45 protein-coding genes (1 of these 45 cut by a window edge) are annotated in these 57,671 nt (G+C 71.8%); 15 read left to right on the top strand and 30 right to left on the bottom strand.

Annotated features, from left to right (window positions below):
* On the bottom strand, positions 1-3,488 hold the 5' portion of the coding sequence (locus tag ABH920_RS34155) for a carboxypeptidase regulatory-like domain-containing protein (protein ID WP_370353373.1). The gene continues 712 nt to the left of window position 1, outside the view; 3,488 of the gene's 4,200 nt are visible here — the first part of the coding sequence; the start codon lies at positions 3,486-3,488; its stop codon lies off the left edge, out of view.
* A 410-nt stretch (positions 3,489-3,898) separates the two neighbouring features.
* Here ABH920_RS34155 and ABH920_RS34150 point away from each other — a divergent pair, with 410 nt between their 5' ends.
* The 3 genes from ABH920_RS34150 to ABH920_RS34140 all read left to right on the top strand — a co-directional run bounded on the left by ABH920_RS34150 (position 3,899) and on the right by ABH920_RS34140 (position 5,991).
* Positions 3,899-4,375 (top strand): DUF4265 domain-containing protein, encoded by a 477-nt coding sequence (locus ABH920_RS34150; protein ID WP_370353372.1) that lies wholly within the window; start codon positions 3,899-3,901, stop codon positions 4,373-4,375.
* 103 nt (positions 4,376-4,478) lie between these two features.
* Complete coding sequence (locus tag ABH920_RS34145) at positions 4,479-5,231, top strand: siderophore-interacting protein (RefSeq protein ID WP_370353371.1); 753 nt, start codon at positions 4,479-4,481, stop codon at positions 5,229-5,231.
* Positions 5,232-5,397: 166 nt separating this feature from the next.
* On the top strand, positions 5,398-5,991 hold the full coding sequence (locus tag ABH920_RS34140) for a hypothetical protein (RefSeq protein WP_370353370.1): 594 nt from the start codon (positions 5,398-5,400) through the stop codon (positions 5,989-5,991).
* 149 nt (positions 5,992-6,140) lie between these two features.
* Here the strand turns inward: ABH920_RS34140 and ABH920_RS34135 are convergent, their stop codons facing one another.
* Entirely contained in the window at positions 6,141-6,437 is a 297-nt protein-coding gene (locus ABH920_RS34135; protein ID WP_370353369.1) for a hypothetical protein, read from the bottom strand.
* Between ABH920_RS34135 and ABH920_RS34130 the strand changes: the two genes are divergently transcribed.
* Positions 6,424-7,116, top strand: coding sequence for a hypothetical protein (locus tag ABH920_RS34130; RefSeq protein WP_370353368.1), 693 nt, complete (start codon positions 6,424-6,426; stop codon positions 7,114-7,116). The genes ABH920_RS34135 and ABH920_RS34130 overlap by 14 nt on opposite strands.
* Before the next feature lie 248 nt (positions 7,117-7,364).
* On the opposite strand, the gene ABH920_RS34125 is transcribed toward ABH920_RS34130, so the two are convergent.
* The 11 genes from ABH920_RS34125 to ABH920_RS34075 all read right to left on the bottom strand — a co-directional run bounded on the left by ABH920_RS34125 (position 7,365) and on the right by ABH920_RS34075 (position 21,201).
* Positions 7,365-8,378, bottom strand: coding sequence for a hypothetical protein (locus tag ABH920_RS34125; RefSeq protein WP_370353367.1), 1,014 nt, complete (start codon positions 8,376-8,378; stop codon positions 7,365-7,367).
* Between the two features lie 327 nt (positions 8,379-8,705).
* Positions 8,706-9,596 (bottom strand): tetratricopeptide repeat protein, encoded by an 891-nt coding sequence (locus ABH920_RS34120; RefSeq protein ID WP_370353366.1) that lies wholly within the window; start codon positions 9,594-9,596, stop codon positions 8,706-8,708.
* 169 nt (positions 9,597-9,765) lie between these two features.
* Positions 9,766-10,788: a GH25 family lysozyme gene (locus ABH920_RS34115; protein ID WP_370353365.1), complete on the bottom strand. Its 1,023-nt coding sequence runs from the start codon at positions 10,786-10,788 to the stop codon at positions 9,766-9,768.
* Positions 10,789-10,801: 13 nt separating this feature from the next.
* Positions 10,802-11,557: a lysozyme gene (locus ABH920_RS34110; protein ID WP_370353364.1), complete on the bottom strand. Its 756-nt coding sequence runs from the start codon at positions 11,555-11,557 to the stop codon at positions 10,802-10,804.
* Between the two features lie 184 nt (positions 11,558-11,741).
* Positions 11,742-13,148 carry an N-acetylglucosamine kinase gene (locus tag ABH920_RS34105; RefSeq protein ID WP_370353363.1) on the bottom strand — a complete coding sequence of 469 codons (1,407 nt, stop codon included), beginning with the start codon at positions 13,146-13,148 and terminating at the stop codon, positions 11,742-11,744.
* Between the two features lie 917 nt (positions 13,149-14,065).
* Positions 14,066-15,139: an N-acetylglucosamine kinase gene (locus ABH920_RS34100; RefSeq protein ID WP_370353362.1), complete on the bottom strand. Its 1,074-nt coding sequence runs from the start codon at positions 15,137-15,139 to the stop codon at positions 14,066-14,068.
* A gap of 104 nt (positions 15,140-15,243) precedes the next feature.
* The gene (locus ABH920_RS34095; protein ID WP_370353361.1) at positions 15,244-16,278 is read right to left on the bottom strand and encodes an ABC transporter ATP-binding protein; all 1,035 of its coding nucleotides are present in this window, start codon (positions 16,276-16,278) and stop codon (positions 15,244-15,246) included.
* Complete coding sequence (locus tag ABH920_RS34090) at positions 16,242-17,204, bottom strand: ABC transporter ATP-binding protein (protein ID WP_370353478.1); 963 nt, start codon at positions 17,202-17,204, stop codon at positions 16,242-16,244. The genes ABH920_RS34095 and ABH920_RS34090 overlap by 37 nt, the downstream gene beginning before the upstream one ends.
* Positions 17,205-17,341: 137 nt before the next feature.
* A complete protein-coding gene (locus ABH920_RS34085) occupies positions 17,342-18,181 on the bottom strand; it encodes an ABC transporter permease (RefSeq protein WP_370353360.1) in 840 nt (279 codons plus the stop codon).
* Positions 18,178-19,245: an ABC transporter permease gene (locus ABH920_RS34080; protein ID WP_370353477.1), complete on the bottom strand. Its 1,068-nt coding sequence runs from the start codon at positions 19,243-19,245 to the stop codon at positions 18,178-18,180. The genes ABH920_RS34085 and ABH920_RS34080 overlap by 4 nt, the downstream gene beginning before the upstream one ends.
* Before the next feature lie 12 nt (positions 19,246-19,257).
* Positions 19,258-21,201, bottom strand: coding sequence for an ABC transporter substrate-binding protein (locus tag ABH920_RS34075; protein WP_370353359.1), 1,944 nt, complete (start codon positions 21,199-21,201; stop codon positions 19,258-19,260).
* Between the two features lie 237 nt (positions 21,202-21,438).
* Between ABH920_RS34075 and ABH920_RS34070 the strand changes: the two genes are divergently transcribed.
* Together ABH920_RS34070 and ABH920_RS34065 are read left to right on the top strand one after the other, a co-directional pair.
* Positions 21,439-22,245: a DeoR/GlpR family DNA-binding transcription regulator gene (locus ABH920_RS34070; protein WP_370353358.1), complete on the top strand. Its 807-nt coding sequence runs from the start codon at positions 21,439-21,441 to the stop codon at positions 22,243-22,245.
* Positions 22,246-22,380: 135 nt separating this feature from the next.
* Entirely contained in the window at positions 22,381-24,180 is a 1,800-nt protein-coding gene (locus tag ABH920_RS34065; protein WP_370353357.1) for an N-acetylmuramoyl-L-alanine amidase, read from the top strand.
* A 99-nt stretch (positions 24,181-24,279) separates the two neighbouring features.
* Here the strand turns inward: ABH920_RS34065 and ABH920_RS34060 are convergent, their stop codons facing one another.
* On the bottom strand, positions 24,280-24,732 hold the full coding sequence (locus ABH920_RS34060; protein WP_370353356.1) for a hypothetical protein: 453 nt from the start codon (positions 24,730-24,732) through the stop codon (positions 24,280-24,282).
* Positions 24,716-24,913 (bottom strand): helix-turn-helix transcriptional regulator, encoded by a 198-nt coding sequence (locus ABH920_RS34055; protein ID WP_194914492.1) that lies wholly within the window; start codon positions 24,911-24,913, stop codon positions 24,716-24,718. The genes ABH920_RS34060 and ABH920_RS34055 overlap by 17 nt, the downstream gene beginning before the upstream one ends.
* Before the next feature lie 142 nt (positions 24,914-25,055).
* Between ABH920_RS34055 and ABH920_RS34050 the strand changes: the two genes are divergently transcribed.
* On the top strand, positions 25,056-26,087 hold the full coding sequence (locus ABH920_RS34050) for a helix-turn-helix domain-containing protein (protein WP_370353355.1): 1,032 nt from the start codon (positions 25,056-25,058) through the stop codon (positions 26,085-26,087).
* Positions 26,088-26,297: 210 nt separating this feature from the next.
* Here ABH920_RS34050 and ABH920_RS34045 read toward each other — a convergent pair whose 3' ends face one another.
* Positions 26,298-27,296, bottom strand: coding sequence for a zinc-binding dehydrogenase (locus ABH920_RS34045; RefSeq protein ID WP_370353354.1), 999 nt, complete (start codon positions 27,294-27,296; stop codon positions 26,298-26,300).
* 47 nt (positions 27,297-27,343) lie between these two features.
* Positions 27,344-27,706 carry a MerR family transcriptional regulator gene (locus ABH920_RS34040; RefSeq protein ID WP_370353353.1) on the bottom strand — a complete coding sequence of 121 codons (363 nt, stop codon included), beginning with the start codon at positions 27,704-27,706 and terminating at the stop codon, positions 27,344-27,346.
* A gap of 329 nt (positions 27,707-28,035) precedes the next feature.
* Here ABH920_RS34040 and ABH920_RS34035 point away from each other — a divergent pair, with 329 nt between their 5' ends.
* Positions 28,036-28,779, top strand: coding sequence for a G1 family glutamic endopeptidase (locus tag ABH920_RS34035; protein WP_370353352.1), 744 nt, complete (start codon positions 28,036-28,038; stop codon positions 28,777-28,779).
* A gap of 279 nt (positions 28,780-29,058) precedes the next feature.
* Here the strand turns inward: ABH920_RS34035 and ABH920_RS34030 are convergent, their stop codons facing one another.
* Positions 29,059-29,640, bottom strand: a complete 582-nt coding sequence (locus tag ABH920_RS34030; RefSeq protein ID WP_370353476.1) for a TetR/AcrR family transcriptional regulator — start codon at positions 29,638-29,640, stop codon at positions 29,059-29,061.
* An 83-nt stretch (positions 29,641-29,723) separates the two neighbouring features.
* Here ABH920_RS34030 and ABH920_RS34025 point away from each other — a divergent pair, with 83 nt between their 5' ends.
* The 3 genes from ABH920_RS34025 to metH all read left to right on the top strand — a co-directional run bounded on the left by ABH920_RS34025 (position 29,724) and on the right by metH (position 36,372).
* Positions 29,724-30,851, top strand: a complete 1,128-nt coding sequence (locus ABH920_RS34025) for an FAD-dependent oxidoreductase (RefSeq protein WP_370353351.1) — start codon at positions 29,724-29,726, stop codon at positions 30,849-30,851.
* Between the two features lie 236 nt (positions 30,852-31,087).
* Positions 31,088-32,731 carry a hypothetical protein gene (locus tag ABH920_RS34020; RefSeq protein WP_370353350.1) on the top strand — a complete coding sequence of 548 codons (1,644 nt, stop codon included), beginning with the start codon at positions 31,088-31,090 and terminating at the stop codon, positions 32,729-32,731.
* A 131-nt stretch (positions 32,732-32,862) separates the two neighbouring features.
* Positions 32,863-36,372 carry a methionine synthase gene (metH, locus tag ABH920_RS34015; RefSeq protein ID WP_370353349.1) on the top strand — a complete coding sequence of 1,170 codons (3,510 nt, stop codon included), beginning with the start codon at positions 32,863-32,865 and terminating at the stop codon, positions 36,370-36,372.
* 44 nt (positions 36,373-36,416) lie between these two features.
* On the opposite strand, the gene ABH920_RS34010 is transcribed toward metH, so the two are convergent.
* On the bottom strand, positions 36,417-36,902 hold the full coding sequence (locus ABH920_RS34010; RefSeq protein WP_370353348.1) for a DUF4279 domain-containing protein: 486 nt from the start codon (positions 36,900-36,902) through the stop codon (positions 36,417-36,419).
* Positions 36,903-36,974: 72 nt separating this feature from the next.
* Positions 36,975-38,186 carry an MFS transporter gene (locus ABH920_RS34005; RefSeq protein WP_370353347.1) on the bottom strand — a complete coding sequence of 404 codons (1,212 nt, stop codon included), beginning with the start codon at positions 38,184-38,186 and terminating at the stop codon, positions 36,975-36,977.
* A gap of 149 nt (positions 38,187-38,335) precedes the next feature.
* Here ABH920_RS34005 and ABH920_RS34000 point away from each other — a divergent pair, with 149 nt between their 5' ends.
* The gene (locus tag ABH920_RS34000) at positions 38,336-39,184 is read left to right on the top strand and encodes an SAM-dependent methyltransferase (RefSeq protein WP_370353346.1); all 849 of its coding nucleotides are present in this window, start codon (positions 38,336-38,338) and stop codon (positions 39,182-39,184) included.
* A 31-nt stretch (positions 39,185-39,215) separates the two neighbouring features.
* Here ABH920_RS34000 and ABH920_RS33995 read toward each other — a convergent pair whose 3' ends face one another.
* Genes ABH920_RS33995 through ABH920_RS33975 form a run of 5 tightly spaced genes read right to left on the bottom strand, consistent with a single transcriptional unit; the run spans position 39,216 to position 43,741 of the window.
* The gene (locus ABH920_RS33995; protein ID WP_370353345.1) at positions 39,216-40,343 is read right to left on the bottom strand and encodes an acyl-CoA dehydrogenase family protein; all 1,128 of its coding nucleotides are present in this window, start codon (positions 40,341-40,343) and stop codon (positions 39,216-39,218) included.
* A 30-nt stretch (positions 40,344-40,373) separates the two neighbouring features.
* Complete coding sequence (locus ABH920_RS33990) at positions 40,374-40,850, bottom strand: hypothetical protein (protein ID WP_370353344.1); 477 nt, start codon at positions 40,848-40,850, stop codon at positions 40,374-40,376.
* On the bottom strand, positions 40,847-41,392 hold the full coding sequence (locus tag ABH920_RS33985) for a MaoC family dehydratase N-terminal domain-containing protein (protein WP_370353343.1): 546 nt from the start codon (positions 41,390-41,392) through the stop codon (positions 40,847-40,849). The genes ABH920_RS33990 and ABH920_RS33985 overlap by 4 nt, the downstream gene beginning before the upstream one ends.
* The gene (locus tag ABH920_RS33980; RefSeq protein ID WP_370353342.1) at positions 41,389-42,537 is read right to left on the bottom strand and encodes a CaiB/BaiF CoA transferase family protein; all 1,149 of its coding nucleotides are present in this window, start codon (positions 42,535-42,537) and stop codon (positions 41,389-41,391) included. The genes ABH920_RS33985 and ABH920_RS33980 overlap by 4 nt, the downstream gene beginning before the upstream one ends.
* Before the next feature lies 1 nt (position 42,538).
* Complete coding sequence (locus ABH920_RS33975) at positions 42,539-43,741, bottom strand: acyl-CoA dehydrogenase family protein (RefSeq protein WP_370353341.1); 1,203 nt, start codon at positions 43,739-43,741, stop codon at positions 42,539-42,541.
* Positions 43,742-43,810: 69 nt separating this feature from the next.
* On the opposite strand from ABH920_RS33975, the gene ABH920_RS33970 reads away from it, so the two are divergent.
* Positions 43,811-47,281, top strand: coding sequence for a BTAD domain-containing putative transcriptional regulator (locus tag ABH920_RS33970; RefSeq protein ID WP_370353340.1), 3,471 nt, complete (start codon positions 43,811-43,813; stop codon positions 47,279-47,281).
* On the opposite strand, the gene ABH920_RS33965 is transcribed toward ABH920_RS33970, so the two are convergent.
* Positions 47,254-48,243, bottom strand: a complete 990-nt coding sequence (locus tag ABH920_RS33965; RefSeq protein WP_370353339.1) for an aldo/keto reductase — start codon at positions 48,241-48,243, stop codon at positions 47,254-47,256. The two genes, ABH920_RS33970 and ABH920_RS33965, sit on opposite strands and share 28 nt — an antisense overlap.
* Positions 48,244-48,302: 59 nt before the next feature.
* On the opposite strand from ABH920_RS33965, the gene ABH920_RS33960 reads away from it, so the two are divergent.
* Positions 48,303-48,698 (top strand): MerR family transcriptional regulator, encoded by a 396-nt coding sequence (locus ABH920_RS33960; protein ID WP_370353338.1) that lies wholly within the window; start codon positions 48,303-48,305, stop codon positions 48,696-48,698.
* Positions 48,699-48,730: 32 nt separating this feature from the next.
* On the opposite strand, the gene ABH920_RS33955 is transcribed toward ABH920_RS33960, so the two are convergent.
* From ABH920_RS33955 to ABH920_RS33940, 4 genes are all read right to left on the bottom strand, one after another.
* The gene (locus tag ABH920_RS33955; protein ID WP_370353337.1) at positions 48,731-49,927 is read right to left on the bottom strand and encodes an acetyl-CoA acetyltransferase; all 1,197 of its coding nucleotides are present in this window, start codon (positions 49,925-49,927) and stop codon (positions 48,731-48,733) included.
* Positions 49,927-51,414: an OB-fold domain-containing protein gene (locus ABH920_RS33950; protein WP_370353336.1), complete on the bottom strand. Its 1,488-nt coding sequence runs from the start codon at positions 51,412-51,414 to the stop codon at positions 49,927-49,929. The genes ABH920_RS33955 and ABH920_RS33950 overlap by 1 nt, the downstream gene beginning before the upstream one ends.
* A gap of 93 nt (positions 51,415-51,507) precedes the next feature.
* Positions 51,508-54,126, bottom strand: a complete 2,619-nt coding sequence (locus ABH920_RS33945; RefSeq protein ID WP_370353335.1) for a hypothetical protein — start codon at positions 54,124-54,126, stop codon at positions 51,508-51,510.
* 290 nt (positions 54,127-54,416) lie between these two features.
* Entirely contained in the window at positions 54,417-56,192 is a 1,776-nt protein-coding gene (locus tag ABH920_RS33940) for a hypothetical protein (protein ID WP_370353334.1), read from the bottom strand.
* A 233-nt stretch (positions 56,193-56,425) separates the two neighbouring features.
* Between ABH920_RS33940 and ABH920_RS33935 the strand changes: the two genes are divergently transcribed.
* Entirely contained in the window at positions 56,426-57,370 is a 945-nt protein-coding gene (locus ABH920_RS33935) for a neutral zinc metallopeptidase (RefSeq protein ID WP_370353333.1), read from the top strand.
* Positions 57,371-57,671 lie beyond the last annotated feature (301 nt).

Here is a 57,671-nt window from a genome sequence, read left to right as displayed (position 1 = left end):
GCCGCGCCCCAGAAGGCCGCGGGGGCGTTGGCGCCCTTGGTCCAGGAGCCTGCTGCCGGGTCGTAGATGTACGTGCTCTGGCTCGCTGTGGTCGCCGAGGTGCCGCCGGCGCAGACCAGCTTGGCGAGTACGTTCGCGCACGACAGCCATGCCGTGGACTCCGGGTACGCGGCCAGCTTGGTCCAGGTGCCGGCGCCGGCGTCGAAGGCGTAGACGTCGGTGGTGCCGCAGGTGCTGGTGCAGCCGCCGACGACGTACAGGGTCGAGCCGATCACCGCGCTGCCGGAGCCCGCGTAGGGCGTCGGTGCCGCCGGGCCCGTGCTCCAGCTGTTCGCCGCCGGGTCGTAGATCTCCATCTTCGGGTCGGGGTTGCCGGAGGTGGCCCAGCCGCCGACGACGTACAGCTTGCCGCCGATGAAGCCGTGGGCCGGGGATTCGCGGGTGTCGCTCGCCGATGCCAGCGCCGACCAGGCGCCCGCGGTCGGGTCGAAGGAGTAGAGCTTGCTGGAGTCGTTGGTGCCGTCGAAGCCGAAGCCGGAGTAGAGCTTGCCGCCGGAGAAGTCGGCGATGTTGTCCTGGATCAGCGTCGGGAAGTCCGCCTGCGGCTGCCAGCTGTCACCGGAGGTGGAGGCGTTGCTCTTCACCGCCTTGGCGCCGATCTGCTTCGAGGCCAGCAGGGCGCTGCCGGTGGTGACGTGCGCCGGCACGATCTGCGTCGGTGCCGCCGGCACGTTCTGCATCACGAAGCCGCCCGGCTGCTCGCTGACGTTCAGCGTCGCCGGCGCGGTGCCGGTGTTCTTCACCGTCACCGTCTGTGTGGCGTTCCCGCCCCACGGCACGGTCTTGGACACCGAACCCGGCTTCACCGTCAGCCGGCCGGCCTTCAGTGAGAAGTCCGATTCCACGACCTTGGACGCCACCACGGCGGCGGTCGCCGTGCCCGTGGTGTAGTGCCCCTTGGTCGCGGACAGCGGCACCGAGCCGGTGGTCGGCGAGAAGAACCAGTAGAACGCGCCCTTCAGTGCCGGGTCCGAGGTGGTCGCGGTGGTCCCGCCGACGGTCGGCGCCGCGGTCTCGGCCACGCTCACGCCGGCCAGCGGCGCCTTGGTGTTGGCGTCGGTGACCTGGCCGATCACCAGGCCGCCGGGCACCGGGTCGCAGGTCGGCACGCCCAGCAGGACGTTGTCGAGCTCCCAGTAGTAGGCCCAGGTGCCGGTGTAGTGGAACCGGACCTGCACCTGCGTCTTGCCCACGGCCTGCGGCAGCGGTACGCGCACCGTGGAGCCGTTCACCGCGCCGGTGGTCTGCGACCACACCGAGGACCAGGTCGTGCCGTTGTCCACGCTGACCTCGACGGTCGCCGTGGAGTTGCCGTACGGCTTGTAGTACGTCGCGAAGTCCAGCTCCGGTGCGGCGATCGCGGACAGGTCGGTGACCGGCGAGGTCAAGTACGTGTCCTGCGAGTTGCCCTGGCCCAGGTGGTCGCTGTCGACGATGGCGAAGCCGCCGTCGCCGGTGGTCAGGTTGCCGCGCTTGCCCGGGTCGTCGAACTCCCAGCCGCCGGAGGCGGTGTTGTTCGCCACGGTCCAGCCGGTCGGCGCGGTCGTGCCGTCGAACGTCTGGAACGGCCCGGTGTGGCCGACCTTGTAGCCGGCGGCCGTGCAGTTCGTGGAGTCCACCTTCACCGAGATCGGCTGGGACACCGCCGAGACGCCCACGGTCACCGCGGTGTCCGTGGTCTGATATCCCGGATAGGCCGCCGCGGTGTGCAGCTGGTAGGTCTTGTCCACCGGCAGCTGGATCGTGTACGCGCCGGTCTTCGGGTTCGTGTACACCGGGCCGCCGGGCATGCCGTCGACCGTGATCGTCGCGTACAGCGGCCAGCCCTGGCCGGAGCCGTCGGTCACCGTGCCGGTCACCGCCACCCGGGCCACGGCCGCGAGGGTGAAGTTCTCCGGGACGGTGGCGCCGTCGGCGACCACCACGCCGGGCACCGACTGGTCGGCGTACCCGAAGGCGCTGATGCCGACCGTGTAGGTGCCTGGTGTGACGTTCAGGGTGTAGGTGCCGTCAGCCGCGGTCGTCGCGCTCGTCGAGCCGGCCGAGACCTTGGCGCCGGCCACCGGGTTGGTGCCGTCGGTGACCTTGCCGGAGATCACGCCGTGCGGGCCGCTGCTGAACGCCGCCAGGCCGTTGGGCGTGCCCAGGCCGGTCGGGCCGTCGTAGCCGGGCCCGGCGGTGCACAGGTACGACGGGGTGCAGGTGCTCGTCGAGCCCTGAGTCACGTCGTTGAGCGCCGAGGGCTTGGCGTAGGGGTAGGAGTTCGGGTAGGTCCCGGCCGACGGCGCGCCGGCGTCGGCGTAGACCCCGGCGACCAGCGGCGTCGAGACGCTGGTGCCGCCGTAGACCTGCCAGCCGGCGGCCTGGTAGGAGTCGTAGACCGAGACGCCGGTGGCCGGGTCGGCGACCGCCGAGACGTCCGCGAGCGTCCGCATCGTGCAGCCGGTGTCCGTCTGGAAGCTCGGCTTGGGCTCGTACAGCGAGCAGCCCGAGCCCGGGCCGCCGTAGGAGTTCGACCACACCGACTCCGACCAGCCGCGCGTGCTGGTGTCCTTGACCAGCGAGGTGCCGCCGACCGAGGTGACGTACTGCGAGGCGGCCGGGTAGGCCACGCCGTAGCCGCCGTCGCCGGTGCTGGCCAGCACCGCCACGCCCGGGTGGTTGTAGTACGGGTCCATCGACGTGGTCTCCGACGGGTCCTCGCCGCTGCCCGGCGTCGAGGTGTAGTTCGAGCCGTAGGAGTTGGACACGTAGCCGGCGCCCAGCGCCACGGCCTCGTCGACGGACGCTCCCAGGTCGGAGAAGCTCGGGGAGGTGCCCTCGACCAGGATGATGTGCGCCTGCGGCGCGATCGCGCTGACCATGTCCAGGTCCAGCGAGATCTCCCCGGACCAGCTCGCGCTCGGCGTGGGGTAGTTGGTGCCGCCGGTCTGGTCGACCTTCTTGAAGCAGCCGTTGGCCGTGGTGCACGCTGACAGCCCGAACTGCGTCCGGTACAGCGCCAGGTCGCTCTCGGCGTTCGGGTCGTCGTAGGCGTCGACGATGGCGACCGTCGCCCCGGCCCCGCCGTTGGCCGGCAGGTTGTAGGCGCTGAGCAGGTCCGACGGGCCGAACCCGGCCGGCGTGCTGGCGTGCACCAGGCCGGTGGCGCCAGCTATGTCAGTGCGCTGCAACGCGAAACACGTGAAGGTGCCCTTGGCCGCCGGCGGGCAGACCGAGCGCGCCTCGGGCTTGGCACCGGTCAGGCTCCCGGGCTTGGCGGTGGCTCCGGCCGGGTGGACGGCGGCCGAAGCGGCCTTCGCCGCTGTCTGGCTCGTGTCGGCCCGCGCTCCGACCTCGGCGGCGGCGCTGCCGACCCCGGTCGTTAACGCGAGTGCGGCGGCCAGGGCTACTACCTTGCCCAGACGTCGTGGAAGGGGAATGTGCACGTGCGGCTCCCTTGGGATGGCGGTGGCTGCCATGCCGTGGCGCCGCGGACACGGCGCCACGCTGCGCTGTGCCCTAGCAGAGGTCAGGATGTCCTGTGGTCAGGACGACCTGTTGTCAGCAGTCTGATCAGACTGTGAAGATGAGTGTGGCTCAAGGTAAAGGTTGTGTCTATACCCCGAAATCGGTGATGTCCTCGGTTTTTCCGCACTGACCTGGATATGCGCTTTAGTCGCTCATGGGTTGACGCCGTGATCGCGCGCGTTGAGGTTATGAGGTCGAGGCTTTGTGCGGTTAACGCTGTGCGGCGACCAGGACGGCACCGCCCGGGACGGTCGGAGTACCTCGCAACGAGGGCATGGCCGGCGCGACCCAGCATGGCCCGGCGCCCGCGGGTTAAGGTATCTCGCTTATGGAAGAGGCTACGTCTAAGGTCCATGTCCGGCTCGACGTCGAGGACGGATGGCCGCCGGTCGCCTTCGAGGCGTTGGAGGCCAGACCCCTGCGGGATGACTGCTACCAGCTCCTGTCCCCGCCGACGTTCGCTGTGCGGTTGGCGATCGGGGACGTTGTCAGCGTTGAGCTTCAGGAGTCGTCCGAACCGGAGCAGGTGTGGGTCGACTCGGTGGTCAAGTCGGGCGGCCATTCGACGGTGCGGGTGGTCTTTTTTCCGGCGGCCGGCCGGGAGGCCGAGCCGGGCCTGCGGCGCGACCTCGAAGGTCTCGGGGCGCGGGTCCACGACACCGGGTTCCAGAGTCTGATCGCGGTCGACATCCCCGGTGAGGTCGACTACCGCGCGGTGCGGGAGCTCTTGAGCGAAGGGGAGTCCCAGGAGCTCTGGGAGTTCGACGAGGGCGCGATCTCGCGCCTGCACGACTACGAGTCGTAGCCGGCCGGACGCAATCTGCCGGTTGCCGAAACCGTGGTGACCTTCGCCGGTCTCCAGGCCGTAAGCTAGTGACTTAGGTAAGCCTAACTCCGGAGGTGTCCCCTTGGCCCGCACCCGCCACGACTTCGTCGTGCGCCGCACCGAGCGGCTGAACGACCACATGATCCGGGTCCATCTGGGCGGCCCGGGTTTCGCGACCTTCCAGCCCAGCGAGTTCACCGACTCCTACGTCAAGCTGCTGTTCCCGGCCCCGGACGGCGAGGTCACGCGCACCTACACCGTGCGCGCCGTCGACGCCGCCGCCGAGACGATCGCCATCGACTTCGTCTACCACGGCGACGAGGGCGTGGCCGGCCCCTGGGCCGCCGCGGCCCAGCCCGGCGACGCCATCGGCCTGTTCGGCCCCGGCGGCGCCTACGCCCCGCGCGCCGACGCCGACTGGCACCTGCTGGCCGGCGACGCCTCGGCGCTCCCGGCGATCTCCGCGGCGTGCGCCGCGCTGCCGGCCACCGCGGTCGGCCGGGTGTTCGTCGAAGTCGCTGGCCCCGCCGACGAGCTCGACATCGTCCGTCCGGGCGGCGTGGAGCTGACCTGGGTCCACAACGACGGCGGCACGCCGGGGGAGGCGCTGGCGAAGGCCGTGCGCGCCGAGCCGTGGCTCGACGGCCCGGTGCACGTCTTCATCCACGGCGAGGCGCAGTCGGTCATGCACGACCTGCGGCCCTACGTCCGCAAGGAGCGCGGGGTCCCGGCCGACTGGGCCTCGATCTCCGGCTACTGGCGTCCCGGGCGTACCGAGGAGGGCTTCCGGCAGTGGAAGCGGGAGCTCTCCGAGCGTGAGGAAGCGGCTGTCTGACAGCGCTTGGTGACAGCTGTGTGGTTCAACGGCGGGGCCGGCACCGTGACGGGGTCGGCCCCGCTTCGTCTCACGGCTCTGATTCGGCTCAGCCGAGGGTGCGCAATTGCCCGCAGCGTTGCCCGGTTGAGTTCGGTACCGTCCCGCTATGCCATATGACCTTCCCGTGCACCTCGCCCCGCTACCGGATCGGATCGGCCACGTCGGGGGCATCGAATCGCTCACTCTGGACGGCCGTCGCTACTACTTCGGGTTCGACTACAAGAGCGACCTCGTGGTCTCGCCGCTGATCGACGATCCGGCGGCGATGGCGGTGTTCGCGAGCGAGTACATGCGGCAGACCACTGGCAAGCACGACGTGGCGTATTGGGAGGAACTGGTCGCCGGCGGGGCCGAGGAGTCGTCCCTGGCGGGGGACGACGCGGATCGGACGTTCTCCTCGGAGGACTTGCGCGGTGGTCTGCCGGAGCCCGATACCCACCTGCTCTACCTTCTGGGTGCGGTCACCGAATGGGACACCTGGTTCGCGGAGGCGCCGGACGTGCAGCGGGCCTACGACGGGCTCGGGTTCGATGACGACGACTCGGAGTTTCTTGACCGCTGCCTTGAGGCGGTCGGGAAACAGGGGGCGCGGGCTCGGCCCGCCGAGTTCGCTGTCGCGAGCTTTCATCTGGCTGAGGCTGCGGAGCGTGCGCCGGGTAACTGGGGAACGCTGTTCGGGCTGCTCGCGGAGGGGATTGCGAGTAAAGCTTTGGGATAGAACAGGATTCTGACTATATGCGCTGTCCGGCGGTGGTACGGTCGGCCGGTGTCTCGGACTCAATTGCCCGGTATTGCCGCGATGATCGTGGTTTTCTGTATGGCCGCGGGATGTAGTTCTCATTCCGCGGCGGTGAACGGCGCCGGCGATCAATCACCGACGATCGCTACGACTGCGTCGCCGAGCGCTTCTGGACGTGCGGTTTCTTCTTCATCATCCGCGTCCTCGCCCTCCTCGTCCTCTAGCTCCTCACCTTCGCACTCGGCTTCGCATTCCTCCTCGGCGTCGCCTTCGCCGTCGTCCTCGTCGTCCTCGTCATCGGCCCAGACGGCGTCGGCGGCCGGCTGGCCCGACGCCGCGAGCACCGGGGTCAGGCCCGGGTCGCATCTCACACCTAAGAAGGGCGAGATCCTGGTCAACCAGAACGGTGCCGTGATCGAGAACATCGACTTGGTCGGCGATATCCGGGTGGAGGCTGACAACGTCGTTATTCGCAACGTGCGGATCTCCGCGCCGCAGAGTTCGGATATCGACCAGTGGGGGATTCTGCAGTGGGTCGGGTATACCGGGCTGACGGTGGAGGACAGCGAGATCGGCGGGCGCTCCGACACCGAACTGCGGCAGGCGGTGATGAATGACGGCGGAATGGTGACGGTGTTGCGGTGCAACATCCACGGGATGAGCAAGAAGGGTGTTTACACCAGCCAGGGCGACATCGAGGACAACTACATCCACGACCCCTACTGGTTCGTCGCCGCCGACGGCGAGATCGACATGATCCGCGTCGACGGCTCCCCGGACCCCGGTACCTCCCTGCTGGTGAAGCACAACGCCCTGATCGACACCACCACCACGAACAGCGCGCTCAGCCTCTTCGAGGCCGACGGCGGCACCCCCTCGCGGGTGACGGTCGAGGACAACTACATGGCCACCGCCGGCTGGGCCATCTACGCCGGCGGCCAGACCGCCGCGACCAGCGAAATCGTGGTGAAGGACAACGTCTTCGCGACGAAGTTCAAGGACGGCTACAGCTACGTCACGGAGTGGAACCCGAACGGGCCCGGGAACGTGTGGTCGGGGAACAAGTGGGCCGACGGCAAGGCGGCGCCGGTGCTGCTGTCGTGAGGTCGCGGCGGTGGGCGCCTGGCGGTGGACGCCGGACGCCGGGCGGCGCGAGTGTTCGGGTTCGGGTCGCGCCGCCACCGCACCGAGCCCCGCGACGCTCTGGTGACACAGCGAAAACCGCCGACCGGTCGTGACCGTGTCGGCGGTTCCGACATATCTCATCGCTCGCGCGGGCCTCGGGCCGGCCCGCGCTCAGCGCCTGGTGCGTACGCCTCGGGCCGGCGCGCGCATCAGTACGTTCCCAAGCCTCAGTGCTTGCGCGCGCCGGCGGCCTTGGCCTTGCGCGAAGCGAACATCGCCGTCCCGCCGGCGCCGAAGAACGCCAGGGCGACCAGGCTGACCTCGCCGACGTTGGCGCCGGTGTGCGCCAGAGTCGGGGTGCCGGGGGTGGTCGTGGTCGCCGGGGTGGTCGGCGTGGTGCTGGTGCTCGTCGGGGGCTTCGGCGCGGCCGGGGGCGTCGAGGAGGCCGGCGTCGAGGGGTGCGTGCTGGGGCTGGTGGTCGGCGGGGTGGTGGTGGTCTTGGGCGGGGTCACCGGGCTCGACGGGGTCGTGGTGGTGGTGACCGGCGGGGTCACGACGCAGCCGCCGGCGTCCGGGCCGTTCCAGGCGGTGATGAGCTCTTCCGTCGTCGGCGCGATGACCGAGGGCTTCGCGTCGCGGTTCGGCAGCGGGCCGTGGCCCGGGCCGGAGCCGCCGTCGTAGACGGTGGTACCGAAGTAGAGGTCGATCTGGCCGAAGCAGGTCTTGGAACCGGGCGTCCCGGGCAGCTTCACCGTGAGCGTCTGGCTCGGGCTGTTCGGAGCCTGCTTGCCCAGCGTCACGTGGCTGTAGCCGACGAAGTGCTGCGCCCCGCCCGAGGAGTCCCAGGTGGGCCCGGCGGTGTCGTACGACGCCAGCGAGACGTCGACGGTGCCGGTGCAGTCGTCGCCGACCGCCGGGTTCAGGCGCACCTGGTAGCCGTAGACCGGCTCCGGCGAGTTGCCCTTGAACCTGTCGGTCATGGCGTTGTGCCACCCGCCGACGACGCTCTTGCCGTCCGGGCCGACCTCGGCGTACTGGACGTCGTCGTCGCCGACGGCGCACACCGTGGCCGGCGTCGCGGACGCGGGCTTCTTGTCGTGGCTGTGGTGGTCGTGCGTGTTCGGTGTCGTGGGCTTCGGCGGCGTGTTGTCGCACGCGTTCGCGGCACCCGCCGCCCACGCCATCGACGCGGCGGCGCCGAGCGTGACGATCGCACCGCGGCCTATTCGGCTAGAGGTCATGGTGGCTCTTCTCTGTGCCGGCCCCGAGGCCTCAAGGCCGGATCACTGGGGGATGTGGGGGGATGTCAGGGTATTACTGCTCCTCGACAGCGCTGGAGCTTATCCCAGTCCGACCTGGGCTCGGAAGGCAGGCTCAGGGGTGACAAAAGACGTAGTTTCTGCGGGGTATCGGCATGTCTTCTGATGATCGAGGACGGCTTGCCCCGGTTCTCCGCCAGTGCTCCCCACCAGCGCGGACGCCGCAGTTCGCACCACTGCGTAGCTCGACTACGAATTCTGCGGTAGACGCGATTCCTCATACCTTGCTTGAGATTTACGCCGCATCATTCACGCCTTGGCATGAACCGCATGCCAAGCCCGCCCCGGAGCACCGACCGCCCAGGCCGTCAGGATCTCCGTCGCCGTCTCCTCGTCCGGCGCCGCCAGCAGCACGTCCCGGGCCCCGGCGAGCGCCGCGGCCGCCCCGGCCGCCCCCGGCACCGCGATCGAGCCGTGGCTGCAGCACGTGCAGTGGAACGTCAGGCTGTCCACCGGCTCCATCGCCAGCCCGCGCTCATCGAACGCGTCGGCGAGCGCCGCCATGTCCCGTGGCTCCGGCGCCGTCACCTGCGCGCGCCACGTCGCGGTCGGCGAGGCCTGCCACAGCGCCAGCTCGTCGAAGACCGGGAACGCGTGGTCCTCGACCCGGCGCTCGCCGGTCGGGGCGCCGTCGTGCACGACGATCTCGCCGAAGCGGCGCGCCCCGTACGGCACCGACAGCACGCGGGCGCGCGTGGGGCAGATGCGGCGGACCCACACCACCTCGGCGTCGCCGTCCGGGTCCAGGCGGACCAGGGCCGAGCCGAACCCGTCCGCGATCTCGCCCTCGCCGGGCGCGAGGTGCACCCCGTAGTTGGTCCACGCCTCGCGCGCCGTGCCCCAGTCGCCGACCATGGTGGCGGCGATCCCCAGGTTCCACCACGCCGGGTTCCCGGCCGGCTCGCCGGCCCGCAGCGCCGCCTGCCGGCCCAGCTCGTAGGCCTTGGGCCAGTTCCGCAGGAACTTGTTGGCCAGCGCGGCGTCGAACCAGAGCTCGGCGCTGATCGGGGTGTCCGGAAAGGCGGCGAGGAACTCCTCGTAGCAGGCCGCGACCACTGTCCAGTCCTGGACGTCGGTGGCGTCCTCGCCCCGTTGCAGCAACTCCATGGCTTCAGCGCCCGACAGCTGAACCCGGCTCATCTCTCTCCCCTGATTGTGATCGCAGAAGAGAACAGAGTAGCGAGCGGAAATAGGGGGCGATGAGAGTCCCCGCCTCCGAGGAACAGAGGCGGGGACTCTCCTTTTACGTGCTATACGTGCAGTGCAGGTAGTGCAGCCGCGCTAAGGGCTCTCAGCCGTATAAGCCGTCTCAGCCGTTCCTGGCCAGAACCTGCAGCTGGCTGTACGGACCGTTGAACACGTCCTGGTCACCGGGCTGCGAACCGGAGTCCGCGTACTGCCAGAACGTGTACCAGCCCCAGCCCGGAGGAAGCGTCCCGCCACCGGAGGCGACGTAGTTCGCGATCCACAGCGGGGTGTAGTTCGCGAAGTTGGTGTCGTCGCTGGTGCAGGTGTTCCACCAGTCGGTGGTGGAGTAGATGACCGGGTAGACGCCGGTGCGCGACGCGTACTCGTTCACGAAGTCCCAGATCCAGCTGGACATCTGGCTCCCGGACAGGCCGTAGCACTCCGAGCCGTAGGGGTTGTACTCGATGTCGAGCGCCCCGGGCAGGGTGAGGCCGTCGGAGGACCAGCCGCCGCCGTTGTTGACGAAGTAGTCCGCCTGGGTGGCGCCGCTGGAGTCGCTGGGGTTCGCGAAGTGGTACGCGCCCCGGATCAGGCCCTGGTCGTAGGGGCCGACGTACTGGTTGTAGAAGTCCTGGTTGGTGTAGTACGTGCCCTCGGTCGCCTTCGTGTAGGAGAAGTCGATGTTCGGCGCGATACCGGCCCAGTTCAGGTTGCCCTGGTAGGCACTGACGTCGATGCCCGGCAGCTGCGGGACGGAGGCCGCCGAGAACGGCTTCAGGGCGGGTCGTGCGACCGGCTCGTGGGCCGGGATCGTGGAACCCATGTAGTCGAGCTGGGGGTGGGTCGCCACCGTGGGGTGGACCGGCGTGGTGTGCCGGGTGGTGTCGACCTTGACCAGCTTGCCGGTGACCGTGCGCGCGTAGCCCGGGTGCGGGTTGGCGTGGACGGTCGGGGCGCCTGGGACGCTCGCGGGCTCGGCGCTCGTCGCCTTGACGCTCGTCGCCTTGGCGCTCGTCGAGGCCGCTCCGCTGGTGGCCGGCAGCAGCACGGTGCCGGCCGTGGCGACCGCGAGGGCCAGGACGGCCAGGCGGCGGGTCGTGCGGGTCCCGTGGGTTCCCCGGGTCCCGTGGGTGGACGTGGGCATCGTCAGCTCCGTCTTAGCCGAGGGCCAGGGCTTGCAGGCGGCTGTAGGCGCCGTTGAAGGTGTCCTGGTCGCCGGCCATGGAGCCGGAGTCCGCGTACTGCCAGAAGGTGTAGAAGCCCCAGCCGTTCGGCAGCGGGGTGGCGGTGCCGCCGTAGTTGGCGACCCACAGCGGGTCGTTGGCGGCGAAGCCGCCGTAGTTGCCGGTGCAGGTCTTCCACCAGTCGGTGGTGGTGTAGATGACGGCCCAGCGGCTGGTCTTGGCGTGGTACTCGTTGACGAACGAGGCGACCCAGCTGACCATCGAGCCCTGGCTCAGGCCGTAGCACTCGGCGCCGTAGGGGTTGTACTCGATGTCCAGCGCGCCCGGCAGGGTCTTGCCGTCGGCGGACCAGCCGCCGCCGTGCGCGACGAAGTAGTCGGCCTGGGAGGCGCCGCTGCCGCCGTTCGGGATCGCGAAGTGGTAGGCGCCGCGGATCAGGCCGGCGCTGTAGGCGCCGTTGTACTGCTGGGCGAAGTACGGGTTGGTGTAGTAGGTGCCCTCGGTGGCCTTCGAGTACGAGAACGAGGCGCCGGCGGCCTTGGTCGCCGACCAGTTCACGTTGCCCTGGTGCGAGGACACGTCGTCGCCGATGGGGTTGCCTGAGGCCTGGGCCAGGGACGGCACCAGCGCGGCGGTGCCGGCCAGGGCGCCGACCGCGAGCGCGGTGAGGACGCGGCGGCGGGTGCGCGGGGTGCTGTGCCGGGGGCCGGACGACGAGATCTTGACCATTGAGCTCTCCTGTGGGTGAGACCTGATGGTGGAACCACGACGTGGACAGGAGGCGCTGGGCCCGAACACGCCCCCGTCCTGCGCCGCCGCCGGCGAGACGCTGACAGTGTGCTGCTTCGGATCGGTGTCCGCCGCCGTCGGCATCAGCCAATGTAGCGGGAAAACAACAACAGTCAACGACTGTTTATGAGAATTCTGCGAACTGATTGTCCGCGCGGACGAACGCGGCGTGTCCGGCCGCCGCCGCGCCGGCCCCCACCACCTGCCGCGCGGCCAGCCAGGTCGCCCCGGCGGCGCCGTCGGCGGCCAGCGCGACCGGCGAGTCCGGCCAGCGCCGGCCGATCGCCGCGGCCACCGCGTCGAACACCGGCGAGCGGCTGACCAGGACCGAACCGCCCAGCACCACCGGCTCCCCGGGCGCCGGCCGGACCCCGGCCAGGCTGTCCACCAGCGCCTCGGCGGCCTGCGCGACGATGCGCACCGCCGCCGGGTCGCCGAGTTCGTACGCGGCCATCACCAGCGGGGCGAGCCGGGCCAGCGCCACCGTCGGCTGCGCCGTGACGGCCCGGACCAGCTCGGCCGCCCGGCGGCGGCCGTGCCGGGTGAAGCCTTCGCCGATGCTGGCCGCGAGGGGGAGCGGGGCGGTGGCGGGGGGACGAACGGGGGCTGACGGGTGCGCGGCGGGCGGGTTGGGTGGGGTGGTGGCTGCGGTGGTGGCTGGGGCTGCGGCGGCTGCGGCGGCGGCGGTGGTGGCTGGGGCTGCGGCTGCGGCTGCGGTGGCGGTGTTCGCGGTGGTCGCGCCGGCCGGGGCGGCGAGCTTGTTCGCGGCGGCGAGGGCCGCCGGGGCCGGAGCGCCGACGCTCAGGGATCCCGTTGCGCTGGCTCGTGAATCAGGGCTGGAGCTACGACTAGCGGTAGTACTGGTAGCCAGGTCAACGGCATCAACGGCGCCGCCCGGAGTGCCCGACGCGGGACCGTCGTGATCGTTCCGGTCGCCGTGCTCCCCATCGATCAAACGGGCCAGCACCGAGGTCGCGAGCTCGGCCATCGGCCGGCGTCCGTCGGCGGCGGCGAGGGCGGCGCGCGCGGCCTGGCGTCCGATCCAGAAGCCGGAACCCTCGTCGCCGAGCAGCCAGCCGTAGCCGTCGCGGAACTGGACGGGGAGGCGGTCCCGCATGCGGGCGGCGACGGCGCCGGTGCCGGAGACCAGCAGCGTGCCGTCGGGCGCGGCGGTGCCGGCGGCGAAGGCCACGGTCACGTCCGAGACCACCCGCACCGCGCAGGTCAGACCGGCGTCGGCCCAGGCCTGCGCCAGCACGTGCGGCGCCTTCGGATCGGCCAGCAGGGTACTGACACCGGCCAGCCCTACGACGCACGCCTCGACCCGCTCGCCCGGCACGTCGCCGAGCGCCGCCCGCAACGCCGCGACGATGTTCGCGATGGCGGCCCCCGCCCCCAGCACGGTCGGGTTCCCGCCCCCGGCCCGCCCGGTACCCAGCGTGCGGCCGTCGACGGTGGCGAGCACGGCCCGCGAATGCGAGCCCCCGACATCGAGCCCCACCACGCACCGGTCCGCCATGGATGCCGCCACCTCCCGATCGGACGCCGCCGGCCACCGGGTGTGCCGCTGTGGCGTTATGTGGGATCTTGCCAGAGTGGGCACCACAACTCAACGCCATCGCAGAGTCTTGACGAGCCTCCGGCAATCTGCCACGCTCCCGCTCCGGCCCGCTGGTCAGGCAGGTGGCGGGGAAGAGCGGCGCGGCAGGCGCGGGCGGCGGACGGGCAAAACCGGGCGTCTGGGTTGATGTGGATTCTTGGCACAGGACGGTCCGCACCGAGCAAATGGCGGCGCAACAGGGGGTGGAGACGGCCAGGTCAGGCGGCTCGGCGGCAGGCGGCGCAGGGCCTTGAGACGCCGGGGCCGGGCTTGGCGCCATATCGAGCGCGCTTTACCGCATCAGCACACGATGCCTGATTTTGGTCGGCCGATGGACTCACTCGGGCGCCGCCGAACGGTGATGTGTGCCAGACGGCCAGACGGCCAGACGGCCACACGGCCACACGGCGACACGGCCACACAGCCGGACGGCCACACCGCCACTGGATCCGGCCCGCGCCAGCCAATCCGGGCCGCGCCAGCCAATCCGGGCCGCGCCAGCCAATCCGGGCCGCGCCAGCCAATCCGGGCCGGGCCAGCCAATCCGGGCCGGGCAAGCCGAGCCGGGCCGGGCAAGCCGAGCCGAGCCGGGCCGGGCAAGCCGAGCCGCGCCAGCCGAGCCAATCCGGCCCGCGCCAGCCAATCCGGCCCGCGCCAGCCAATCCGGCCCGCGCCAGCCAATCCGGCCCGCGCCAGCCGAGCCGCCGGCTCCGGTCGAAGGTTGCCCGGCACCGGCCAATCCCGCGCGCTGGCTGATTCCTCAGCACCGGAAAACCTGGTCCGCACCGGAAAACTGGTCCGCGCGGGCAAATCTGGCCGGCGCCCGCCAATCCCCCCAGCCAGCAGCCCTACTCCACCGCTCCCGCCCCGGCCACCGCCCCAGCAGCCAGCCGCGCGTGCACCCCGGCGTCGATCCCCGGGTCCAGCACCCGCGCCGCGAGCCAGGCCGCGCCGACTGCGCCCGGGGCGGCGAACAGGGGTGTTCCGCCGTGGTGTTCGGCGAGGCGGCGTTGGACTTCGGCGCCGATCGGGCCGGGGGCGGTCAGGAGGGAGCCGGCCAGGACCAGGGGTTCGTCGGGGTCGTCGGTGGTTAGGGCGGTGGCGGTGGCCATCAGGTGGCTGACCGCGCGGTCGACGATGCGCTGCGCCACGCGGTCGCCGGCTGTGGCCGCCGCGGATACCAGCGGCGCCAGTGCTGCCAGGGCGATCGGGGGGCCGTCGTACACCGCGTCGCGGAGGGCGGCGATCTGTTCCTCGGTGGACTGCGGGGCTGCGTCGTCGCCGGTCACCGTGCCGAGGACGGCCGAGGCCAGGAGGGTTGGTTCGCCGCGGCCGTCGAGGGCTGCGAAGACCGCGCGGACCGCCTGCCTTCCGATCCAGAAGCCGGAGCCGTCGTCGCCGACCAGCCAGCCGTTGCCGTCGATGCGGGCGGTGACCTCCTCGCCCTCGACGCGGGCGGCTATCGAGCCGACGCCGGCTATCAGGACCGAGCCGCTGGGGCGGGGGGTGCCGGCGGCGAAGGCCGTCACCGCGTCGGCGACCACCAGGACCGGGCAGGTCAGGCCGGCGTCGACCCAGGTCTTGGCCAGTGCCTCGGCGCTGGAGCCGCGGGAGTAGCGCAGGATGCCGGCCGCGCCGACCACGACGCCGGCCACCGACGCCGGGGCCACCGTGCCCAGCGCCTGGCCGACCGCGTCGCTCAGGTGCGCCACGACGTTCGGGATGGGCAGCGCCGTCGGGTTCGCCAGCCCCGTGCGCCCGCGGCCGATGACCTCGCCCTCGACCGTCGCGACCACGGCCTCCACCAGCGTCGACCCGGCCTCCACGCCCAGCACGACCCCGGTCCGGGTGCGCTCCCGGCCCGCCGGGGCGGACGTTGCGGCCGGAGTCGGTGCCGAGGCGGCGGGCGAAGCGGACGGCATGAGTCCTCCTGGCATGGACGAAAGTCCCGGTGGTGGTCGGTGCCTGACACAGTCTGGCATGCCGGACCGGGCCTAGGAACGGTTCAGGCCAGGTCCGGGACCGGTTACGGAACCCCGGTGGCGTGGCACGCGGCATGCCGCCCGGAGGCGGGCAGCGGCTCCGGGTCGACCGTCAGACACCGCCCCGCCACCCCGAGCCGCTCCGCCTCGCCGGAGGCGACAAGCGGACACCGCGGATGAAAGCGGCAACCGGCGGGAATCGCCGCGGAATCCGGGGTCTCGCCGGTCAGGATCACCGGCTCCGCGCCGGACTCGGCCACGACCGACAGCAGCGCCCTCGTATAAGGATGCCGCGGCGCGGTGAGCACCTCCTCCACGGTCCCGGTCTCCACGATCCGCCCCAGATACATCACCGCGACCCGGTCGGCGATGTTCCACGCCAGCCCGAGATCGTGCGTGACGACCAGCGCCGACAGCCTGGCGCCCGCCCGCAGGTCGAGCAGCAGCTTCAGGATCTCGCCACGCACCGACGCGTCCAGCGAGGCCACCGGCTCGTCGGCGACGAGAACCTGCGGATCGAGCACGAGCGCCCCGGCGATCACGACTCGCTGGCGTTGTCCGCCGGACAGCTGATGGGGATGCAGGCCGAAGAAGCGTTCGGGAGGACGCAGGCCCGCGCGGGACAGGGCGTCGGCGACCTTGGCCTTCTCGTCGGGGAAGCCACCGAGGGCGGACTTGCCGTGGATGCGCAGGCCTTCGGCGACGGCCTCGTAGACGGTGCGGCGCGGGTTGAGGGCGCCGGTCGGGTCCTGGAGCACCAACTGCACGCCCCGCCGATAGGCCTTCAACGCGCGCGATCTATAGGACACCGGCACGCCGCTACGAAGAACCTGCCCGGCAGTAGGCACGACGAGACCGGTCAGTGCACGCGCCAGGGTCGACTTGCCGCAGCCGGATTCGCCGACCAGGGCCACGATCTCGCCGGGAGCGATGTCGAGATCGACGCCGTCGACGGCGCGAGCGCGGCCGCGACCATTGCGGGCCCGGTAGCTGACGGAGAGCTCGCGGACAGATAACACCGGCGCCGCAACTATCTCCGTACTCACAACGCCTCCCGCACAACGTCCATCCGCACGCACGCCGCCGTCCGCCCATCCCCAGCAGCCGCCAACGCCGGCTCGGCCACCCGGCACTCCTCAGCGGCGAACGCGCAGCGCGGCGCGAACGCACACCCCTCCGGCAGCCGCGCCGGATCCGGTGGATCGCCGGGCAGCCCGCGCGGCCCGCGCCGCGAAGCCGCGTCGCCGATGCGCGGGAACGCCCCGGCCAGCGCGCGGCCGTACGGATGCCGCGCATCGGCGAAGACCTCGCGGGCCGGGCCTTCCTCGGTGATGCGTCCCGCGTACATCACCGCCAGCCGGTCGCAGTGCTCGGCCAGCACCGCCAGATCGTGGCTGATCATCAGCAGGCTGATGCCGTGCTCGGCCACCAGCTCGCCGATCAGCCGCAGGATCTGCGCCTGGATCATCACGTCCAGCGCCGTGGTCGGCTCGTCGGCCACGATCAGCCGCGGCGCGCACGCCAGCGCCATCGCGATCATCACCCGCTGCCGCTGCCCGCCGGACAGCTCGTGCGGATATGCCGACGCACGCGCCGCCACCAGCCCCACCTGGTCCAGCAGCGTCGCCACCCGACGGTCGGCGGCGGCGCGGCCGACGCCGCGATCGTGCAGCAGGATCGGCTCGGCGATCTGGTCGCCGACGCGCCGCACCGGGTTCAGCGAGTGCATCGCGCCCTGGAACACGATCGAGGCCTCGGCCCAGCGCACGGCCCGCAGTCGGCCCCAGGTCATGGTCTGCACGTCCGCGCCGTCCAGCAGGATCCGCCCCGAGACGTCCGCCGACTTCGGCAGCAGCCGCAGGACCGCGCCGGCCAGCGTCGACTTGCCGCAACCGGACTCGCCGGCCAGCCCCAGGCGGCCGCCGACGGGGAGTGCGAGGTCCACGCCGCGCACCGCCGAGACCGGTCCGGCCGCCGTTTTGTAGGAGACGCGCAGGTCTTCCAACCTGAGGACGTCGTGGCCCGGCGCCGCATCGCCGAGGGCGCCGTGGCCCGATGCATCGCCGAGGGCACCGTTGCGAAGGGCACCATCGCCGAGCGTGTCGCCGGCATCATTCCGGGCTGCCTCGTTCACATCCTCGTTCACATCCGCTCCTGAAGCCGCGGGTTCAGCACCTGCTCCAGTGCCCGCCCGACCAGCGTGAAAGCCAGCGCCACCGCGACGATCGCGGCGCCCGGCGGCAGCAGGATCCACCAGTCCCCGGCGCTGACCGCCCCGACCGCCCGCGCCAGCTGCAACGTCGTGCCCCAGGAGACCTTCGTGGGATCGCTCAGCCCCAGGAACGCCAGCGTCGCCTCGGTCAGGATCGCCGCCGACACCGTCAGCGTGGCCTGGGCCAGCATCAGGGGCATGACGTTCGGCAGGATGTGCCGCCGCATCACGTGCCAGTGCCCGCCGCCGAGCGCCCTGGCCCGTTCGATGTACGGCCGCGACTCCACCGACAGCGTCTGGGCCCGCACCACGCGCGCCGTCGTCGGCCACGCCGTCACGCCGATCGCGATCACCACCGTGCTCACCCCCGGTGTCAGCACCGACGCCAGCGCCGTGGCCAGCACCAGCACCGGCAGCACCAGGAACCAGTCGGTGACCCGCATCAGCACCGTGTCCACCCAGCCGCCGAAATGCCCGGCCGCGACGCCGACCAGGGCCCCGATCCCGACCGCCAACAGCGTGGCCAGCAATCCCACGGTCAGCGAGATCCGCGCGCCCCAGATGGTCACGGCGACCATCGAGCGGCCGTAGGCGTCGGTGCCGAGCAGGAACCGCCCCGACGGGGCCTGCCGCGGCATCCCCGGCGCGAACACCGCCGAGAGGTCCTTGGAAGAAATGAACAAGGGAGCTGCCAGCGCGGCCAAGGCGGTCAGCGCCAGGAAGCCCAGCCCGGCCATGCCGGCGCGCCGGTGACGGAAGTCGGTGATCACGAGGTGCGCACTCTCGGGTCGAGGATCGGGATCAGCAGCTCGGCCAGCAGGTTCATCACGATCACCGCCGCCGCGAAGAAAATGAACAGCCCCTCCAGCAACGGCTGGTCCGGCACGGTCAGCGCCTCGTAGAACAGCGAGCCCAGGCCCGGCCAGGAGAAGATGGTCTCGGCCAGGATCGAGCCGGACACCGCGGTCCCCAGGTTCAGGAACACCAGCGTGACCGCCGGCAGCATCGCGTTCGGCACGGCGTGCTTGCGCCGCACGTCGTCCTCCCGCAGGCCCTTGGCGCGCGCCGTGGTGAGGTAGTCGGCGCCGATCTCCTCCAGCAGCGTGGCGCGCATGGTCAGCAGGTACTGCGCGTAGAGCACCGCGACGAGTGTCACGCAGGGCAGCACCAGGTGCCGGAAGTGGTCCCATACGACAGGGAACAAGCCGTGCACGTTCGGCGAGCTCATGCCCCCGGTCGGGAACAGGCCCGGGATCGGGCCGAAGCCGACGCCGAACACCACGATCAGGATCAGCGCGAGCCAGAACGTCGGCATCGACCACAGCACCAGCGCGACGGCGGTGTTCGCGCGGTCCGCGCGGCCGCCGTGCTTCCACGCCGAGCGCACGCCGATGCGCAGCCCCAGGAACGCCGCGATCAGCGTCGCGGTGCCGACCAGGTAGACCGTGGCCCACACGTGGCTGCCGATCAGGCTGCTGACCGACGTCTTGTACTGGTACGACGTGCCCAGGTCGCCCCGGGCGATCCGCGCGGTGTAGTCGCCGAACTGTGCGATCAGCGGCTTGTCGATCCCGAACTGGTGCCGCAGCGCCGCCAGCTGCGCGGCGTCGACCGCCCGGCCGCGGGTCAGGGCCCGGACCGGGTCGCCGGGCACCACCCGGAACAGGAAGAAGCCGGTGACCACGACGGCCAGCATGCTCACCAGCGCGCCGGCGACGCGGCCCGCGGCATACCGCACAGGGATGACGGGCCCGCGCCGCCGGACGCCGGCGGCCCCTGAGGGAGGGGGCACGGCCGCGGCGTCCCCCGACGGGGGAACTGCGGGGACGGTGATCGACACGATCGGCTACTCGCGTTCCTCGGCCGACGCGGTACGCCGCCGCCGCGTCAGCACCAGGCCGCCACCGCCCACGATCACCACGACCGCGATGACGATCCCCGCGATCAGGCCGGTGTTCGAGCTCGATGACGAGGACTTCGAGGAGGACGCCGAGGCGACCGCCGGCTTGGCCGACCAGAAGGACCAATAGCCGTCCTGGCCCCAGTAGACACCGTTGGGCTGCGGCTGCTTCTCCCAGGAGCCGATGACGTCGGAGCGGTAGGCCTCCAGCACGTCCGGGTAGTACAGGACGTTGATGTAGGCGTCGGTGTAGAGCGCCTGCTCCATCTGCTTCACGTCGCTCGCGCGGGTCGCCGGGTCGTACTCGGAGATCTGCTTGGCATACAGCGCGTCGTAGTTCTGGTCGCAGATGAAGTCGTCGCCGTTGAGGGGCCCGCCGGGCTTGGCGGGGCGGCCGTCGCACTTTTGCAGGGACAGCACGTAGTCCGGGTCCGGGTTCACCTGCCAGCTGTCGAAGGCCAGGTCGAAGGTGCCGGCGGTCTCGGTGTCGGAGAGCTTGCCCTGGTCCATCACCGAGGTGGTGGTGGCGATGCCGACGGCCGTGAGGTAGTCGCTGACGAAGGCTGCGTTCTGGGCGTCGTCCGGCCGGTTGGTCTCGCCCAGCAGGCGCAGGGTCAGCGGCTTGCCGTCGGGCATGGTGCGCATGCCGTTCGAGCCCTTCTTGAACCCGGCGGCGTCCAGCAGCTGGTTGGCCTTGTCCGGGTTGTAGGCGTACGCCGTGGAGGGATCGGGGGACCAGTGGTAGGCGGCGAAGGCCGGGGGTATGTAGCCGCCGCCGGTGACGCCGTGGCCGCCGAGGGTCTTGGCGACCAGCGTCTTGGTGTCGATGGCGGCCATCAGGGCCTGGCGGAACTGCTGGTTCCGCAGCGCCGGGCTGCCGTCACCGAAGGTCTGCCCGCTCGTCGTCGTGGCGCCGGGGTTGATCGCCAGCGCGTAGAACCGCTTGCTGGGGGCGTCGTTCGTGACGATGTCCGATTGGCCCTTCAGCGACTCGTACTGTGCCGGCGTCAGACCGCTGACGAAGTCGACCTCGCCCTTCTTCAGGGCCTCCACTTCGGCGTCGGCGTCCTTGTAGAACTTGAACACCAGGTGGTCGAAGCCCGGCTTGCCGCGCCAGTAGTTCGGGTTGGCGTCCAGCGTGAGGTACTGGTCCTTCTGGTATCCGGTGAGGATGAACGGCCCGTCGCCGACCACCGGGAACTGCGCGTCGTTGGCGAACTTGCCGATGTCGGCCACGTGCGCGGCCCAGACGTGTTCGGGCACGATCGGAACGTCCAGCGCCAGCATCGTGGACTGCGGCTGCTTCAGGGTGATGACCAGCTGGTTCCCGGTCGCCGTGACCTTGGCGAAGTTGGCGACGAAGGTGCCGTTCGCGGTGGCGGCGTCGGTGTTCGTCATCATCAGGTTGTAGGTCCACGCCGCGTCGTCGGCCGTGACCGGCTGGCCGTCGGACCACTTCATACCGTCGCGGATGGTGAAGGTCCAGGTCAGCTTGTCCGCCGAGGTGGTCCAGGAGCTGGCCAGGCCGCCGATGGCGTGGTCGTCGGCGGCGTCGTAGTTCGTGAGGAAGTCGTACATCAGACGGTGGATGTCGGTGGGCAGTGCCCGCTGCGCCAGGAACGGCGAGAGCGAGTCGACGCTGCCGGTGGTCGCGACGGTCAGGGTCTTGCCGCTGGGCGCCGCCACGGCGGTCGGCTCCGCCTGAGGATAGGAGCTCTGACCGGAGGTCCGACCGGAGTTAAGACTTGCGGTGTGACTGTAAGAACTGCGCGCCTGTGCCTGTGCCTGCGCCGGCCCGGACGCGGCGGCGGCCGGAGCGCTCAGCACCGCCATCCCGGCCAGGGCCGCCGCCAGGGCGAAAGCACGTCGTCGGGGGAGCGGGAGGGGCATGCGTCCTCACAAACGGTGTGGATGGTGCCGTGCGGTGTGACGACTCCGCGTGGGGTGTGCGCCGAGTGTGACAACTTCCTCAAGGAGTCGTCAAGACTCCACGTTTTGCTCGCTCAACAAGCCACATAATCCGCAGCTGATGCCGGAGGTCGCCGTACCAGCGGGCGTGAACCCCACTACTCTTGGGGCTGCGCGCGCCCGCGCGCGATCGCCCGGCCAGCTGTGGAGTCCCGACGGATGAAGGAAGAACTGCTCGACGCGGTCCTCCCCGAGGAGCGCCGTCTGCGCATCGCCGCGCAGCTGCGCCGCGACACCCGCGTGCGGGTCGAGGACCTGGCCGCACGGTACGGCGTCTCCGGCGAGACCATCCGCCGGGATCTGCAGGTCCTGGAGGAGCGCGGCATCCTGCGCCGCGTCTACGGCGGCGCCGTCGCGCAGGAGGCGCGCGGCTGGGAGCCCGGCGCCGACGAGCGCGCCATCGCCCGGCTGGATCCCAAGCGGGCCATCGCCGCGGCCGCCGCCGCGCTGGTCGAACCGGGGGAGACGCTGGTCTTCGACCTGGGCACCACGGTCGCCGAGACGGCGCGCGCGCTGCCGGCCACCTTCAGCGGCCGGGCGCTGTGCGTGGCGCTGCCGACCGCCGCTGAGCTGGCCGGCCGCGAGGGCGTGGAGGTGCACCTGGCTGGCGGGCAGGTGCGGCGCGGCGACCTGTCGTGCGTGGGTCCGGGCTCTGAGAAGTTCTTCGAGCGCTTCTTCGCCGACCGCGCGTTCATCGCGGCCTCCGGCGTGCACCTGAAGGCCGGCGTGACCGGCGACCGGCTGGAGGAGATCCCGGTCCGGCAGGCGATCCTGGCCCAGGCGCAGTCGGTGTACGTGCTGGCCGACGGCTCGAAGCTCGGCCGGGTCGCGGTCGGCCGGGTGTGCCCGCTGTCCGCGGTCACCGCGGTCGTCACCGACTCCGGCGCGGATCCGGAAGCGGTGCGTGCGCTGGAGCAGAGCGGGACCAGGGTGATCGTCGCGCCGACCGGCTCGGAGCTGGACTGACGCTCAAGGTTTTGAGATATGGGCGAAGATCCGTCAAGAATCATCATGGGTTCTTGTTGATTATGTGCACGGTTGGTGCCACCTTGTCCGGGGAGTCCCCCACACCCCCCACGACCCGGACGGTGATCGCGACCCATGATGAGACGCGAAAAGCGCAGACCCCGCGTGCGCGTGCTCGGCCTGCTGTTGTCCGCGGCGGCACTGCTGACCTGCGGGCTGAGCGGCGCCCCGGCCCAGGCCGGAACCTCGAGCGGCGGCGTCACGGCGGCGTTCGCCGCCGCCTCCCACACCTACGGCGTGCCGCAGCAGGTCCTGGAATCGGTCTGCTACCTCGAAGGCCGGCTGAGCTCGCACGGCGGCCGGCCGAGCGTCGAGGGCGGCTACGGCTGCATGAACCTCGTGAAGAACGACCGGGCTGACACGCTCGACCAGGCGGCGAAGCTGACCGGGCTGAGCGTCAGCACCCTGCAACACGACACCGCGGCGAACATCCGTGGCGGCGCGGCGGTGCTGCGTGCCGAGGCGTTGTCGCTGGCCCCGAAGCCGCCGACGTCGCTGGCCGGCTGGTACGCGCCGATCGCCGCCTACAGCCACGCCTCCTCGCGCTCGGTGGCCGGGATGTACGCCGACGCCGCGTACAACCTGATCGCCACCGGCTTCACCGGCACCGCCGACGACGGCTCCCGGATCGCCCTGGCGCCGCAGTCCGTGACCCCGGACAAGTCCACGCTGATCTCCGTGCCGCTGGCACCCGCGGCGCTCCCCACCGGCTGCACGCGGGACGGCAACGTCGACTACCCCTCGGCGATCGACTGCGTGGTGCCGTCCAGCTACGACTGCAACGTCGCCAGCGGTGCGTGCACGTACACCGGCTCGAACCGGCCGTCGAGCTACGCCATCTACGACGTGACCATCCACGACCTCGAAATGAGCGCGCTGGACGGCGTGAACGAGTTCGAGGACGCCAACAGCGGACTCAGCGTGCACTACGTCGTGGACACCGACGGCACCGTCTACCAGACGTTGCGCGAGCAGGACATCGCCTACCACGCCGGGAACTACTACTACAACGAGCACGCGGTCGGCATCGAGCACGCGGGCGTCGACGCCTCCGGCTACCAGTGGTACAACGCCACCGAGTACCTGGCCTCGGCCAAGCTGGTCGCCTACCTGGCGACCAAGTACGACATCCCGCTGGACCACGCGCACATCACCGCGCACGGCACCACCCCCGCGCCGACCGTCAGCACCTCGCCGAACCACGTCGACCCGGGCCAGTACTGGCTGTGGGACTACTACTTCGGGCTGATCCACGCGCAGGGCGTGCCCTACCCGACGGGGAACACCCCGGCCGCCGGGCTGTTCCGGGTCAACGCGGCCAGCGACCAGGCACCGCTGGGTTCGAACGGCGCTGAGACCGCCGCCAACAACAGCTTCTTCACCCTCTACACCGGTCCCAGTACCGCCGATCCGGTCATCCCCGGCGCGCCGGGCGCGGACTCCACGGACGAGACCACCAACGTCGAGACCCAGATGCCGTACTACTACCTGGCCTCCCAGCCGGACCAGGCCGGGAGCGGGATGACGATGTACGAGATCTGGTACGGCGAGAACGACCGGCTGTCCAACTCCACGCCGAGCTACTACGCCGACGCGAAGAAGGCGTGGCTGGCGGTGCCGGCCGGGTCGGCGGTGCCGGTGCACTCCTACGTGGTCAGTCTGAAGCCGACCACGACGAACGGGACGATCAAGATTTACGGCCGGCCGACGACGAGCTCTTCGTACGTCATCGGCACCGCGCCGTCCGGTTCGCTGTGGGCCGCGCCGAAGTCGGTGTTCGAGGACGGTACGCAGAACGTGTGGTTCGGGATCGACTACAACCACTGCGAGGCGTGGGTGCCGAGCTCGGAGGTGACGGTCGTCGACTGGTACTGAGCTACTGAACTGAGGTACCGGCACCTGAGCTACCGGCACCTGAGCTACCGGGACCTGAGCTACCGGGACCTGAGCTGCGGCGCGGCCGCCGCTCAGGTCTCAGCCGCGCCGGGTCAGGACGATCGTGGACAGCAGATACGTGGCCCCCAACACCCCGCACAGCCCGGCCCACGTCGTCGACTCGTGGCCGCGGATGAGCGAGACGAGGTAGCCGCCGACCAGCACCAGGGTCAGCACGTGCAGGGTCAGCGCCGACGCGCGCAGCTCGATGGACCGGCGGCGCTCGTCGCCGGTCTCGCCGCGCAGCAGCGCCACCGCCTCGGAGCGCCGGGAGCCGAAGACCAGGACCGCCGCGTAGGCGACCATGACGACCAGGCCGGATATGGCCATCCCCACGTCATGGTGGCCCAGGTAGATCGCCAGGAACACGCCGCCCATCACGGCCGCCGTCACCGGGACGGTCCACGGTCCGCGTGCTACGCCGCCCCGGCCTTTCCGCTCGTTCTCCTCCGGCTCGCCCCCGCCGGTTCCCGTGTCAGCATCCGTCGACATGGAACATCCCCTCCACCGTTGTGCCGAAATACCGCGCGATGCGGATGGCCAGCGGGAGCGACGGGTCGTAGCGGGACTGCTCGATCGCGTTGACCGTCTGCCGCGACACCCCGAGGGCCTGCCCCAGATCCTGCTGCGACAGGCCCTTCGCCTGTCGCAGGGCCCGCATGTCGTTGCGCATGCTATGGAAAGTACGCTTTACACTTCGGCGGTGTCAAACAAGCTTTACATCCGGCTCGCGATCATCTACGTGCGCGGTAGTAGTGCACTCACGTAGTGACGCGTCCTTTACGCTTCGCTTTTGCCGGACTACGGTGACAGCCGTGTCAGGACGTGGATTCCGCCCGGCCGACCCCGCTACTACGGCCCACCGTGCATACCGGCTGCTGGCGGCCGGACGGCCGGCGGCGGCGGAGCCGGTCGCGGCCGATCCGGCGGGCACCGATCCCGTGGCGGCCGTCGCCTCGGGGCTCGACGTCTCCGAGGACCAGGCGCGCGCCGGCCTGGAATGGCTGGGCGAACGGCGGCTGCTGGCCGCCGACGACGGCGTCGTCGCGCTGCCGGAGCAGGCGGTGCTGGACGTGCTGGCCCAGGCCAGCGGCGGCTTCGGGCGGATGGCCGAGGAGGTGGAGCGCTGGCGGACCGCCGTCTCCGACCTGGCGGACCTGGTCTCCGGCGCGCCGGCCGGCTTCGAGTCCGAGCGCGTGGACGTCCTGCGCTTCACCGACCGCACGGAACTGCGCCGCTGGCTCGACGACCGCGCCCTGCTCAACCGCCGCGACGCGGTGGCGATGCACCCCGCCCTCGCCCCGAACGACGTGCTCCGCGAGAGCCTGAAGGTGGACCTGGAACTGCTGCGGCGCGGCGTCGGCTTCCGCATGCTGGTGTCCCGCACCGCGGCCCGCCGCCCCGGAGCCGCCGCGTACCTCAGCGCCCTGGAACGCGACGGCGGCCAGGTCCGCGTCGCCGACGCGATCCCGCTGCGGATGCTGGTGCTCGACGGCTCGGTGGTGGTCACCCCGGGATCGGACGCGGAGCCGCCGTGCGACGTGGTGATCCGCAGCGACGTGGTGGGCCGCTGCCTCCTGGCGGCCTTCGACCACCTGTGGGTCGCCGCCGAGAAGTACGCGACCTTCGTTGGCGCCGGCGGCGACCGCGCCGAGGAGCTGACCGCGGTGCACGTCAGGCTGCTGCGGGCACTGGCCACCGGCGCGAAGGACGAGGCGATAGCGCGGCAGCTGGGGTGCTCGGAGCGGACGCTGCGGCGGCTGGTCGCGCAGACGCTGGAGGCGCTGGGGGTGCGGAGCCGGTTCGCGGCGGGGGCCAAGGCGGCGCAGCTGGGGCTGCTGGATTAGGAACCCGCGCGCCGACCCGCGCCGACCTGCACCGCACCGACCCACACCGACTCACACCGACCCGACCCACACCGACCTGCGCCGACCCGACCCACACCGACCTGCGCCGACCCCCGCCGCACCGACCTGCGCCGACCCCGACCCGCACTGACCCGCGCCATTCTGTTGCGTCGCGCCCTGCTGTTCCTGCGCCATGCCGCGCGGTCGTCCTCAGCTCCAGGGGTCGAGGGCGTGCTTACCGCTGGTCTGCCCTGCTTCGAGCTGCCGCAGCACGTCCGGCCCCTGTGCCAGGGGATGGATCCGCGGCGTGCCGGGAGGGTAGACGCCCTGGTCGATGAGTGCTTCGAGCTCCACGAGCAGGTCGGCGAAGGCGGCCGGGGCCGCGGCTGCCCAGTTGCTGATGTGCAGGCCCCTGACCTGGGCGTAGTGGGTGAAGATGAGGTCGCGGGTGGAGAGCTCGGCGTGCCCGGACGCGGCGCCGAAGACGATGACGCGTCCGGTGAACGGCTTGGCGACCGCCAGGCTGGTCCCGAAGGTGGCCTCGCCCACCGATTCCAGGACCACGTCGATGCCGCCGGTCAGCCGCAGGATCTCCGCGGCGAGGTCAGGGCGCCGGCTGTCCAGGACCTCCTCGGCTCCCAGGGCCTTGACGATCGCGTGCTTGGCCGGGGAAGCCGTGGCGATGACGCGGGCCCCGTAGTGGCGGGCGAGGCGGACCGCGGCCTGGCCCACGCCGCCGGCCGCCGCGTACACCAGCACCGTCTGGCCCGGCTCGATCTCGCCCAGCGGCTTCAGCGCCGCCAGCGCGGTGGCCCAGTTCAACACCAGGCCCAGGGACTCCGCGTCGCTCCAGCCGGCGGGCACGGGGAGCACGTCGGCGGATTGCATGGTCATGTACTGCGCGAACGCGCCCGCACCGACCCCCACGACGTGGGTGCCGATCCGAAGCGGGCTCTCGACGTCCGGTGCGGCGGCCACGATCTCGCCGGCGGCTTCGAACCCCGCCGGGTAGGGCGCCCGCGGTCCACCCTCGTACGCGCCACGGCTCTGCGTGACGTCGGCGAAGTTGACCCCGGCGGCACCCACACGGATCAGGTACTCGCCGGGCCCCGGGACCGGACGGGGCCGGTCGGTCGCAAGGACCAGATCCGTCGGACCCTCGTGCGAGTGCTGGACCAAGGCCGTCATCAGCTGCTCATCAGTGCTCATGCGCCGACGGTAGGAGGCTGACGCTTGTGTCAAGGTCAAACGGCGTCTCACGAACCGGTCGGACGGGCCCTGCGCAGGAAGGCGTCAAGGGCCTCCTGCTGGCCACTGAGGATGGCGATGCGCGCGGCGAGGCGGTCGCGGTGGTTCTGCACCTCGGCCAGGAACTCCGGGCACACCTCGTCGGATCCGACGGATCCGTCGGAGAGATGGGGCAGAAGCTCCCGGATCAGCCGCACCGGCAGCCCGGACTCCAGCAGCCCGCGGATGACCAGCACCCGGTCGATGGTCGACGGGCAGTAGTCCCGGAACCCGTTGGCGCACCGGCCGGAGACGATCAGGCCCTCGGCCTCGTAGTACCGCAGCGCGCGGGCGCTGACCCCGGTGACGTCGGCGGCTTCGCTGATCTGCATGTCCGGTGACAACGTTCGGGCCCGCCGCCGTCTTCCGGTACGCGACCAGACCGGCGCGCCGTCGTCTCACCATCGACCCCCACCATCAACGCCCACCATCAACCCCGACCATCAACCCTCAACATCGGCCGCACTGAAGCGCTCCACCACCGAAACCCCGCCCCACCAGCGCCTTTGCCATGCCTTTGCGCGTCTCACCCCCTGCCGGGGTTAGGCCGCGACCGGCCATGGCCGCCATCGGCCCGCCGCGACGCGTTCCCAACCGGCCGTTCGGTTCCGAGACTGACGAATCAGTCCCCGTCCATTAATCGGAACTGGAGATCCCCACCATGTACAGCCCCACCTTCCTCGCCGCCCGTCGCGGCCGCCTCGCCGCCGCGGCGCTGGCCTGCGCGGCGCTCACCGCCGGCGCCGGTGTCACCGGCGCCCCGTCCGCGGCCGCCCACAGCCGCATACCGGTGTCCTTCGGGCACCACCGCCACGTGAAGAGCTTCCAGGACAGCAACTGGGGCGGCTACGTCGCCACCGGAAACTTCACCAGCATCTCCGGCTCCTGGACCGAGCCGCAGGTCACCTGCAACACCAGCAACGATCTCTACGCGCCGTGGGTCGGCATCGACGGCTACGGCTCGGAGAGCGTCGAGCAGACCGGTGTGCAGACCGACTGCTCCTCCGGCAGCCCGGTCTACTCGGCCTGGTACGAGATGTACCCGGCGCAGCCCGTGTACTGGAACGACCCGGTCTCCGCCGGCGACTCCTTCACCGGCAGCGTGGTCGACAACGGCGGCGGCAACTACACCATCACCCTGACCGACAACACCGCCGGCTGGACCGAGAACACCCAGCAGCAGTACAACGGCCAGGACGCCAGCGCCGAGGCCGTCATCGAGTCGCCGACCTCCAGCTACCCGTCGTTCTCCGAGCAGGACTTCAGCAACGTGACCGTCGACGGCCAGGTCTTCGACGCCTCGAACCCGCAGGCCCTGACCAGCGGCGGCTACGGCCCCACGGCGCTGAGCAACGGCTCGTTCGCGATGGTGCCCGGTGCCGGCTTCGGCGCCCACAAGAAGTAGGATGCGCTGATGTAAGACGCTATCGGCGTCTGTGGCTGGAACGGTTGGAATGGGCCGTAGCCAGTGACGGAAGCCGGTAACGGCACGAAAGAAAGACGGACCGACCGGTCGTCGACAGCCACCGGTTCGCCATCCGGCGCCCGCCACGAGGCCTCGTGGCGGGCGCTTTCGTGTCCTGACACCCCGGTCGCCTGCTCATGGCGCGGCACCGGTCTGTAGCACTGGTCTACAACGCCGGTCTACAGCACTGGTCTGCAACGCCGTTCTACAGCGCCGTTTCTACAACGCGATCCCGGCCACCATCGTCCGGGCCAGCGCCCCGCACGTCGCGGCGTCGGCCTCCCCGGCCTGTCCGGTGATCAGCCCGAACAGTGCCCCGCCGAACAGCGCGACCAGCGTCGCCACGTCCTCCCGGGACGTCGGCAGCCCCAGCATCTGGTGCTGCTCGTACGAGTACTGGACCGCCGCTTCCCTTATGGCGTCGAACGTCTCCCGCAGCGCCGGCCGCCGCGTCGCCTCCAGCGTGAGCTCGTACACCGCCAGGTACCGCTCCCGGTGCAGCTTCACCGACATCTCCAGCGACATCGCCAGCAGCCCGATCAGCCCCTCCCGGTCCACCGGTCCGGCGACCAGGCCGTGCGCGGCGGCCATGTCCTCCTCGTGCAGCTCCAGCACCCGCTCGGCCGCGGCCCCCAGCAGCGCGTCGCGGCTCCCGAAGTAGTTGGCGGCGGTGCCGGCGGGCAGGTCGGCGGCGGCGTCGACCGCGCGGTGGCTGAAGCCGTGCATCCCGGAGGCGGCGAGCACGCGCAGCGCGCCGTCGGTCAGGGCGCGGCGGCGGGCCAGGTTCGGAGGAGGGGCCATCACCCCTGGATGTTACCGGAATCGTGATAGTACTATCGAGGTGGTACTATCGCCGTGGTGGTATCGAAACCGGGGAGGACATCATGCGGATAGCAGTCATCGGCGCCGGAATCGGGGGCCTGGCCGCGACCCGGGCCCTGATCGCGGACGGCCACGAAGTCGCCTGCTACGAACATGCCGAAGCGCTGCGCACGACCGGCTCGGCGATCACGATCTGGAGCAACGGCACCGCCGTCCTGCACGCGCTCGGCGTCTCCTACGCGGACATGGGCGCCCCGATCGACGTCCTGGGCACCCTGCGCGGCACCGACGGCCGCACCCTGATGGACATCGACGTCTCCCGCGCGGCCGTCCGGTACGGGTTCCCGCACCGCTCGACCCCGCGCCGCGAACTCATTCGGCGCCTGGCCGACGGCCTCCCGCCCGGCACGCTGCACTTCGGCCGCCGCGCGGTCGGGGTGGAACAGGCCCCTGACAGCGCCGAGGTGAGGTTCGCCGACGGCTCCGCGACCACCGCCGACCTGGTGATCGGCGCCGACGGCCAGCGCTCCGTGATCCGCCTCGCCGTGCACGGCACCGACCCCACGCGCTCGGCCGGCTGGGCCACCTGGCAGGGCCTGACCCCGGTCGACACCGAGACCACGCACTCCCGGCGCGGCCTGATGGTCATCGGCAAGGAGGGCATGTGCGGCCTGCTGCCGGCCGGGAACGGCCTGCTCCAGTGGTGGTTCGACCGCCGCTGGGACGCCGACGCCCCGCAGCCGCCCTCGGTCGCCGCGATGCTGAAGGAGCGCTACGGCCACTGGGCGGCCCGGCCGGTCGTCGAAACCCTGGCCGCCGCCGACGACTCGCACATCGAGTTCTTCGCCCACCGCCGCCAAAAGGTGACGCGCGGCTGGAGCCGCGGCCGCGTGGTCCTGCTCGGCGACGCCGCGCACACCATGCCGCCGACCGTCGCCCAGGGCGCCAACCAGGCCCTGGAGGACGCCTATGCGCTGGCCCGCGGCCTGCGCCGGACCGGCGATCTGCAAGCCGGGCTGCTCGACTACGAGCGTTCAAGGCTCAAGGGTGCGCGGATGACGCAGCGGATCGCCGGATCGGAAATGACGGACAAGTACACGCCGCTGGCGACGCGGCTCACGCCGGACGCCCTGGTCACCGGCTTCCACACGTGGTGGATCCGGGCGGTCAGCTCGATCCTGAACGAATAGGGCCCGAGGACCGGCCGGGCGGTGGCCGCGAGGGAGGCTGCGATCTGGGTCGGGACGCCGCGAGCACCCCGGCTGTTCCGGGTGGATGGGGAACAGGGCAGGATGCCCTGGTGGCAGAACCGGCGTCCGTGGCGTTGCCGGGCGGGCCGGGTGCGCCGAACGCGCGCGGCGGACCGGACACATCCAGTTCGACAGCAAGTGCAACAGCGACGGCGACTGGACTCGTCTTATCGTCTGTGCCCCTCCCGCAGAGCTCGCCGACTCCACCGGCCTGGCCCACCGAAAGCGTGCGGCTGCGGGCGGCGGCGCCCGACGCGGTCCCGGGCCCGGCCACCGTCCTGCGCCTGCTCGGCTCGGCCCGCCCGGCCGACGTCCCGCACGTCCTCGGCGCGCTCACGCCCGAGGAACTCGCCGAGGCCGTCGCGATCGCCGACCTGCCACTGGCCCCGGCGGTGGTGGCCCACGTCTCCCGCTGCGGCCCCGCGCAGGCGCGCCGCGTGCTCGCCCGACGCCTGGTCCAGCAGCCCGAACACGTGCCGCCGCGTCCGCTCACCCTGGAGGCCTATCTCCGGGCCCTGACCGAGGCCGCGGCCACCGACTACCGCGACGGCGCCGTGACCCGCCTGCGCGCCCTCGCACTCGCGGCGATGTCCGCCGGCGCGCTCACCGCCGAGCAGATCCTCGACCACACCCGGCCGGCGGCGCTGACCCTGGCGCTCGCCGTCTGCACCCCGGCCGACCACTTGCGTCCCTGGGTCCGCCGCGCGACCGGCGACATCAGGGTCCTGCTCGCGCGCCGGCTGTCCGAGGAGCTGGGCGAGGACGACCGGCGCTGGGCCGCCGCGATCACCCTGAGCGGCAGCTTCGCCGGCACCGTCGCCGAACTCCTGCGCTCCGACCAGGCCCCCGCCGGCTACCGCCGCTTCTTCGACGCGGACCACTCCGACCACGCGCCGCAGAACGTCCTGCTCGCCCTGGCCCCGCGCGGCGTCGCAGGGCGCTACCTCGCCGGGCTTGCCGGGCTTGCCGGGCTTGCCGGGCTTGCCGGGATCACCGGGATCACAGGGATCGCCGGACTGAGCGGAACCGCCGGTCTTGCCGGGGACCACCAGTGGGAGTGGATGCTCGCCAGCGGCCCGCTGAGCCGGCCGCTGGTCGATCACGTGCTCGCGCACGGCACCGCCGGCCGGCGCCGCCGGCTGCTGCGGAACGAGCTGTGCCCGGATTTCGTCCTGGAGCAGGCATCGGCCGGCTACACCCGCGACATCCTGCTGCGCAGGCTCCTGCCGCCGCACGTCCGCAGCCGCGCCTTCCACTTCTTCGACCGCGAGCCGCGCGAGGCCCGGCTGTGGGCCCGCAGCATGGCCGAACGCGGCCGGGACGAGCTCGTCGACCTCGCCTGGTCCCTGCTCGACGCCCCGGAGCTGCTGCGCCAGGTCGTCGTCGCGGCCCTGGGGCGGGCCGACCAGCCCACGCTGACCTGCCTGTACGGCGCGCTGGCCGAGGCCGCCGGGCCGGAGCCGGTCTGGGCCCTGGACCTGGAGCGCGCCGGGAGCCTGGACGCCGTGCTGCCGCCGGTCCGCGCCTCCATGGCGCTGTGCAGTGCCGAACCGCTTGTCGAGGCGGCCCGGCAGACGCCGCGCCGGCACTGGATCGACGTCCTGGACCCCGAGCAGTTCGGCTGCCAGGGGCTGCGCGCCGAGGCCGAACTCGACCGCACCGGCCACTTCCCGCTCGAAGGGCTGGTCGCCGCACACCTCGACGGTCGTGCTGACTTCTGGGCCGAGCTGGCGCGCCGGCTCGCCGCCGGAGCCGCGCCGGTGGAAGCCGCGATCGCCGGCGTGGCCGCGCTGACTGCGGTGTCGGCCTCCAGCACCTGACAACAGGCCCGCCGGGGTGACGCGCCGCCGTCGCTCCACCTGATGGACACGCCCTGTCCAGGTAAGCCTCGCGGACTACAATCGTCACCGATTGGTCAAGTAAGAGCAGCCGCTCACCCGGAGGAACCCTCATGGCCTCGACCGCCGTTATTTCCGCGCACGCCGGAAACGCCCGGATCGCCGCACTACGCGAAGCACTCCGGACCAGGGTGGTGGTGGCCGACGGGGCCATGGGCACCATGCTGCAGGCGCAGAACCCGACGCTGGACGACTTCCAGGGCCACGAGGGCTGCAACGAGATCCTGAACATCTCCCGGCCCGACATCGTGCGGGCCGTCCACGAGGAGTACTTCCGCGCCGGCGTGGACTGCGTGGAGACCAACACCTTCGGCGCCAACCACACCAACCTCGGCGACTACGACATCTCCGACCGCATCTTCGAGCTCTCCGAGGCCGGCGCGCGGCTGGCCCGCGAGGTCGCCGACGGTTTCGCCACCGCCGACAAGCCGCGCTGGGTCATCGGCTCGGTCGGACCCGGCACCAAGCTGCCGTCCCTGGGCCAGATCGACTACCCCACGCTGCGCGACGCCTACCAGGCCGAGGCCGCCGGGCTGATCGCCGGCGGCGCCGACGCGCTGCTGATCGAGACCAGCCAGGACCTGCTGCAGATCAAGGCCGCGGTGCTGGGCGCCAAGGCGGCGGCGCGCGCCGCCGGGATCGACGTCCCGGTGTGGGCCTCGGCGGCGTTCGAGACCACCGGCACGATGCTGCTGGGCACCGAGGTCGGCGCGGCGCTGACCGCGCTGGAGTCCCTCGGCATCGAGCGCATCGGGCTGAACTGCTCCACCGGCCCGGCCGAGATGAGCGAGCACCTGCGCTACCTGGCCAAGCACTCCACGATCGGCCTGTCCTGTATGCCGAACGCCGGGCTGCCGGTGCTCACCTCGGACGGCGCGCACTACCCGCTGAGCCCCGAAGAGCTCGTGGACTGGCACGAGCGGTTCGTCGACCAGTTCGGGATCGCGCTGATCGGCGGGTGCTGCGGTACCACGCCGGAGCACCTGCGGCAGCTGGTGGACAGCCTCGGCGGCCGCGAGGTGCCGCAGCGCGCGCCGCAGCGGGAGCCGGGGGCGTCCTCGCTGTACCAGCACGTGCCGTTCCGGCAGGACATCAGCTATCTGGCGATCGGCGAGCGCGCCAACACCAACGGGTCCAAGGCGTTCCGCGAGGCGCTGCTGGCGGAGAACTGGGACGCGTGCGTGGAGATCGCGCGCAACCAGATCCGCGACGGCGCGCACATGCTCGACCTGTGCGTCGACTACGTGGGCCGGGACGGCGTCGAGGACATGAAGCAGGTGGCCCGCCGGTTCGCGACCGCCTCGACGCTGCCGATCGTGCTGGACTCCACCGAGCCGCAGGTGTTGCAGGCCGGGCTGGAGACGCTGGGCGGCCGGGCCGTCATCAACTCGGTCAACTACGAGGACGGCGACGCCCCGACCTCGCGGTTCGCGCGGATCATGGAGCTGGTGTCGGCGCACGGGGCCGGCGTCATCGCCCTGACCATCGACGAGCAGGGGCAGGCGCGCACCGCCGAGCACAAGGTGGCGATCGCCGAGCGGCTGATCGAGGACATCACGGGGAACTGGGGCGTGCCGGAGGACTCGATCCTGGTGGACTGTCTGACGTTCACGATCTGCACCGGGCAGGAGGAGTCGCGGCGCGACGGCCTGGAGACGATCGAGGGCATTCGGGAGCTGAAGCGGCGGCACCCGGACGTGCAGACCACGCTGGGGTTGTCGAACATCTCCTTCGGTCTGAACCCGGCCGCGCGCCAGGTGCTGAACTCGGTGTTCCTGCACGAGTGCGTGGAGGCCGGCCTGGACTCGGCGATCGTGCACGCCTCGAAGATCCTGCCGATCGCCCGCATCCCGGAGGAGCAGCGCAAGGTCGCGCTGGACCTGGTCTACGACCGGCGCGCCGAGGGTTACGACCCGCTGACCCGGCTGCTGGAGCTGTTCGACGGCGTGGACGCGGCGTCGCTGAAGGCCTCGCGCGCCGACGAACTGGCGGCGCTGCCGCTGCAGGAGCGGCTCAAGCGCCGCATCATCGACGGCGAGCGCAAGGGTCTGGAGGCCGACCTGGACGAGGCGCTGACCGAGCGGCCGGCGCTGGAGATCGTCAACGAGGTGCTGCTGGACGGCATGAAGACGGTCGGCGAGCTGTTCGGCTCCGGGGAGATGCAGCTGCCGTTCGTGCTGCAGAGCGCCGAGACGATGAAGACGGCGGTGGCGCACCTGGAGCCGCACATGGAGAAGTCGGACTCCACCGGCAAGGGCACGATCGTGCTGGCCACGGTGAAGGGCGACGTCCACGACATCGGCAAGAACCTGGTCGACATCATCTTGTCGAACAACGGCTACAACGTGGTCAACCTCGGCATCAAGCAGCCGCTGCAGACGATCCTGGACGCCGCCGAGGAGCACGCCGCCGACGCCATCGGGATGTCCGGCCTGCTGGTGAAGTCCACGGTGGTGATGAAGGAGAACCTGGAGGAGATGAACACCCGCGGCGTGGCGGGGCGCTGGCCGGTGCTCCTCGGCGGCGCGGCGCTGACCCGGGCCTACGTCGAGCAGGACCTCGCCGCGCTGTACGACGGCGAGGTGCGCTACGCCCGCGACGCGTTCGAGGGCCTGAACCTGATGGACGCGGTCGCGGCGGTGAAGGCCGGCGTCCCGGGCGCAGCACTGCCGGCCCTGCGCCCGCGCCGGGTGAAGGCCTCCGGGCCGCTGCGCGAGATCCCGGACGAGCCGATCCCCGCGCGCTCGGACGTGGCACTGGACAACCCGATCCCGACGCCGCCGTTCTGGGGCGACCGCCTGGTCCGCGGCATCCGCCTGGCGGAGTACGCGCCCTACATCGACGAGCGCGCACTGTTCCTCGGCCAGTGGGGCCTCAAGCCGGGGCGCGGCTCAGGCGGGCGGTCGTACGAGGAACTGGTCGAGACCGAGGGCCGCCCGCGGCTGCGGATGTGGCTGGAGCGCCTGCAGACGGAGAACCTGCTGGACGCGGCGGTCGTGTACGGCTACTTCCCGGCGGTGAGCAAGGGCGACAGCCTGCTGATCCTCGACGAGAGCGGCGAGCAGCGCACGAGCTTCACGTTCCCCAGGCAGCGCCGCGACCGGCACCTGTGCCTGTCCGACTTCTGGCGCCCGCAGGACAGCGGCGAGGTGGACGTGGCCCCGTTCCAGCTGGTGACGGTCGGTGGCCGCATCGCGGAGGCGACCGCGGAGCTGTTCGCGGCGAACTCCTACCGCGAGTACATGGAGCTGCACGGCCTGTCGGTCCAGCTGGCCGAGGCGCTGGCCGAGTACTGGCACGCGCGGGTGCGCGACGAGCTGGGCTACGCCGCGGAGGACCCGGACTCGACGGAGGGGTTGTTCAAGGTGGAGTACCGCGGGTGCAGGTACTCGTTCGGGTATCCGGCGTGCCCGGACCTGGAGGACCGGACGAAGATCGTGGAGCTGCTGAAGCCGGAGCGGATCAACGTGCTGCTGTCGGAGGAGTACCAGTTGCATCCGGAGCAGTCGACGGATGCGATTGTCGCGCATCATCCGGAGGCTTCTTACTTCAACGCTGGGTGAGGTGCTGCGGTCTGGCGCGGAGCTCGGCGCGCCGGCGCGGGCGGTCAGTCGTCGTCCGCGCTGTCGCTGTAGTCGTACTCGTCGACGTCGAGCACTGCGCCGGTGGCCTGCAAGAACTCCAGGACGGTGCGGTCCAAGTGCCACCCCAGCAGGTCGTGGCCGTCGATCATCTCGGGCGGCGTGCTGGCGAGGCGGTCCTGTCCTTCGTCGTGGTTGAACTTGCGCACGATTTCCAGGACGGCGCTGGTGTCTTTACCGCCTTGAGCGTCGAGCTGCCGCGTCAACGCGGCGATCGTGCCGACGTGAGGTGCGAGCCGTTCCATGATGCGCTCGACTTGCTGGTCCACACTCATGGCGGGATCGCGGCAGACGATCCTCCACCCGTGGAAGGCCGGACGGGGCCGCGGTTCGCCCCGGCGACTTCCCCGCACGTCGATCTCGTCCGGATCGATGCCCAAGGCAGCCGTCATGGCGGCGGCCGGGGTGGCACGGCTGAACAGCCCGAAATAGGCGTACTGACTGATGAGCATGCCCGAAGGATAGAAGTCGCAGCGGTCTGCGGCTCGGCAATATCGCGGTGGCCGATGTGACCGCCGCGCCGGTCACCCCTCCGTAGCCAGTGCCTCAGCCTCCGCGGCCCGAGGCCCGGTCACCCCGTGCACGGCGTCCGGCGCGTTCCGGCCCAGCAGGCCGCCGCCGAGGGCGACCATGCCGGCCAGTACCGCGACCGCGCAGAAGGCCACGCGCAGCGAGGTCAGGTCGGCGATGCCGCCGATCATGCCGGGGGCGGCCATGCCGGCGCCGTAGGCGATGGTCGCCACGCCCGCGACGCCGAGGGTGGGGTTGGGGCCGGCGTGGCCGGCGGCGGCGAAGGCCAGGGGGACCACCACTGAGACGCCGATGCCGATCAGCATGAAGCCGATGACGGCCGGGACCGGGCTTTGGGCCGCGACGACCAGTACGCCGCCGAGTGCGCCGAGGATCCCGCAGGCGCGCACTGTCATGGCCGCGCCGAGGCGCCCGACCACCGCGTCGCCGGACAGGCGGCCGGCGGCCATGGTGAAGGCGAACATGCCGGTGGTGAACGCCGCCTCGGCCTCGTCGCCGTGCAGGACGCGGTGCATGTAGACCGAGGACCAGTCCTGGGCCGCGACCTCGGCGTAGATGCCGCAGAAGCCGACCAGGCCGATCAGCAGGATCACGCCGCGCGGGATCACGAACAGCGGGACGTCCCCCTTCTTCTCCTCGACCAGGCCGACGTCCGCGTTGGTGGTGTGGAAGCCGTACGCGCCACAGGACACCGTCACCGCCAGGACCGCCGCCGCGACGGCGAAGTGGACGCGGGCGTCGACGTGCGCGTGCGCGGCCAGCGAGCCGGCCATCGCGGCCACCAGGACGCCGCTGCTCCAGGTGCCGTGCAGGCCGGACATGATCGAGCGGCCGTGGCGCTTCTCGACCAGGATGCCCTGGGCGTTCATCGCCATGTCGGAGGTGCCGCCGAGGGCGCCCAGCACGGTCGTGCAGAGCGCCAGGGTCAGCAGGTTCGGGACCCAGGAGGCCGCGACCACGACCGCGAGGTTGGCGGTGATCAGCGCCTGCGCCGTGGCCCGGGTGCCGAAGCGTGCCACCGCGCGGCCCGCGAACGGCATCGTGGTGATGGCCCCGATCGAGGTCATGAGCAGGGCGATGCCGAGTTTCCCGGCGGACAGGTGGAGGTGGTCGGACAGCCACGGCAGCCGGGAGGCGAACGTCCCGGAGGCCGCGCCGTGGGTGGCGAAAACCACCGCGACGGAGCGTCGTTCCTTGTCCCACATGTGCCGTCTCCGCCCCTGGCCTGGTCCGCCCCTTACCGCCGTGGATCTTATCGTCACATTAAGCGGCGTGGACCTGAGTAAAGTTTTGGCTAAGCTGGGCACTTCGAGCGCTGACAACCAACCTTGGGCACGGCCCGCCAGGAGGGTGCATGGCCGAACACGAAGGACTGGGCCCGCTGCCGCCGCTGTTCGACGTCCCGTACCCGCGGCCCCCGGCCCCGCTCGACACCGACACCCCGCACGTCGCGCGGCTCTACGACTTCCTGCTCGGCGGCAAGGACCACTTCCGCGCCGACCGCGCCGCCGCCGAACTCCTGCTGCGCGCCAACCCGTACTTACGCGACACCTGCCGCGAGCAGCGCGACTTCCTCCGGCGCGCGGTCCGGTACCTGGCCGGGGCCGGCGTGCGCCAGTTCGTCGACATCGGTACCGGACTGCCCTCGACGCTGCCGACGCACCAGATCGCGCGCTCCGTGGAGCCCGCCGCCCGGGTCGCGTACGTGGACAACGACCCGATCGTGCTGGCCCACGCGCGGGTCCTGCTCACCGACGGCGGTCCGGGGACCGCATTCGTCGAGGGGGACCTGCGCGAGCCCGAGGCGCTGCTGCACGACCCGGTGCTGACCGGGCTGATCGAGCTGCGCGAGCCGGTGGCCATGGTGGTCACCGGCTTGCTGCATTTCCTGCCGGACCATGAACAGCCCGCCAAGCACCTGCGCACGCTGATGGACGCCTGCGCCCCGGGCAGCTTCCTGGTGCTCACCCACGGTGCGACGGACCTCGCGGTCGAGCTGTCGCGCGCCACGGCCGCGGCGTTCCGGCAGTCCGCGATCCCGTGCCAGGCCCGGGACCGCGAGGAGGTGCAGGACCTGCTGGCGGACCTGGAGCCGGTCGAGCCGGGACTGGTGCCGATGGCGGCCTGGCGGCCCGAGGGGCCGGTGACGCGGGCGATGCGGGAGCGGCAGATTGCTTATGGGGCGGTGGCGCGGAAGGGATAGGGGTAGCAGGGGGCTGTAGTCGGGCGCGGCCTCAGGCCGCGTCCGCGTCCAACACCTGCACCGCGACCAACTCCTCCAGATACCGCGCGTCCCACCAAGCCATCTGCCACTGCTTGGCCCGCCGGAAGTACAACTGTGTGTCGAACTCGACCGTGAACCCGTTGCCGCCGAAGATCTGCTGCGCGGTCGCCGTCACGTCCCGGAACGTGTCCCCGGCGAACAGCTTCGCCATCGGCGCCAGCTTCGCCGTGGAACGCCCCGCGTCCCGGGCCCACGCCGCCTCCCACACCAGCGTCTCGGCACCGTCGACGACCGTCACCGCGTCGGACAGGTAGTGCGCGATCGCCTGGAACGCGCCGAGCGGCTTGTCGAACTGGTGCCGGGTCAGCGCGTAGTCGACGGTGAACTCCAGCGTCCGGCGGGCCGCGCCGGAGGCCTGGGCCGCCGCCAGCACGATCGCGTCGTGCATGACCGCGTCCCACACCGCCCAGCCGCCGCGGATGACGGAGTCCTGCGGGACGAATACGTCCTCGAAGTCGATCCGGTACTGCGTGTCGGAGGCGATGGTGAGCTGCTGCGTGCGGCTGACGCCCTCGGCCGCCGGGTCGACGAGCAGGAACACCACCTCGCCGTCGGCTTCGTCCCGTGCCAGTACGAGTACTCGCTCGGAGCTGCGTGCGTAGGGGACGTGGCGCTTGACGCCGGTCAGCCGGTAGCCGCCGTCCTCGGCCGCGACCGCCTGCGCCCGCACACCCTTGGGCCCGCAACCGCGATCCGGCTCCAGCCACGCCACAGTGAACACCCCGGTCCCGGAGGCGATCCGCGGCAGCCAGCGCTCCTGCTGCTCGTCGCTGCCGGCGGTCGCCAACACCCGGCCGGCCAAGACCGTGCTGGCGAAGTGCGGCGAGGGCACCAGCGCACGTCCGAACTCCGCGTACACCACCGCGGCGTCCAGCAGCGTCATCTCCGTGCCGCCGTGCTCCTCGGGCAGCCGCATTCCGTGCAGGCCGAGCTGCCCGGCCTGCTTCCAGAAGTCCTCCGGGTAGCGTTTGGGGTCGTTCTCCAGGTCCCGCACGGTCGCGGTCGGCACGTGCCTGGCGCACAGGTCCCGCACCGTGTCCCGCAGCAGGATCTGCTCGTCGCTGAAGTCGAGGTCCATCGTCAGGGCCTTCTCTCGTTCTCTCGCTCGCTAGGGGCGCCAGCGCTCGCCGCGCCGCGCCCACGGGTTGTCGTCGGAGTCCACCGGCACGGCGATCCGCGCGGAGCAGCCGGTCTTGGAGGCGTCGCCGACCGTCAGATCGACCTCGACCTCGACCCAGCCGCAGCCGGCCTCGTCCACCGCCACGCCGGTGACCGTGCCGCTGATCGCCATGGTGTCGCCGGGGAAGACAGAGTCCTTCATCCGGAAGCGCATGCGGCCGGGACGGCCGTGCGGGCCGGTCCAGTCGGTGAGGTAGCGCTCGAACCACGCGGCTTGGTTGGGGGTGTTGAGGAAGATGTCGCGGACGCCGTTGCGCTCCACGGCGAAGGCGTGGTCGTGGTGCATCGGGCGCCAGTCGCGGGTGGCCAGGGCGCCGAGGACGACGGTCGTGGCGGACACGTCGTAGGTCAGCGTCGGCAGCACGTCCCCGACGGCGATCGCGTCCAGCGTGAGCAGCGGTTTCATGCGGTCGGGTCCTCCCGGTTGTAGCCGAACCCGGTGTACGACTCGATCCCGCACAGCTCGCCGCGCACGTTGCGGTACTCGACGTCGATGGTCCAGAACCGCCCGCGGCCGAGCTTGGTGGTCTTCACCGGGCTCACCGAGCGCAGCCGCTGGCAGGTGGTGAGGATGTCCCCGGGCCGCACCGGCTCGTGGAATACCGTGGTGAACTCCGCGATGATCGCCTCGGGCAGGTTCAGGCGCTTCTTGAGGTCGAAGTGGACCTGGAGCGGCAGCTTGGGTTCGTCCTGGCCGGGGGACCAGTGGTGCGGACGGAACCACGTCGAGAGCATCGACGGCGGCGCGATGGGCCCGCCGGTGACTTCGGCGGCCGCGGTGTCGTCCCAGTACAGCGGGTTGCCGTTCTCGACCGAGGCGCAGGAGGTCCAGACGTAGCCGCGTTCGACGGGGAAGTCGGCGGTCTCCTCGTAGCTGGTGCGGTCGATCAGCGCCGTGACGTCGGCGGGGAGGTCGCCGGGATGGTCGTCGGGATGGTTGTCGGTCATGCCACGGCGCCTTCCGCCAGCAGTTCCTTGATCTCGGCTTCGGTGAATCCGGCCTCCAGCAGCAGCTGCGCGCTGTGGGTTCCGGAGGGCAGCTGGTAGGGGAGTTCCGAGCGAACCATCCCGGCCAGCAGCGGGGCGGTCTGGCGCAGGTCGCCGTGCTCGGGGTGGACGGCCGCAGCGAACGCGTCCCTGGAGCGGTATTGGGGATCCTCGACCAGCTCGGCGACGGTCAGGACCGGTGCGACGCAGGTGTCTGATCCGGACAGGATCGCGACCCACGAGTCCCGGTCCCTGGCTGCCAGTGCGGCGGCGATGTCCTCGCGGACCTGGTCCTGGACCGCGTCATCGGTCTGATGCGCGGCCCACTTCTCCAGCCCGAGCAGCCGGCAGAAGTTCGCCCAGAACTTCGGCTCGATCGCGGCGACCGCGAGCCAGCGGCCGTCGCCGGCCCGATAGGTGCCGTAGCAGGCGTAGCGGCCGGAGGTCATCGAGTGCTGATAGCCGGGTTCGCTGCCGGTGGCCAGGTACTCGTCGACCGCCAGCGACATCAGGGACAGGACGCCGTCGGCGACGGAGACGTCCAGGTACGCGCCCTCGCCCTTCACGAGCGCGGCGAGGATGGCGATCACCGCGTGCATGCCGCCGCCGGCGCTGTCGGCGAGGGTGGCGCCGGGCAGCGCCGGGTTGCCGCGCGCGCCGGGCTCGCCGACGGCCAGGTAGCCGCCGACGGCGAGGTAATCGAGGTCGTGCCCGGCCCACTGGGAGCTCGGCCCGGACTGGCCGAAGCCGGTGGTCGAGCAGTAGACGATCTTCGGGTTGCGCTCGCGCACGGCTGGAAACCCGATGCCCAGCCGATCGGTCACACCGGGCCGGAAGGACTCGATGACGACGTCGGCGCGCTCGGCCACGCGCAGGAAGGTCTCGCGGCCGCGGTCGGCCTTCAGGTCCAGGAGGATGCGGCGCATGCCGCGGTGGCCGCTGTAGGCGTGGAAGACCGGCGTGATCTGGACGGCACCGCGCGCGGGCACGGCGCCGACGTTCACGACCTCGGCCCCGTAGTCGGCGAGCCACCGCCCGGCGCGCGCCGCCGGCCCCACGCTCGCCAGATTCAGGACCCGGACACCCGCCAGAAACGGAGTCCCCATCTCAGAAGTTCTTCGGCAGGCCCAGGCGCCGCCGCGCGATGATGTTCTTCTGCACCTCCGACGTCCCGCCCCCGATCGTGTCCAGCACCGTGTACCGGTACGTCGACTCCGCGCGCCCGGCCATCGGCGCCTCCTCCGTGCCGACCCGCAGCTGCGAGCCCGGCGCGGCCAGGTCCATCGCGGCGTCGGCGACGCGTTGCGAGAGCTCCGTCGCGTAGAGCTTGTACTCGCTGGCCTCGGTGGTCGGCGGCGGCCCCGGTTTCGTCGAGGCCGCCACCACCCGCAGGCCCATCAGGCGCGCCACTTCCGCCTCGGTGGCCAGGCGGGCGATGCGGCGGCGGGTCACCGGGTCCGCGCGGACCGGTTCGTCGTCGACCTCGGCGGCGCGGACCCAGTCGACCAGCAGCTGGAAGCGCGCGGCGATGGGGGAGTAGGTGAACATCGTGAAGCGTTCGAGGTCCAGCGCCTCGGAGATGTACTGGAAGCCCTTGTTCAGCTCCCCGACACGGTGGTCGTCGGGGACGAAGACGTCGTCGAAGAACACCGAGTTGGTGCGCTCGTCGCCCATCGTCCAGATGCCCTGGACGGTGATGCCGGGGTGGTCCAGCGGGACCAGGAACAGCGTGATGCCGAAGTGCTTCGGCGCGTCGGGGTCGGTGCGGGCGCCGACCCAGTACCACTCGGCGAAGTGCGCGGAGGTGGTCCAGGTCTTCTGGCCGTTCAGGATCCAGCCCTCGACGCCGTCGCGGGTGGCGCGCTCGGCCTTCAGCTTCATCGACGCCGCGTCCGAGCCGGAGTCCGGTTCGCTGTAGCCGACCGCGAACTCGACCTCGTTGCGCAGGATCTTCGGCAGGAACTCCTGGCGCAGCGCCGGCGAGCCGTGCGCCAGGATCGTCTTGCCGATGATGCCCACGCCCTTGCCGATCTGCGGGGCCCCGCGCCGGGCCAGCGCCTCGTTCAGCAGGTACTCGTACACCCCGTCGCCCTCGGCCCCGCCCCACTCCTTGGGCCAGGTGATGCCCAGCCAGCCGCGCTCGCTCATCTTCTTCATGAACGCGCGGCGCGCCGGGGTGTCGACGATCTGCGCCATGTTCTCCCGGGTGACGTCGAAGACGCTGGTGTCCCCGGGCACCTGTTCGGTGTCGAGGAAGGTTTCGACGTCGGCGGCGAAGGCCCGCTGCTCGGGCGTGAAGTCGAAGTCCATAGTGCGGTGAACATATATCTGACGGCGTGTCAGATCAATACTCGCCGACCGCGCGCGTATCCTGCCCGGGTGGCAGACAGCGCGTGGCGGTTCAGCGTCCTCGGCCCGGTGCGCGGCTGGGGCCCGCACGGCGAGCTGGACCTCGGCTCGCCCCAGCAGCGCGAGCTGCTGGCCCTGCTGGTGCTGCGCCCCGGCCGCGCCGCCATGGCCGAGGAGCTGATCGACGCGCTGTGGGGCGGCGACGCCCCGAAAGGCGCGCTGAGCACCATCCGGACCTACGCCTCGCGGCTGCGGCGCGCGCTGAGCGGGGGTGCCGACGGAGTCGGTGGCGTCGGTGGCGTCGGCCGCACCGGCGGCGTCGGCCGTACCGGCGGTGTCGGCGGTAACGGCGGCGCCGAGTCCTCCGTCGGCGCGCCGGGCCCGATCAGCTCGGTGGCCGGCGGCTACGCCCTGACCGTCGACCCCTCGGCGGTGGACGCCCTGGCCTTCGAAGCCGGCCAGGTGGTCGCGGCCGGACTCCGGGCCGACGGCGACCTGATCGGCGCCGCCCGCCGGCTGCACGAGGCCCTGGCACTGTGGCAGGGCGAACCGCTGGCGGGACTCACTGGACCGTTCGCGGTGGCGCAGCGCGCGCAGTGGACGGAGCGCCGGCTCGGCGCGCTGGAGGCCAGGATCGCGCTGGACCTGGAGGTCGGTCGCTACGGTGCGGTGACGGCGGAGCTCGCGGCGCTGGCGGCGGAGTTCCCGCTCCGAGAACGTTTCCGCGAACTGCAGATGCTCGCGCTGTCCCGCAGCGGCCGCAAAGCCGAGGCACTGGCCGTCTACGACCAGACGCGGCGCACGCTGGCCGAGGAACTCGGCGTCGATCCGGGACCGGATCTGCGGGCGCTGTACCGGCAGGTGACGGCCGGGGCCGCGGACACCGACACCGTGAACGGCTCCGGACGCACGGCACGCGACTGGGCCGCCGTGGCCGGCGGGGCGTTCGGGCTGCCGCGGGTCCGGTCGGGGTCCAGGCCCGACGACGCCGGCGCAGCCGCCGGTACCACCGCCACCGCTGCCACGGGTGCCATCGCCGCCGCCGGCGCCGCCACCGATCGGCGCGCCGCGGATCCGCGCACTGCCCACACGGCCGGAGCTCAGGCCCAGGCACTGCGTCCCAACGCTTCGGTGCATCCGGTCGCATCAGCGGCCTCCTCGGCATGCGCCGGGCACACAGGTCCGGCGCAGCTCCCGGCCGACGTCGCCGACTTCACCGGCCGGGCCGACTGGTCACGGCAGCTCCTGGAGCTGATCCAGCCCGGCGACGCGATGCCGTTGGCGGTGCTCTCCGGTATCGGAGGCGCGGGCAAGTCCACCCTCGCCGTCCACACCGCGCACCTGGCGGCGTGCAGGTTCCCCGACGGCCAGCTGTTCGCGGCGTTGCGCGGGACCGATCGCGAGCCGGCCGATCCCGGCGGCGTGCTCGGCGGGTTTCTCAGGGCTCTGGGAGCAGACCCGGGAGCCGTCCCGGACACCCTTCAGGAACGCTCCCAGCTGTTCCGGAACACGCTGGCCGGACGCCGGGTGCTGATCGTCCTCGACGACGTGCGCGACGCCGAGCAGATCCGTCCCCTGCTGCCCGGCACCCCCGGATGCGCGGTGCTGGCGACCAGCCGGTCCCGGCTGACCGGCGTCCCCGGCGCGCGCCTGCTGGAACTCGGTGCGTTCGACCCCGACGAGGCGCTGGCGCTGTTCGGCGCGGTGGCCGGCCAGGACCGGGTCCTCGGGCACGAGGCGGCGGTGCGCAAGGCGGTCGCGGTGTGCGGCCACCTGCCGCTGGCGGTGCGGATCCTGGCCTCGCGCCTGGCCGCTCGGCCGCACTGGACCGCCGAGACGCTGGCCGGGCGGCTGTGCGACGAGGCCCGGCGGCTGGACGAGCTGCGGGCCGGGGATCTGGCCGTGGAGGCGACGTTCCGGCTCGGGTACGAGCAGCTGCGGCCGGACCAGGCGCACGCGTTCCGGCTGCTGGCCGTGCCGGACGGCCCGGACATCGGCGTCGAGGCGGTCGCGGCGCTGCTGTGCTGTTCGGAGCCGGTCGCCGAAGAGCTCGCCGAGGGCCTGGTCGACCTGTGCCTGGTGGAGTCGCCGAGCCCTGGGCGGTACCGGCTGCACGCGCTGTTGCGGATGTTCGCGCGGCGGTTGGGCGCCGACGTCGACGGCCCGGACGCGCACCGCGCGGCACTGGATCGCTTAATCCGTTATTACCTCGGGGTTTCCGCTGTCGCCGCGTCGGCGGTGAATCCGTGTGCCGCGAACCTGGAGGGGCTGATATCGGCGCCCGCGGTCGCCGGCGCGCCGGTCGGCTCGGCGGACTGCGCGGCGTGGGGGGAACGGGAGCGGGAGGCGGCGTGCGCGGCGGCCACCCAGGCGCTGCTGAGCCGGCACGGCCGGGCGGCGCGCGCCGCCGGGGTCGGCGATGTGGATCAGAGGGCTGATCCGATCGGCGCGGGCGCCGGCGGCGGCTTGATCGAGCCCGTCGACGTGGTCGACGCCTGCGCCGATCTCTTGTACTGGCAAGGGATTCTGTGCCAGTCCGGTCCCGGCGACCAGGATCTGGCCCGGCTGGCGGCCGTCGTCATCGACGAGGCCGATCGGGAAGGGAACCGTCGCGCGGAAGCCATCGCGCGGTTCGAGCTCGCGCACTCGCTGTCGCAGTGCTGGTACCTGGCCGAGGCGGAGGTGCAGGCCGCGGCCGCCGTCGCCCTGGCGCGCGACCTCCCCGAGCCCGGATATCTGTTGGAAGCGCTGTCGGTGCTGTCCGCCAACCACTGGCGGGCCGGGCGCGACGAGGAGTCCATGCGGGCCGCCGCCGAGGCGCTGCACTTGCTGGAGCGGGCCGGCGCCGGCTGGGAGCAGCTGTCGGAGGCGCAGCTGAACCTCGCACAGAGCCTGTGCCGCGTGCAGCGGCCCGCGGAGGCGCGGGAGCTGGCGGAGCGGGGGTTGGCGCTGCGGCGGGCCCACGGGGACGCCAGAGGCCTGGCCGACGGCCTGCACTCCACCGGGATGGTGTTGCGCGAGGCGGGCTTTCCCGATCGGGCCGCGGCCTGTCTTCGCGAGGCCCTGGATATTCACCGGGGCATCGGGCAGCACCGGCGGCTGGGCTGGTCGTACCTGCGGCTCGCCGAGGCGCTGGCGGACCAGGGCGTGGACCACGAGGCGCTGGAGGCGGCCGGGCAGGCGGTCGAGACGCTGACCGCCGCCGGCGACCGGCCGGGGCGCGGGCTGGCGCTGGCGGTGGTCGGCCGGATCCGCGAGCGGTTCGGGGATCCGGCCGGGGCGCGGGCGGCTTGGCAGGATGCTTATTCGGTGTTCGAGGGGACGTCGTCGCCGGTGAGCGTCGAGCTGCGCAAGCTGCTGGGGTTGGACGCCGCCTCCGGCGGCGCGGCCGGGCCCGAGGCGGCGGCCGCGCGCCCCGCCGAGCAGTGGCCGCAGTGGATGCCGCGGCGCCCGGTGCCGCCGCGCGGCCGGGGTCAGGCGGCTGTTTCGGCGACCGCCTGAGCGACCGCGTCCGCCAGCGCCGTGACCACGTCCCGCGGCACGTCCAGCGCCCCGAGCGCGTCGTCGAGCTGCGCCACCGAGCTCACCCCGACGACCGGCACGATCGCCGGGTCGCCGCGCAGCAGCCAGGCCAGCGCCAGCTGGGTGCGCGTCACCCCGGCCTCGTCGGCGACGTGCCACAGGGTCCTGAGTCGCATCCGGTTCTCCGGACTCTGATACTGCCGGGGCAGCGGCCGGTCCGGCCGGACCAGCGAGCCCTCCAGCAGCGTCGCGTACGCCATCATCGACACTTCGCCGTCGCGCACCATGGCCAGCAGCTCGTCGTCGGCGGTCTCCTGCGGCGAGGAGAAGCCCGCGCCGGGCAGGGCCCGCAGGTAGGCGTGCCGCTGCTGGACCGCCGTGTAGCCGGGGACGTCCAGCGCCTCGGCGGCCGCCCTGGCGCGCTTCACGCGCGACGTCGGGTGGTTCGAGACCCCGGCGACCGCCACCTTGCCCTCCGCGATCAGCTCCGCGAAGGCGCCGACCGTCTCGGGGAACGTCACGGAGGTGTCCTCGATGTGCGCGAACAGCACCTCGACGTGGTCGGTCCCGAGCCGGGCCAGGCTGCCCTCCGCCGCCGCCTGCACCGCCGGCGCCGACAGGCCCTCGGCGTTGCGCGGCCAGGGCGCCGCGAACGCCGGATCCGGCTGCGCGCCGAGCTTGGTCGAGATCACCATCTCCTCGCGGCAGCCGCGCGATGCCAGCCAGCGCCCCAACAGGTCCTCGCTCTCGTGGCCGGTCGCGCCGTCGACCCAGAAGGCGTAGCAGTCGGCGGTGTCCAGGAAGGTGCCCCCGGCCTCGCGGAAGCGGTCGAGGATGGCCACGGACGTCGCCTCGTCGGTGGTCGTGCCGAACATCATCACACCCAGCGCGAGGGTGCTCACCTGCGGCCCGGTCGGACCGCCGAAGGTCGTGTACTCCATGCCCGCCATCCTGGAATCTGGAGCGCGCTCCAGGTCAAGCTCTCCTACGATGGGGCGCTATGACGACCGAGAACTACTCCCCGGCACAGACGGTCGAGATATCCGGCTTCTCCCTGGACACGCTGCGCTACTACGAGCGGATCGGGCTGATCGAGCCCGTCCGCCGCGCCGCCGGCGGCCACCGCCGCTACACCGACGACGACATCGGCTGGCTGGACATGCTCCGCTGCCTGCGCGGCACCGGAATGCCGATCGCGCAGATGCAGACCTTCGCCGAGCTGGTGCGCGACGGCGACGGCACGGTCGCCGAGCGCCTGGCGCTGCTGGAGGAGCACGACGCGAACGTCGAGGCGGAGATGGCGCGGCTGATCGAGTTGCGGCGGAAGGTGCGGGAGAAGATCGCGTATTACCGGGGGGCTTTAGCCGAGATGCCGGTGGAGTGCGTGCGGGATTAGGCGGTGATGGCGCTGCTTTCAGCCCGCCTTTTTCAGCCCACCTTTGTTCCCAGAATCGACACAAAGCCCACCATTTCGCCCGGATATCCGCCAAGATTGTGCGTCAGCGCTAGCTCCCGCTGGCCGAACGTCCCGATCCGCCGCGGCTCCGGCGCCTCGCCGCGCAGCTGAAGCCAGGCCTCGTACATCATCCGCAGCCCGGAGGCGCCGACCGGGTGACCGAAGGACTTCAGCCCGCCGTCGGGGTTGACCGGCAGGTCGCCGTCGAGGTCGAAGGCCCCGGAGAGCACGTCCTGCCAGGCCTTGCCGCGGTCGCAGAAGCCCAGGTCCTCCATCAGGACCAGCTCGGTGGGAGTGAAGCAGTCGTGCACCTCGGCCATCGCCAGTTCGCGCCGCGGGTCGGTCACGCCGGCCTGGCGGTAGGCGTCCTCGGCGGCGGCGACGATCTCGGGGAAGGTCGTGTAGTCGTAGGCCGGATCGCCCAGCGGCAGGCCGTTGCCGGCGACCAGTGACAGGGCTTTGACGTACAGCGGCTTGTCGGTGTACCGCAGCGCGTCCTCGGCGCGGACGACGATCGCCGCCGCCGCGCCGTCGGCCACGCCGGCGCAGTCGAACACCGACAGCTCCCCGGCCACCCGCGGCATCGCGAGCAGCTGCTCGACCGGCCATTCCCTGCGGAACTGGGCTTTGGGATTGCGGGCGCCGTTGGCGTGGTTCTTGGACGCGATGCGGGCCAGGACCTCGCGCATCTCCTGCGGGGCGACGCCGTATTTCGCGCCGTACGCGGGCACGACCATGGAGAACATCGCGGCGGCGGTGACGGTGCGGGCGGTGCCGTCGCCGGGGATGGGGAAGGCGTTCAGTCCCTGGTAGCCGGAGTCCTTCACCTTCTCGACGCCGACGGCCATCGTGACGTCGTAGGCGCCTGAGGCGACGGCGTAGGCGGCCTGGCGCAGCGCTTCGGAGCCGGACGCGCAGTAGTTCTCGACGCGGGTGACCGGCTTGCCTTCCAGCTCCAGCGGCCGGGCCAGCGTGATGCCGCTCATGCCCGACTGCGCGGTGCCGAGCCAGTAGGCGTCGATCTCCTCCTTGGCCAGGCCGGCGCCGGTGAAGGCCTCGGACGTCGCCGACAGCAGGAGTTCGTCGGCGCCGCTGTCCCAGTGCTCTGCGAAGCGGGTGCAGCCCATGCCGACGATCGCGACGCGGTCCTTGATGCCGTGCGAGGCCATCAGCGGGTCTCCTGTTCGGGGTCGGCGGAGCGGACGGGGCGGCGGCCGGGGCTGCGGACGGGGCGCGCCTTCCAGAAGTAGTTGTGGATCCCGTCGGCGGTGCTCAGGCGGCGGAAGGTGGCCTCCACGCGCAGCCCGATGGCGACCTCGTCGGCGTCGACGTCGGTGAGCTCGATCGGCAGGCGGCCGCCGCCGTCGAAGTCGACGACCGCGAACACGACCGGCGGGCTGGGGGAGTACGCGAGGCGGTCGACGGTGAACGTGACGATGGTGCCCTCGGTGCTGGCGGCCGGGTGCGGGGCGGCGTCGAAGGCGGACGGCGGGAGGTGGACGGTCGTCCCGTCCGCGCTTTCGGTACCGACGAGTGCGAACTTCCAGTCGGCAGCGCGTGCGGCGGCCGAGGCGGAGGTGCGGGCCGGCTCGGGGCGCCGTGGCGGCTCGACGGGGAGGAAGCCGCGCCAGGCGAGGTAGCGGCCGTAGGGGACGCTGCCGGCGGCCGCGAGCTGGTCGGCGACGGGGCGTGCGGGGCGGTGGGCCGCGAGGGCTTGCGTCGTGCGCCACAGGAAGGCGTCGGCGCCGTCCGCGAGGACCAGGAGGGCGATGGTCTGGCCGGGCCGCGCGACTTCGAGGGCTGAGGCGAGCAGGAGGGCGGGGTGGGCCGCGCCGGTGGTGCCGACGGTTTTGGTGAACGGGTCGTGGTGGCGTGCGGCGGGCACGCCGGTCTTCTTCAGGACGGACTTCACGGCGCGTTCGTGGGTGCCGGCTATGAGGAGGATGTCGATGGCGTCTGGTGTGGTTGTGCTTGCGGTTGCCGTCGGCGTCGCCGCGAGCAGGGCATTCCAGGCTTCGGTGGCGAGGGTGGTGTAGCGCGTCTCGCCGAAGCGGTCCTCCCACGTCTTCGAGGCCTGATCCCCAGGAGTGCGCCAGCGGTCGAGGAACTCCTCGGTGGTGCTGGTGTGGGCGAGGAGTTCGGCCAGGACCGGGGTCTCGGGAGTTCCCTCGCCGATGAGCAGGGCGGCGGCCGCGTCGCCGCCGGCGGACTCGTCGGCGCTGCCGGGGCGGCCGGTGCGCAGGTCGGAGGCGACGACGAGGTGGGTCCCGGTGCCGCTCAGGGCGGCGTCGAGGGCGGCGGTCGTCGAGCGGACGGCTCCGGTGGCGTCGTAGGCGGCGGTGGTGCGGGGGAGGCGGAGGGCGGCGTGGACGGCGGTGGCGTTGGTACGGTCCTGGTAGGCGGGGGTGGTGGTGGTGAGCCACAGGGTTCTGATGGTGTCGGGGAGCTTGGGGCGGTCGGCGCTGGCGCCGTTGCCTGGGCCCTCCGGGTGCAGCGCGGCGCGGGCGGCGGCGACGGCCATGGTCGTCGTGTCCTCGTCGTAGGAGGCCACGGCGCGGGTACCGGTTCCGCCGCCGGTGCCGGCCACGGCGGCGATGGCGGTGCGGTCCAGGCGGCGGTACGGCAGGTGGACGCCCCACCCCAGGATTCCTCGCATGGCGGCATCGTAGCGGAAATCTGATGGGGCGTCAGATTGCGGGCGGCGCTGCCAGAACCGGTGCGATCGCCGAGATAGCCGAGATAGCCGAGATCAGGGCACTTCCCCAGCCAGCTCCTCCAACCCGAGCCGGATGAGCTCCCCGGACACGTCGCGCTCCAGATCGCGATGACACGCGCAGCGCCGCAGCGGCACGTTCAGCGCCATGCAGATCGCCGCACCGTAAAGCCGCACGGTCCGCGCCTGGTTCGCGGACGTCGCACCGGCCGGATGCGAGATGGCCCCGGCGACCAGATCCGCCAGCATCTCGCGCTCCCGCGCCACCCCGAGCCACCGCATACCGGCCCCGGCAGTCGAGCGGACCGCCGCCCCGGCCGAGGGCGCGAGCCCGTCGACATTGCGTGCGATGCGCGCCAGCGCGGTGCAGTGGGCAGGACTCCACTCGGCGTAGCAGCGCTGCCACAGTTCGGGCCCCAGGACCGTCGACAGCACGGTGCGCAGCGGCGGCTCCGGCGCCGGCTCGGCGAAGCCCGGGACGATGAAGTCGGGGACGGCGATGTCGTCGGGGCGCGCGGCCGAGGTCGCGGCGGTGGTGGCAGGCGTCGTGGTCGGCCCGGTGGTGGCGGCGGCGCGCGCGGTAGCGCCGCCTTTAGCGGCAGTGGGCGTGGGCGTAGCGGCGCGCGTGGGTGCGGGTACGACGGCCGGGTGCGGGTCAACGAGCGTCGGCGGATCAGCCGCCGCGGCAGCCGCCGGACCAGGCCGTGGCCTGCGCTGACGCTGAGGCAGCGGCGGCCGGTTGGCCGTCGGCTTCAGCGGTGCCATCGGCGGAATGAAGCCGGGACTCAGGAACTCGGGAACGACAAGCTCATCAGGATCGATCGGCGGCATGCGATCGATGAGCGTCGGCGGATCGGCCTCCGGCTCGGAATCAGCACCCGGCAGCGGCCTGCCAACCCCCTGACCAACCGGATCCACCTGCGCACCGAGCACCACGCTCCGCATCGGCGCGATCCGCGGCACTTTGCGTGGCGGCGCGGCATCGGCACCCTCAGCCGGCTCAGAGGGCTCAAACTCGATCCGCGGCAGCGGCCGGGTAGGCGCCTCGTCCCGAAAGAGCGGACGCGCACCGATCCAGTCAGGATCCAAAGCCCGCTCCCTGCGCAACAACGGACGCTGCTCCGCAGGCCGCGCCTCAGCCTCAGGCTCATCAGCGACTTCCTCAGCCTCGACGCGACGCTTGCGCTCAGCACGCTCCCGGTCGAGGTAGGACGCCTGACTGATCGGCATGGCAGGCACGCTGTCCGAAGCCTTCCGAATCGGCGCGCCCGACATGCGCACCGACTCGGAATCACCCAGGTCAGGCCCGGTCTCAGCCCCATGCCCCGATTCCGGCCCCGATACGGCAGGTTCCGGCCCCGACCCAGCCACGGCTCGCACCCCCCGCCTCTGCTCAGGCACCTGCGCCACCTCGGATTCGCCCTGCTCACGCCGCACCGCGCCAGCCCCGCGCTCCTGCACAGGCACCGCCTCGGGCTCCCGCATCCCGGAGTCGGGCTCGACCCGCTCGCGCTGCGCCGCGCCAGCCCCGCGCTCCTGCTCGGGCGCGAGCTTGGGCACCTGCGCCGGCTCGGATTCGGCCTGCACGTGCCGCACCGCGCCAGCCCTGCGCTCCTGTACGGGCTCTCGTGCGAGCTCGGGCACCGGCTCGGATTCAGCCTGATCGTGCGGCGCCGCGCCAGTCTCGCGCTCCTGCTCGGGCACCTGCGCCGGATCGGATTCGGCCTGCACGCGCCGCACCGAGCCAGCCGCGCGCTCCTGTTCGGGCTCTCGTGCGAGCTCGGGCACCTGCACCGACTCGGACTCGGTCTCCTCGCGCTGCGCCGCGCCAGCCTCGCGCTCCTGCTCAGGCGCGAGCTTGGGCACCTGCGCCGGCTCGGATTCGGCCTGCACGTGCCGCACCGCGCCAGCCCTGCGCTCCTGTACGGGCTCTCGTGCGAGCTCGGGCACCTGCACCGGCTCGGATTCGGCCTGTTCGTGCGGCGCCGTGCCAGCCTCCTGCTCCTGCTCGGGCTTGGGCCCATGCGCCGCCGGCTCGGATTCGGCCTGCAGGTGCCGTACCGAGCCAGCCGCGCGCTCCTGTTCGGGCTCTCGTGCGAGCTCGGGCAACTGCACCGGCTCGGACTCGGTCTCCTCGCGCTGCGCCGTGCCAGCCTTGCGCTCCTGCTCCTGCTCGGGCGCGAGCTTGGGCACCTGCGCAGGCTCGGACTCGGCCGGCCCGCGCCGCACCGAGCCAGCCCCGCGCACCTGTTCGGGCTCTCGTGCGAGCTCGCGCACCTGCACCGACTCGGACTTGGTCTCCTCGCGCCGCGCCGAACCGGTCTCCGGCTCGGCCGCATCCCCGGCATCTTCAGCGTCCACCGCGACCCGCTCCACCTCGCCAGCCTCCGCCGCCTGTGCGCGCCGGTTCCGCTCGCGGTCCAGGTAGGACCGCTGGCCGACCGGCCCGGCGGCTGCTGCCTCCGGCTGCGCCTTCTCCGTCATCAGTGCCTCGTCACCGGGGGTGCCCGCTGCGGGGTCGGGCGACTCCTCGTCGGGGGCTGGCGTTGTGCGGGCGCGGAGTTCGCTGGCTCGCGCCATCAGGTCGGCGCGGGCGGTGGTCCAGGCGGTGGGGGCGGTGGTCAGGGCCGGGTTGGTGAGGGTGATGGTGCGCATCGCGTGGCGCGGGGGGTGGAGGGCGGTGCCGCCCAGGTTGCGGTGCTGGGGGCAGCGGGTGCTCGGTTCGCGGACGTGGCGTTGGCACGGGCTTCCGTCGCGTGTCGGCGCGCCGCAGTGAAATGCCATGGAGGCAGTTTCCCGATTCCGGCTCGGGTCTGTCATGCGGTTCGTACCAGATCGTTAACACGGGAATCCCGTAGTGGGCGGTCGGCGGGCCTTCGGGGCCTTACGCGGGGCATACATGAGCCCTGCGATGATCGCGTGGGAAGCCTTGTGGCAGGCGCTCCTCACTGCGTCTCAGTGCTCCCCAATATCGCCGACGTCATCTGCCCCATGTCGCTGAAGTGAACCGCCGCGCCGCCGGTGACCGCCGTGATCTTGTTCAGTAGCGTCAGATCCACGTCTGTCCCCAGCGCCACCACGAACACCCGCACCGGCCGCGCCGGATCGAGCGCCGCCTGCAGCTTCGCTATCAGCTGGTCCGAACTCATGCTGTTGAGGTTGTCGTCCTTGCCGTCGGTGAACACCGCGACCGTGTTCACCCGCGTCGGGTCCCAGCCCTTCTGCACCGCCTGGTACGCCGCCAACAGCGCGTCGTACAGCCCGTTGCGCGACCCCGGCTTGTCCGCCAGCGCCCCGTACGCCGCCGTCATCCGCTGTCCGTGCGTGGCCCCGCCGGCGTCCGCCGAGCCCAGCTCCGCGATCGGCAGCACGTGGTCGATGACCGTCGAGCCGGGCGCGTCCCGCGTGGTGGTGAACGTCCACAGCCCCATCGCCGCGTGGCTGCCGAACAGCTTCATCGCCTTCTCGCTCGCGCCCGCCGTCAGTTCCAGCCGGGTCTGCCCGGTCCCGGCCACCGTCTGCGCCATCGACCCCGACACGTCCACCACCGCCAGCATCCGCAGCTGCCGTGTCAACGTCGCCCACAGCGCCAACGCCTGCGGCGCCAGCCCGTAGTCGGCCCGCGTGGCCGCCGCCAGCTGGCCCCCGTGCAGCTCCGGATCCGCGGCCAGCACCTGCGACGGCGCCCCGTCCGGCGACCGGAAACCCTGCTGCCGCAACGCGTCCTGAGCCGTGGTCTGCAGGTACGTCAGCAACGCGTTCGCCGCCACCGCGTGCGCGTTGTCCGCGCCGTTGAGCACCACCAGCGGATAGTCCAGCGACGCCGAGCCGTCCGACGGATACAGCGCCGCCAGAGGCACCGCGGGCTTGCGGCTGTTGTACCGGAACACCTCCTGCTCCGACGCCGGAAACGCCGCGACGTCCGCGGCCGGCTTCGCCAGCAGCGCCGCCATCGAGCCCGCGACGTTGTCCGCCATCCCCTTGACGAACCCGGTGATCCCGACCTTCAGCTGCGGATCGTCCACCGCCTGGGCCAGCATCCCGTCCAGCACGATCAGCGCCGACAGCCCCGCGCCGTCGTGCGTCGGATCGGCGATCGCCACCACCGGCGCCGCCCCGGCCTTCGGGTTCAGAGCGCTCGGCGCCGCCTGGCTCTGCGCCAGCGCCAGCTTCACCAACTGCTCCCAGCTGAACGCGCCGCCTCCGCCCAACAACCCCGCCACCGGCTTCGGCGAAGCCACGACCGTCGGCGAATCCGCCACCGAGCTCCCGTTCTGCGGCAGCGCCGCCTGCCCGGTCCCGGTCGCCCGCGCCAGCTCCAGCCACAGCGACGTGTCCGGGATCCACACGTCCGGCCGCCCCCGCACCCCCGCCGGCGCCGCGCCGCTCCCGGCCAGGTAGTGCGCCATGTCCGCGGAGTCGGCCGACGTCATCACCACCCGCACGCACGGCACCGGCTGTGGCGTGAGTACCGGCGCCAGCACCCCGGCCAGGTCCGGGGCGACCACCGCCGAGACCGTCGTCGGCCCGGTCGCCGGGCACACGGCCTGGCCGCCGGCCGCACCGTCCCCGCCGTTACCGGACGCGTGCCGGTGTCCCGCCGCGTACCAGGCCGCCCCGCCGGCGGACGCGCCCAGCACCAGCGCGACGACCAGCGTGATCGGCACCGACACCCGGGCGCCACGCCGCGGGGAGGGACGGTGGTGGTGCCCATGCGCCATGGCGGCGGTTCCTTCCGTGCGGCCTGCGCCACTCCCGATGTGACCTGTGACACTCGCGGAACGCGCGCAGGCTAGTAGCTCAGGGCTCGAATTTCTAGACACGGGGCGACGGCGGTCGTTACCGTGCTCCCGGCCGCACCATCCGCCGCACTCCCCGCGTGCCTCCACGTGCCCCCGACCGCGCTCCCGCGTGTCGGCGCGGACCCGGGCGATTCGTCCAGGAAGATTGCGATATGCAGTTCGACGACGACGCCCAGCTGGACTCCGGCCAGGTCCGCGACGAGCGCGGCTCCGGCCCCTCCCGGGGCGGCGGCCTCGGCGGCGGCTTCGGCCTGCCCGGCGGCCGCGGCGGCCTGGTCGGGCTGATCCTGGCGCTGATCGCCGCAGTGGTCGGCGTGCCGCTGGCGCTCACCGACGGCTCCGGGACGTCCTCGAACTCCCTGTCCTCCTCCGGCAGCGGCACCGCCACCGGCCCCGTCACCAGCGGCTCGCTGGCCGCCAAGTGCCGCACCGGCGCCGACGCCAACGTCAGCGACGACTGCCGCGTGGTGGCCGTGGTGAACTCCGTGCAGAACTACTGGAGCGGCTTCTTCGCCCGCAACAACCAGAAGTACCCGCCGGCCCAGACCGTCATCTTCAGCGGCGCCACCCGCACCGCCTGCGGCAACGCGACCTCCGCCGTCGGGCCGTTCTACTGCCCGGGCGACCGCACGGTCTATCTGGACCTCGGTTTCTGGCAGGACCTCAAAACGAAGTTCGGCGCGCGCGGCGGACCGTTCGCGCAGGCCTACGTCATCGCGCACGAGTACGGCCACCACGTCCAGAACCTCACCGGCGCGCTGCGCAACAGCCAGTCGTCCCAACAGGGTGCGAACAGCGGTGCGGTCCGGGTCGAACTCCAGGCAGACTGTTACGCAGGGCTCTGGGCGCACTCCGCGACGACGACGAAGGACGCCGGCGGCAGGGTCCTGATCAAGGACCTCACGAAGCAGGACATCTCCGACGGACTGGACGCCGCGGCCGCCGTCGGCGACGACCGGATCCAGGCCCAGTACCAGCATCGGGTGACCCCCGAAACCTGGACGCACGGCTCGGCGGCGCAGCGTCAGCAGTGGTTCCTCACCGGTTACCAGACAGGGAACTTCCAGTCCTGCGATACTTTCTCCGGCGCGCTCTGAACCTCCGTGCGATATTCCGTCCTTGTCCTGGTGTTGCTCAAAGCGTGGATGCGTCACAGGCCGAACGCGGTCGTGACCGATACCCCGGCGCGCCCTAATGCCGGTTCGGACAAACGTATCTGACGCGATATCAGGGGCATGACGGTGTGATTCGAGCCCTGAATTCCGCCTCGAATTACGCCGGACTCACCCCCTTTTCGCCGGATTTGCACACCGGTCCAGCTCACGAGAAGCGCCGATCCCCTCTCCTTGCCCCCGACTACGGGTGTACGCTGCGGATTCGTTCCACCAGTTGTATCCA

Origin of the sequence: Catenulispora sp. EB89, assembly GCF_041261445.1 — a bacterium.
GTDB lineage: Bacteria > Actinomycetota > Actinomycetes > Streptomycetales > Catenulisporaceae > Catenulispora.
The sequence above is the reverse complement of the archived record's forward strand: the minus strand, read 5'-3'. Positions and strand labels throughout refer to the sequence as shown.

Coding starts and splice junctions, on each gene's coding strand:
- ABH920_RS33940 (WP_370353334.1), bottom strand. CDS start 56,192: ATGGCGCATGGGCACCACCACCGTCCCTCCCCGCGGCGTGGCGCCCGG.
- ABH920_RS33945 (WP_370353335.1), bottom strand. CDS start 54,126: ATGCGCACCATCACCCTCACCAACCCGGCCCTGACCACCGCCCCCACC.
- ABH920_RS34110 (WP_370353364.1), bottom strand. CDS start 11,557: ATGGTCAAGATCTCGTCGTCCGGCCCCCGGCACAGCACCCCGCGCACC.
- ABH920_RS33985 (WP_370353343.1), bottom strand. CDS start 41,392: ATGACCGACAACCATCCCGACGACCATCCCGGCGACCTCCCCGCCGAC.
- ABH920_RS34040 (WP_370353353.1), bottom strand. CDS start 27,706: ATGCAGATCAGCGAAGCCGCCGACGTCACCGGGGTCAGCGCCCGCGCG.
- ABH920_RS34045 (WP_370353354.1), bottom strand. CDS start 27,296: ATGAGCACTGATGAGCAGCTGATGACGGCCTTGGTCCAGCACTCGCAC.
- ABH920_RS34060 (WP_370353356.1), bottom strand. CDS start 24,732: ATGTCGACGGATGCTGACACGGGAACCGGCGGGGGCGAGCCGGAGGAG.
- ABH920_RS34010 (WP_370353348.1), bottom strand. CDS start 36,902: ATGCTCATCAGTCAGTACGCCTATTTCGGGCTGTTCAGCCGTGCCACC.
- ABH920_RS33950 (WP_370353336.1), bottom strand. CDS start 51,414: ATGCGAGGAATCCTGGGGTGGGGCGTCCACCTGCCGTACCGCCGCCTG.
- ABH920_RS33990 (WP_370353344.1), bottom strand. CDS start 40,850: ATGAAACCGCTGCTCACGCTGGACGCGATCGCCGTCGGGGACGTGCTG.
- ABH920_RS33980 (WP_370353342.1), bottom strand. CDS start 42,537: ATGGGGACTCCGTTTCTGGCGGGTGTCCGGGTCCTGAATCTGGCGAGC.
- ABH920_RS33975 (WP_370353341.1), bottom strand. CDS start 43,741: ATGGACTTCGACTTCACGCCCGAGCAGCGGGCCTTCGCCGCCGACGTC.
- ABH920_RS34000 (WP_370353346.1), top strand. CDS start 38,336: ATGGCCGAACACGAAGGACTGGGCCCGCTGCCGCCGCTGTTCGACGTC.
- ABH920_RS34025 (WP_370353351.1), top strand. CDS start 29,724: ATGCGGATAGCAGTCATCGGCGCCGGAATCGGGGGCCTGGCCGCGACC.
- ABH920_RS34075 (WP_370353359.1), bottom strand. CDS start 21,201: ATGCCCCTCCCGCTCCCCCGACGACGTGCTTTCGCCCTGGCGGCGGCC.
- ABH920_RS34100 (WP_370353362.1), bottom strand. CDS start 15,139: ATGCCGTCCGCTTCGCCCGCCGCCTCGGCACCGACTCCGGCCGCAACG.
- ABH920_RS33960 (WP_370353338.1), top strand. CDS start 48,303: ATGACGACCGAGAACTACTCCCCGGCACAGACGGTCGAGATATCCGGC.
- ABH920_RS34120 (WP_370353366.1), bottom strand. CDS start 9,596: ATGAGCCGGGTTCAGCTGTCGGGCGCTGAAGCCATGGAGTTGCTGCAA.
- ABH920_RS34030 (WP_370353476.1), bottom strand. CDS start 29,640: ATGGCCCCTCCTCCGAACCTGGCCCGCCGCCGCGCCCTGACCGACGGC.
- ABH920_RS34055 (WP_194914492.1), bottom strand. CDS start 24,913: ATGCGCAACGACATGCGGGCCCTGCGACAGGCGAAGGGCCTGTCGCAG.
- ABH920_RS34065 (WP_370353357.1), top strand. CDS start 22,381: ATGATGAGACGCGAAAAGCGCAGACCCCGCGTGCGCGTGCTCGGCCTG.
- ABH920_RS34070 (WP_370353358.1), top strand. CDS start 21,439: ATGAAGGAAGAACTGCTCGACGCGGTCCTCCCCGAGGAGCGCCGTCTG.
- ABH920_RS33965 (WP_370353339.1), bottom strand. CDS start 48,243: ATGGAGTACACGACCTTCGGCGGTCCGACCGGGCCGCAGGTGAGCACC.
- ABH920_RS34035 (WP_370353352.1), top strand. CDS start 28,036: ATGTACAGCCCCACCTTCCTCGCCGCCCGTCGCGGCCGCCTCGCCGCC.
- ABH920_RS33995 (WP_370353345.1), bottom strand. CDS start 40,343: ATGGACCTCGACTTCAGCGACGAGCAGATCCTGCTGCGGGACACGGTG.
- ABH920_RS34115 (WP_370353365.1), bottom strand. CDS start 10,788: ATGCCCACGTCCACCCACGGGACCCGGGGAACCCACGGGACCCGCACG.
- ABH920_RS33935 (WP_370353333.1), top strand. CDS start 56,426: ATGCAGTTCGACGACGACGCCCAGCTGGACTCCGGCCAGGTCCGCGAC.
- ABH920_RS34125 (WP_370353367.1), bottom strand. CDS start 8,378: ATGACCTCTAGCCGAATAGGCCGCGGTGCGATCGTCACGCTCGGCGCC.
- ABH920_RS34135 (WP_370353369.1), bottom strand. CDS start 6,437: ATGTTCTCGATCACGGCACCGTTCTGGTTGACCAGGATCTCGCCCTTC.
- ABH920_RS33955 (WP_370353337.1), bottom strand. CDS start 49,927: ATGGCCTCGCACGGCATCAAGGACCGCGTCGCGATCGTCGGCATGGGC.
- ABH920_RS34150 (WP_370353372.1), top strand. CDS start 3,899: ATGGAAGAGGCTACGTCTAAGGTCCATGTCCGGCTCGACGTCGAGGAC.
- ABH920_RS34005 (WP_370353347.1), bottom strand. CDS start 38,186: ATGTGGGACAAGGAACGACGCTCCGTCGCGGTGGTTTTCGCCACCCAC.
- metH (WP_370353349.1), top strand. CDS start 32,863: ATGGCCTCGACCGCCGTTATTTCCGCGCACGCCGGAAACGCCCGGATC.